Genomic DNA, 56,499 nt, shown 5'->3' on the forward strand with positions numbered 1-56,499 from the left:
GATGCGTTGCCGCTGACCCCCTGAGAACTGGCTGGGATACGCGTCAAGAGCGTCCTCGTCAAGGCCGACGAGGTTCAGCAGGCGCACACACTCCGCCCGCACCTGCTGGCGGGGCACAATACGGTGCAACAGAAGCAGCTCTGACAGCAGCGATCGCACGCTGATTCGCGGGTTGAGCGACGAGTACGGGTCTTGGAAGACCATCTGAATGCGCCGCGTCAGGTCTTTGCCACGCGGCACGGGCATCGGCTCCCCGTTATACGTCAGTTCGCCCGTCGTGGGGGTGACGCTGCCGACGAGAACCTTCGCGAGCGTTGACTTCCCCGACCCCGATTCTCCGACAAGCGCGAGAATCTCTCCGCGGCGCAGATCGATATCGATTCCGTCGAGCGCGATAAGCGACGGCACGCTCACCCTCTGTTTCGTCACCTTCTCCCACACGGGTGCCGGCATCTCGTACCGCTTCGTGATGCCGCTGAGCTGCAGTACGCTCACGTGCGTCATTCCGATCCCTCCTGAAAGAGCTCCTCCGTGCGAAAGCACGCGGCCGTGCGTCCTGGAGCCACGACCTCGAGGCTCGGCGAACGCGTGAGGCACGATTTCTGAGCGAACGAGCAGCGCGGAGCGAACGAGCATCCGACAGGCCTATCGGCCAGGTTCACGGGGAAGCCCGGAATCGCGAGGAGCTCCCGATTCGGTCTGTCGAAGTCGGGAGCCGAATCAAGAAGGCCGCGAGTATACGGATGCCGCGGGTCGCGGAAGATATCCTTGACTGGCCCCGACTCCACGAGCCGCCCTGCGTACATGACAGCGAGGTCGCTGCAGGTCTGGTTGACGACGGCGAGGTCGTGGGTGACGAAGACGAGTGCCGCGCCGAAGTCGTCACACAGGTCTTCCAGCTGCCTTAGAACCTGATGTTGCACTGTGACGTCGAGTGCTGTTGTTGGCTCGTCACACAGGAGAAGCTTCGGTCGGCATGAGAGCGCCATTGCGATCATCACGCGCTGACGCAGCCCGCCGGAGAGCTCGTGCGGGTACGCACGCACGCGCCTCGCCGGATCAGGAATCCCTGTCTTCGCCATCATGTCGACGGCGAGTTCGCGCGCCTCTTTCCTGCTCATTTCCAGGTGCCGCCGTGGCCCCTCCGCGATCTGGTCCCCCACGCGCTTCACCGGGTTCAGCGCCGTCATCGGCTCTTGAAAGATCATTGCGATCTCCGGCCCCATGAGCGCGCGTCGCTCCGATGCACTGAAAGCTGCAAGGTCCCTGCCACGATACGCGATCTGTCCAGAGAGGATCTCGACCCCGCGAGGCAGAAGCCCCGCGATCGCGCGAAGCGTCATCGATTTTCCCGAGCCGGACTCCCCGACGATGCCGAAGCGATTTTTAGCATTGACGTCGAAAGAGACATCGTCCACGATCTTCGTCTCGTTGGAGCCGCGGCGCACTCCCAGCGAGAGGTTCGATACGGTGAGCAGCGGTTCGGCGTTCCCGAAGGTGCCGGATTCGGCGTGCGGCCGCAGTGCTGTCGCGTTCGACATCGTCACTTTCTCCGATCGGGGTTGAGCAGGTCTGATAGGCCATCGCCGAGCCACGAGACCCCGAGGCTTGTCACCACGACGATGAGACCCGGCACCGTCGCCTGCATCCAGTGCGTCGTGATGAACTCCTGACCCTCGAGAATCATGCTTCCCCACTCGGCGACCGGTGGCGCAATTCCGAGGCCGAGGTAACCGAGCGCAACGATCGCCATGATGTCCATGACGATGTCGCTCATGGCGTAGATGATCGCCTGCGACAGCACGTTGGGTCCGATGTGACGGAACAGAATGCGCATATGAGACATCCCACCGAGTTGTGCACCGACAACGTAATCCTGCTCTTTGGCGACGATTACCTCGCCGCGCACGATCTTCGCGTACGCAACCCACGAGACGATTGCGATTGCGAGGTAGATACTTGACTCCCCTGCGCCGAAGATGAAGACGAGGGCGATGATCATCACGAAGAAGGGGAAGGCGAAGAACACGTCAACGATGCGCATGACAATGATGTCGAACCAGCCGCCAAAGTAACCGGCGAGGCCACCGATGATCGTGCCGAATGTGAAGGGAATGATGACGGCGATGAAGCCGACACGAAGATCGACTCGCGCACCCCAGATCAGACGCGAGAAGACGTCGCGCCCGAATTTGTCTGTCCCGAGCCAGTGCTCGGAGCTCGGGCTTTGCAAGGTCTCCTGCAGATTCTGGGCGATCGGGTCATATGGGGCGATGACCGGAGCCAGAACAGCGATGAGCACGAGCACGCCAACGACAATGGCACCCGCGACAAGTGGCATGTTCTGGTACCAGGGCTTGATGGTTCTGGATGCTGGTTTCGAAACCGCGCGCTGCGCACGATACTCCGCGAGAATCCCGGTCGGCGTGCTCATGCTCGTCCCTTCGCAGCGAGGTTAACCCTCGGATCCATGAGTGTGTAGATAACGTCGGTGAGGATGCCGACAAATGTCACGAAGATGCCGACGAACAACGTGACAGCCTGGATCGTCGGGAAGTCTCGGGCATAGATGGCGTCGAGCATCAGCGAGCCCAGGCCCGGAATCGCGAATACCTTCTCGATCACGATCGATCCTCCGACGAGGTACCCCAAGTGCACACCGATGACTGAGACGGTTGGAATCGCGGCGTTGCGCAGAACGTGCTGACGAAAGAGAGGCACACCAGAGGCTCCCTTGGAGCGGGCTGTCGAGACGTAGTCCGAGCCGAGCACCGAGATCGTCGAGGTTCGCAAACTTCTGATCGCTGTCGGCGAGAGCGATATCGCGAGAGTGAGGGCGGGGAGGAACAAATAGTAGACGTGGTCGAGGATGGTCTCACCGAACCCTCCGACGGGGAAGATCCTTGCTCGAACGGCCAAGAGCAGGATCAGCATGATCCCGACCCAAAACTGCGGCATACCCTGACCGATGAGCGTGAATGTGCGGACGGCAAAGTCACGGGGCTTGTCCGGTGCCGTCGCGGCAATCGCGGCGAGCGGGATGCTGATCACCAGCGTCAGGGTGAGGGCGAAGACAACGAGCGACATCGTGACGGGAATCGCCTGCAGCACGATCTCGGTGACCGGGCGCTGGTAGGTGAAGCTCATCCCGAGGTCACCCTGCGCGAGATGCGCGAGAAACAAGAAATACTGTGCCCAAATCGGCTTGTCGAGGCCCATTTGAGTGCGCAGCGCAGAAACCGCATCCGGTGTCGCTTTGTCCCCAAGAATCGCCTGCGCCGGGTCCCCGGGCAGCAGGTGAGCCATGAAGAACACGATGAGCGTCACGCCGAATACGACGGGAACGGCCTGAAGCAGCCGCGACGGAATGAACGTCAGTCGGTGAAGCATCGTTGCCTCCTGTGTGGCTGGAGCAAGGCGACTGCCTCGCTCCAGCCACTGTGGTTGTCAGCTGATCCGGTTACTCAGAGATGTAGACATCCTCGAGGTGGTAGTTGCCCAGAGGAGTGACGTGGAATCCCTTCACCGATTCAGAGAACGCGAACCCATACGGCGAGTAGTACAGGTAGGCCAGGAATGCGTCTTTGCCGGTGATTCGTTGAAGCTCTGAATAGAGCTCCGCCCGCTTCTCGGGATCGCTTTCCTCTTTTGCCTTGGTGTTGATGGCGATCGCCTCGGGGTTGTTATAGCCAGTGTTGTCTGAGTTGGAGCCGCCCGCCGGGTCGACGGCAAACGTCGTCCATTGGTCGGGGTCGGGGATGTCCATCGTCCAGCCGCTCAGCGTCATATCGTAATCCATCGCGAGCACGGCATCATGAGCCGTTGTCGGGCCGAGAGGCGTGATCTCCACGGTGATTCCGATCTTCTTCAACGCAGCTTGGATGATCTGCGCCGTAGACGATTTCTCGGTGTTTCCCGACGAGATCAGAAGCGTCGTGGAAAAGCCATCCGGGTACTCTGACTTCGCCAGCTCGGCCTTCGCCTTCTCGAGATCGAACGACGGGCCGTCAGCGTTCTCGTCGTAGTACGGGGTGCCTGGCGCGATGAGAGAGTTGGCTGGTGTTCCGTTTCCGAAGAGCACGGCGTCAACGATGGCCTGTCTGTCCACAGCGTACGCGATTGCTCGACGCACGTGCACGTCGTCGAAGGGCTCACGCTCTTGGTTGAACGCGATATTCCAACTGAGCGTAGAGTCGAAGGCCTTTGCCACGATGCCCGGAGTCTCGTTCAACGAGTCGAAGCTCGACCAATCGGGCTGCACGTCGACGTCGATCTGCCCGCCCTGCAGCTGCAGCTTGCGAGTGTTGACGTCGGCGACGACATTCCACTGCACGCTGTCGAGGTAAGGTTTGTCCTTCTGCCAGTAGTTCTCGTTCCTGACGACCTTGAAATATTGGCCCTTCTTCCACTCGTCAAGCACGAAGGGACCCGTGCCGATGGGGTTCTCGTAGAACTCGTCTACGCTCATGCCGGCGTAGCCCTTCGGCACGATCTGATTGCTGAACATCGTGAGCACGGCGAGGAAAGGTGACGATACGTACTTGAGCTCGAACTCAACGGTGAGGTCATCCACCACACGCACTTCCTTGATCGCCTCGTTGATGTAGCCCCAACCGGTGTCGGCTGTCTTGGTATCCTGATCGATCGAAAACTTTACGTCCTCTGCCGTCAGCTTCTGGCCGTTCGAAAACTCCACGTCGTCGCGCAGAGTGACAGTGTAAGTAAGCTCGTCGTCTGAGATTTCGTATCCCGTGGCCAGCCACGGTTCGATGTCCTTACCGTCATCGCTGACGGTGAACAGAGTCTCCATGAGCTGTTCGGCTGTGAAGATCGAAACGTTGTTGTGCACAGTCGTGGTGTTGAGCGACGTGACTCCTGTCGCGCGAGCGAAGACGAGATCGCCTCCGCTCACGGGTCCGTCGTCCGTTGGTCCGGATGCTGTTGCGGAACAACCGCTTAAGAGAAGGGCGGCTGCAGCACCGAGTGCCGCAATTACGGTGCCGGGTCTTCTGATCATGATCGCCTCAAAAGTGTTGTGTGCACGTCTCTGTGCACGAATGACAAGAATCAGTTGAAGGGTTCAACTGTGTTGATACAATCTACCGATACGTCAGATACTATGTCAATGAAAAGTTGTGATAGATGATGATCTGTTGACATTTGTAGGAGGTCGCACCACAGTGACAGAGCGTCCGCGTGTGCTCGAAGCGAGGTCGTTTTACCACGCGATTGCACGGATCACACGACGAGCGAGAGCAGGATCGATGCCCGCAGGAGACACCAACGACGATCAAGGTCAACAGGATGTTGAGGGGTTGAACAACCGTCGAAGCATTGACGGAGAACACTTTCTCGCTCTTCTTGCCGCACCCGTCGGACCAGTCGAGCGGTCACTTCTGTCGGCGAGTGATGCAGTTCTTCACGGCCTGAGTCTGCCGCCGCACTCCGGAGTTGCCGTCTCTGGCGACGTCACGGACACACGTGTCGGCGTTCCCGCAGCCGATCGCTCGCTGGAGAACGCGTCACACACCTCAGAAAACAACAGGATCGGATACCAGACAGCCCTCACAGACCGCCGTAGCATCCGCTCAGCAGGTAATCAATGGCGTGCACAGGAACGCCGACGAGCTCGCCGTCACCCATTTCCCGATCTGCAACTAGCTCAACGAAATCGCCGATGAGGGGATCAATCATCTGGCGACACCGCAACTCGAAAGAAGAAGAACGAAACATGACGAGCAGAACACACGAGTTCGACGCCATCAGCATTGACCGTCTCCGCGAGACCGGCGGCACCAAATGGACGGCCTTCCCGGAGGCCATTGGCGCATTCGTCGCCGAAATGGATTTCGGAACAGCTTCGGAAGTGAAGCAGGCAATTCATGAGGCAACGGATCGTGGGATGCTCGGCTACCTCCCCAGGCCCGTTGCGGATCACATGGCACAGGCAACGGCAACGTGGTACGGCACCACGTACGGTTGGGAGATCGGCGCCGACCAGGTACATCCCGTTGCGGATGTGCTGAAGACAGTCGACATCGCGATTGAGCACTACTCCAGGCCGGATTCACCAGTCATCATCCCGACACCGACGTATATGAACTTCATTGCAGTATCGCAGGCTCACGGACGGGAGATCATCGAGGTGCCGCTTGCTGAGAACGAGGGCCGGCTTGAAATGGATCTCGAGGCCCTTGAACGTGCTTTCCACGCCGGCGGACATTTACTGCTGCTCTGCAACCCCTACAACCCGGTCGGTCGTGTGTTCAGCCGCGAAGAACTCGTCGCCATTAGCGAGGTCGTCGCCCGCAATGGTGGGCGCGTGTTCGCCGACGAGGTGCATGCCCCCTTGGTGTATGACGGGTTCCAACATGTTCCCTACGCATCGGTGTCGAGCGATGCGGCGTCGCACACTGTCACGGGCACGTCGGCAGCGAAAGCCTGGAACCTCGCCGGACTGAAGTGTGCACAGTTCATCACAAGCAACGATGCCGACGCGGCAGTTTGGGAGCGCATTGCGAATCAGGCAAGCCACGGCGCGAGCACCCTCGGCGTCATCGCGAACACTGCGGCCTATGAAGCAGGGCGCTCTTGGCTCGATTCGGTTATCGCCTACAACGCTCGCAATCGCTTCGTCCTAGCCGAACTCCTCGAAGAAAAGATCCCCGAGGTTTCGTACACACCGCCTGAAGGAACATTCGTCGCCTGGCTCGACTGCCGTGCGCTCGGAATCGATGGCAGCCCTGCTGAGTTCTTTCGGGACAACGCTGGAGTCGTGCTGACAGACGGCGCAGCCTGTGGGTCCAACGGTGTCGGGTTCGTCCGTCTTATCTTCGCGACGCCGCGGCCGATTCTCGAGGAGACAGTGGATCGCATGGCCTGTGCCGTGCGCAAGAACGTGCGAGTCTGACTGCCACAGATTGGAGCTTCTGACGCTGTTAGGCGGGTTAGAGTTCGCGCGGGAGGGCCGCTGTACGGGTCGGCTACGTATTCGTCGAGCCCGGTGATTCTGAAGCTATTCTTCGTCGCTGAGCTGATTGAGGTAGTTGTAGATAGTGAATCGCGTCACGTTCAGGCCTGATGCGGTCATGTCGACACCATCACGGAGCAGAAAAATCCCACGCACTTTCAACTTGCGAACTACGGCAACCTTGTGCCGTTTATGCATGATTTCGACTGGCACGCCGACTTCTTCGATAGTTTCTTTGATCAGACGAATCGCAACGCTCTTTATATCCTTATCAAAGTAGACGGTCTCTCCAGTCGGGCGATCTCGCTCGGCCGGCTCTGCCAGCGACAGAGGCGGAAGCTCTTCCACCTTTGCGCGGGTAGAGCGTCCGTACATTGTGTCGAGCACCTTCTGAATGTTCGCCCAGACCGAGAGATCAGAGTTGATGACCAGCGTGGCGACTGCATTGCCCGTGACATCACGGATAAGCATCGTTGAGGAACAGATCTCCCTGCCGTCATTGAGAGTTGTGTAATAGCCAACGACTGTATCGCCGGAGAGACCGAGAATGTTGTCACGTAGGCCCTTGATCGGTTCGTCGCCGACACGACGGCCCGAGACATCTCCGTGGATAGCCACAATCGAGTTCGGCATTCTGGAAAGGTCGTGCAATACAACCTCGCACGATGACGGCAGAGTCTCACCAAGGGGCTGAACGAGACTGGAGAAGAGCGCGATCAGTCGCTCACCGTCCACGCTCTGTCGGCGCATCGGTGGTTCAGCTAGTTCGTCAGCGTCCGAGCCGTCGCTAAGCGGCATACTCATGTTTCGTGCACCCTCCGTAGTCAAGCATAAACACTGCTCGTGACCGGCCTGACTGCCACGATGGCCGATAATGCAACTCATTCTATACTATTTGCTATTAGCAATTGACTACTTCCACCGTCTGTTGCAGGCGAGAGAAGGCTTACATCGTTTGCCGGCCCGTTAGCCCGTGAGCGCCGCCTCCCCGTACGAGAACAGCGCGGGCGTACCCCCTGTGTGCACGAAGACCACAGACTTCGCACTTCTGAGTGTCCCATCACGGATCATCCCAACAAGGCCAGCCGCCGCCTTGCCCGTGTACACGGGGTCTAACAGCACTCCCTCAAGTTGCGCGAAGAGCGTCAAGGCTTCAGACATCGATGACGTCGGTAGCGAATATCCGGCGCCGACAAAATCGTCTCGGACAGTGATCATGTCCTCAGTGACGGGATAGCTTCCTCCTGCCAAAGAGGATGCGTCCCGCGCGAGAGCAAGCACTCTGGCCCGTTGCGTGTCGTGCGCATCGCTCACGTTGATCCCTGTAACGGCTGTTCGCGAGCCCTGCTCGGCAAACCCAACCACAAGACCAGCTTGGGTCCCGCCGGAGCCACTCGCACAGATGACATGATCGACGGAAACTCCCAGCGCCCTCGACTGCTCCGAGATTTCATCGGCGCACCGCGCATAGCCGAGAGTCCCGAGAGCATTGGACCCGCCCGAGGGCACTATGTATGGGTTGCCACCAGCAGCGGTGACTTCTTCAGCGATACCGATCATGACGTCGTCGGTATTCGCGTTTCCGTCAACTACGGTGATCTGCTCTGGTTCGAGAAGTCGATAAAGAAGATTATTGCCACCGCCCGTGGACGAATAAGAACCGGGGATGTGTTCCTTGAGCACTATGCGTTTATGCAGACCCTCGATGGTTGCAGCAGACAACGTTAGCCGGCAGTGATTGGACTGAACCCCGCCTGCCGTGATGATCGTGTCCGCACGGAGACTAAGCGCTTCAGCCATAAGGAACTCCAACTTACGCGTCTTGCTGCCACCCGCGACGAGGCCGAGCAGATCGTCTCGCTTCACGTAAATAGTGGGGCCGCCAAGCGCGGCCGACAGGCGAGGAAGCATCTGGAGAGGAGTGACGCCGCTCGTGTAGTAGCGACGAGGGAAGCGGGAAAGTTGCATGAGGCCCCTTTCACTTGGGGACGATTTGACAGTCACTTTTCAACACACACTTGACGATTCTCATTCTAGGTTGCATGATGTGTAAATATTGTTCAAATCCGAGTAGCAATCTTCAGAAAATTCTTGAGAATCGGCTGCCTTGGACACTGAAAGGTAATAGTGATTGCATCAACGAAGATCAGCCACAGATCGTTTGCTCGACGGCTCGGTGCCAGCCTTATCGGCGTGATCACCGTCGTTTCGATGGCCACTGCCTGCAGCGGTAGCTCACATGGTGCGCAGGACGAATCGACAGTCGTCGTTGGCACGTGGGGCGGGGATTACCAGAAATACCTCGAACAGTTCGTCGACCCGGCTTTGGCAGAGCAAGGAGGTTCTCCCGACGCTGTCTATGCAACAGGCAACGACACAGCTCGGCTGGCCAAGCTGCGCGCCGAAAAGAACAGCGCTGACGGCTCGATGGATGTTGTCGCGCTCAGCATCATAGAAATGCAACAGGCAGCCGATGCTGGCCTACTCGAAAAACTCGACACGAGTAAGGTCCCGAACCTCGCAAATGTCGATGAAAAGCTGAAGAATCCGTATTGGGTTCCGCATATCTATTCGCCGAACGTCATCATCTACAACACCGATGAGGTCGCAACTGCGCCGACATCGTATGAAGATCTCTGGGATGAGAAGTACGCCGGTAAGATCGGGATCCAAGCACCCCAGTCGCAGGACTTCTTCCATGCCGCTGCCACGCTTGCGCAGGGTAAGAATGCCACTTCGGACTTCATGTCGGGTCTGCCATTGCTCAAAGAACTCGCACCGAACACGCAGGTCTTCGCGTCGCAGGAGCAACTCGGCGCGGCGTTGATGTCTGGTCAAGTGTGGATGACTTTGAATTGGAAGGCTCGCGCTTACCAATGGATCGAGGCAAGCGATGCCCCGCTGGCCGTTTCGGTTCCGAAAGAGGGAACGTATGCGACCCAGTTCGAGATGGCAATTCCCAAGAACGCTCCCAACAAAGAAGCCGCCTACGCGTACCTCAATGCGCTCCTCGACCCCGATGCGCAGCTGGGTTTCGCGACCAGCATGGGATACCTGCCTTCTGTCCTGAATTCTGGAATGTCCGACAAGCTTCGCGAACAGCTCGGCGTGCCCCGAGAAGATGAAGTCCTTGTGGAAGCTCTCGATATCGCCGACATCGCCGATAACTACGGCGACGTCGTGTCGGCGTGGAATCAAGAGATCATCAATCGGTAGCCAAGCACATCGATGGAAACGGATTCAACTTGGTAGCCAAAGAAATGAATAAGCAGGACGTCGGCGCAACCGTAGAACGAAAGGTCGGCTGGGCGGTCATTACACCGGCAGCAATTATTGTTCTGGTCTTCTTCATCACGCCGGTTCTGTACTTTCTCCGAATCGGTTTCGAAACACCATCGCAGTCTCAAATTTCGGTGCCCGGGTTCACACTCAATAACTTCGGAGAGTTCTTCCAAAGTGCGTTTTACGTGCATACCCTCATCCGTACGGTGCTCATTGCCCTGTGCTCAACGGCATTGTGCCTCGTACTTGCTCTGCCCGTCGCAAACCTCATCACACGCAGTTCCCGCAAGGTGAAGTCATTGCTGATCATCGCCACGGTGTTTCCGTTGCTCGTGGGAAACGTCGTACGGTCGATCGGCTGGGTGGCTTTGTTGGGGTACGACGGTGCTGTGAACAGCATTCTCATTGCGCTGGGCGTTGTCGAAGAGCCCCTGGAGCTTCTGCACTCGCCCGTAACGGTCGGGATCGCCATCACCTCAGTGGTCCTACCAATAATGGTGCTGACCCTTCAAGCATCAATGGAAGCTGTTTCTCCAGCGACAGAGCAAGCCGCCCTATCGCTCGGGGCGCCACCTATGCGCGTGTTCAGACAGATTACGTTCCCGCAGATGATGCCCGGGGTGGTTGCCGGTACGTCGTTGGTTTTTGTGTTGTGCATGAACTCGTACGCGACACCTTTGCTCATCGGGGGTTCGCAAGTACCGATGCTCGCGCCAGCGATTTATAGCGCGATAACGACGACAAACAACTGGCCGTTCGGAGCTGCCATGGCGACGACGTTGCTCGTCGTCTGCCTGACAGTCATCGTGCTCTATGGGCGCTTGCTTTCACGGATCTTCGAAACTTGGCGAAAGGAACCACGATGAAGCTCTCAGGTTGGATGAAAGCACTCGGCCTTCTCGTCTTCGTCTTCATGCTCGGCCCCGTCGCGATCATCGTGTGGATATCGTTCTTCGATCAGGCCTATCTGAGCTTTCCAGCGGAAGGCTACTCGCTGAGATGGTACGCAGGTCTCGTCGATCAGACCGAGCTATTCCGGGGACTGTTGTACAGTGCCGAGATCGCAGTCATCACCACCATCATCTCTCTATTCCTCGGAGTGTCTGCTGCAATCGCGTTGAGTAGGTCGCGCTTACGCGGTCGAACTCTGTTTGAGAATGTATTTCTCCTCCCGCTGGTGATCCCCGCCATCATCACCGGAATGGCGCTCTACATCTACCTTTACCAATTGTCAGGGATCGTTCAAGGCGGGCTCGTCCCGAGCACATGGTCGCTCATAGCAGCACACGTGATCATCACACTGCCTTGGACGTTCCGGCTTACGTACGCGGGTGCAGTCAGCATTGGCACGGATGTTGAGCGTGCATCCCTTGACCTGGGCCGGGGGTCGCTAGCCACGCTCATGCGGGTAACGCTTCCGCTACTGCGTCCGTCGCTTATCGGCTCCGGAATCTTTGCATTCATCTTCTCATTCGGTGATCTCGAGATTAGTTTGTTCCTGGTGTCGCCGGGACAGACCACGCTCCCTGTCGCGATGGTGCAGTATGCCGAGTTCAACGTGGATCCGACTCTTGCCGCAGTAGCGACTGTTCAAATCGTGCTCATCGGATTGCTCCTGTTGATCGCCAACAAATTTATTCGTTTCGGAGAGGCATTCTCCGGTGGGCTCAAGCAATGAATCAAGGAATGGATAATGGCTGAACTTTTGATCGAGCACGTCGCGAAATCTTACGGTGAAAAATTGGTGCTCGAAGACGCGTACATCAAGGTTCCGCACGGCGAGTTTGTCAGTCTTCTGGGTCCGAGCGGCTGTGGAAAGACAACGACCCTGAACATCGTCGCCGGATTCGTTGCGCCGGACAGCGGCAGCATCAGACTCGGCGGTGATGACATCACGCGCCGTCCCCCATATGGGCGAGACACTGCGATCGTGTTCCAAAACTATGCCTTGTTTCCGCACATGCGAGTCACGGACAACGTTGCATATGGGCTGCGAGCGCGGCGAGTGGCCAAGGACGCGATCGCCAAGCGCGTCGAAGAAACGCTGCGGATAATGGGGATCCACGATCTAGCCGACCGCTTTCCTTCCCAGCTCTCGGGCGGCCAGCAGCAACGAGTCGCGGTAGCGCGAGCTGTCGCCGTGCGCCCAAGCGCACTTCTGATGGACGAACCTCTCTCTAATCTCGATGCCAAGCTTCGAGCGGAGATCCGCATCGAACTGCGGGAACTGCAGCACAGGCTCGACCAAACAATCTTGTTTGTCACCCACGATCAGGAGGAGGCGCTCTCGATGTCTGATCGAATCGTGCTCATGAACCGAGGACGAATTGAGCAGATCGGCTCGCCCGACGAGCTTTTTCAAAGACCCAAGACCGTATTCGCTGCCGGGTTCATGGGCGTGGAGAATATCGTCGATGGCGCGTTTGATGGAAGGACATGGGCGAGCGAGAACGGTACTCAGACGATGCCTGGCACTGCAGCATCGGCCGGAGCGGTCGGGATAAGGCCTTCGGAGCTCGAACTCGTTGAACGCGATCCAAACTTCGTTTCAGACGAGTACGCATCGGTTCAGGCGACCGTCACGGGGCGCACCTATCTGGGAGACAACGTCCGTTACGAACTAGCGGCACGCGGTGATTCACTGGTCGCCGTCGTGCCGTACTCGAAAGCCGACAAGGACATCGGGGATGAAGTGGATGCCAGAGTATTGGCGAAATGCCTCATCCCGCTCGAACCATCCGTGGCGCAATAAGGCGGTCAGTTCCCCTCTTTCATGCGCGGCGTCAGTCTTGTCTCGCGTACGCATACCCTTCGCTCCTCTGCGAGCAGTACCGAAGAATTCCCTACTCTCTGCGGGACGATTGCCTGCTCGATGCCGTCGTTAGAGTTATACCTGATCGCATGGATGATCAGACCCCATAGTCGGTGTAACGCTGGCGAGATTTGACCAAGACTTTTGCTCTAGCTCCCGTCGCTCGTCGACTCTCGAACGACCAGTTCGGGCTGAAACACGAACTGCTCGTGCGTGAAGTCTTCTCCCTCGGCGTTCTCACGCAGCAGGAGGTCGACTGCGGTATGCCCGATCTCGTGACTCGGCTGCCGCACCGACGAGAGCGGAACAACTGACGCGCGTGTGAAGTCGATGTCGTCGTAGCCGATCAGCGCCACGTCGTCGGGAACCCGGATGCTGCCGAGCATGGCGAACGCCTGCAAGAGGCCCATCGCCAGAAGATCGTTTGCCGCGAACACAGCATCCGGTCGGTTCGACGCGGGCCGCGCACAGAGTCGCTCCCCCGCGGCCCTGCCGCGCAGAACGGAGAGGGAGTCCTCAAGCACGACGTCGAGTGTGGCGTCGGAAACCTCGGCAACGGCCTTCTGCGCTCCCTCCAGGCGATCGGCGACCTGGCGGATCCGCGCGGGACCGCCCACAAATACGATGCGTCGGCGGCCGATGTCGAGCAGATGCTTCACGGCCATGTACCCGCCGGCAACGTCGTCGACCGCGACGGACGAGAAGTCGGAGCTGTCGGTCTGCCGGTCGACGAGCACCGTCGGAGTGCCCTGGCGACGCAGCGACTCGAGCCGCTCGGGCCGAGCCCCGACGGGCGTGAGCAGGATGCCGAAAACACGCTGCTCCGCGAACAGATCGAGATGCTCGTCTTCCCGAGCGGCATCCTCATCGCTGTTTGCGAGCAGTACCGACAATCCGGCATCGCGAGCGCGATCTTCCGCGCCACGCGCCACGTCGGTGAAGAACGGGTTGCCGATGTCGAGGACGGACAGCCCGATGCTTCGGCTCCGCCCGGCGCGCAGCTGACGCGCCGCATCGTTGCGCACGAAGCCAAGCTCGGCGATCGCGGCGGTGACCCGCTCGACGGTTGCCTTCGCCACCTTTTCGGGGCGGTTGAGCACGTTGGACACGGTGCCGACGGACACTCCCGCCTTGTCTGCGACATTGCGAACGCTGACGGACATTCAACCTCCCGTAAAGAGCTAGACGTCAGCATACACGCCAGCGTGAATCGTCTCACTTTGATCACAAGACAGCTGACCACTTGACATGCAGTTTGGGACGACCCTAGTCTGAGGCCACTGCTGAAACGATTCATACCTCCCTATATCTCTATCTCGCAGGAGCACGATCGATGACGATCCCCGACACCCCACCCGTTCTCGAGTTGCGCGACGTCCGCAAGACCTTCGGGTCCGTCGTCGCCCTCGACTCCGGCAGCCTCGCGCTGTCCCCCGGCTCGATTCATGCACTCGTCGGTGAGAACGGCGCAGGCAAGTCGACGCTCGTCAAGGTGATCGCTGGCGTGCATCGCCGCGACTCCGGCTCCGTCACGCTCGCGGGATCTGAGGTCGACTTCGGATCGACGGCCGATGCCAAGGACGCGGGAATCGCCGTGATCTACCAGGAGCCCACGCTGTTCCCCGACCTCACGGTCGCCGAGAACGTCTTCATGGGCCGGCATCCGGTGCGCGCGGGCGGCGCCATCGACCGGCACGTCATGAACGAGCAGACCTCAGCGCTCTTCGAACGCCTCGGCGTCTCCATTGACCCGTCGCGCCAGGCACTCGGACTCTCGATCGCCGACCAGCAGATCCTCGAGATCGCAAAGGCAATCTCGCTCGACGCCCGCGTCCTCGTCATGGACGAGCCGACAGCGGCGCTCAGCGGTATCGAGGTCAAGCGCCTCTTCACCATCGCCCGTGCCCTTCGTGACGAAGGCCGAGGAATCATCTTCATCTCGCACCGCTTCGACGAGATCTTCGACCTGTGCGACACGGTAACCGTCATGCGCGACGGTGCCTACATCTCCACACACAACATCGACGACGTGACACCGGCCGAAATCGTGACGCGCATGGTCGGGCGCGACGTCGACACACTCTTTCCGAAAACTGAAGGGACGCAGCCGGGCGATGTCGTCCTCTCAGTCGAGAACCTCGGCTCTCCCGGCACCTTCTCCGGTATCACCTTCACCGTGCGTGAGCGCGAGATCGTCGGACTCGCGGGACTCGTCGGTGCCGGACGCAGCGAAATCGCCCGCGCAATTTTCGGCATCGACGATTACGCGTCCGGGGTCGTCCGCATCGATGGCAACATGCTCGCCAAGGGCAACCCGCGCAAGGCCATCGCAGCGGGCATCGGCCTCGTTCCCGAAGACCGGCGCCAGCAGGGCCTCATCGTCGACATGTCCGTCGCCCGGAACATGACGCTCGTCATCAGACGCTCCCTGGCCAAGTGGGGTCTCATGTCCAGTCGCAGCGAGTATGACCGCGCCCATGACGGTGCAGCGAAGCTGCGCGTCAAGGCGGGCTCGCTCGAGAGTGATGCGGGAACGATGTCGGGTGGCAATCAGCAGAAGGTCGTCCTCGCCAAGTGGCTCGCGACGAATCCACGCCTGCTCATTGTCGATGAGCCGACACGCGGCATCGACGTCGGCACCAAAGCTGAGGTTCACCGCCTTCTCGATGAACTCGCACAGGAGGGCATGGCCATCCTCATGATCTCGTCTGAACTTCCCGAGGTCCTGGGCATGAGCGACCGCGTGCTCGTCGTGCGCGAAGGGCGTCTGACCGCCGAGTTCTCGCGCGACGAAGCCACGTCAGAGGCCGTTATGACCGCCGCGACCCGAACGGAGGAAGCAGCATGAGCGCCACGACCTCCCGCCTGGCTGCGCTCGTCAAACGCCGCGAGACCAGCGTCGCCCTCGCCGTCATCGTCGTGATCGTCATCGCGACACTCTTCAACTCCAACTTCGCGTTCGGCTCTGATGGCTTCCGCAACCTGCTGCTGACTCCGTCGATCCTCGTGCTGCTGGCCATCGCCCAGGCCGTCGTCGTCATCACCCGCAACATCGACCTGTCGGTCAGCGCTGTCCTCGGACTCTCGGCCTACGCAACGGGCCGCATGTTCACCGATTGGCCCGGCGCACCGACAATCCTGGTGATCGTCCTCGGCATTCTGCTCGGCACCGGTCTTGGCGTCATCAACGGTCTCCTCGTGAGCGTCGCGAAGGTGCCCGCCCTGGTCATCACGCTGGGCACCCTCTACATCTATCGCGGCATCGACATCGCGTGGGCCGGCTCCACGCGCATCAACGCCTCCGATCTGCCGAGCGACTTCACAGCGATCGGCACAGGGTCGCTCTTCGGCATCCCCTGGCTCACCGTGATCGCGCTCATCGCCTTCGCCGTCCTTGCCTACTACCTCGGCTACGCGCGTTCGGGCCGTGACCTGTACGCGATCGGGTCGAATCCGGATGCTGCTGAGCTGTACGGCCTTCCCGTCGCACGCCGCGTGTTCGGCACATTCGTGATCTCGGGAACACTCTCGGGCATCGCTGGTGTGATGTACGCCGCACGGTATGCAACCGTCAGCGCGACGGCGGGCAGCGGCATGGAGCTGGATTCGGTCGCCGCTGCCGTCATCGGCGGTGTCGCGATCTTCGGCGGCAGCGGCACCGTGCTGGGTGCTGCACTCGGTGCCGTACTGCTGTCGACGATCAACCGCGCACTGCCCACGGTCGGCATCCAGGACTTCTGGCAGCAGGCCGTCGTCGGCGCGCTGATCATCGGCGCCATCGTTCTCGACCGCGTGCTGTACACCCGCGCACAGAGAGCACTCACCAAAGAACGACAATCGTCCTCCTCCGAACGCGAAGGAGCCCGCTCATGACGCGCACGCTTGAAGCGACGACGACGGCTCCCGCGGCCCCGTCTGTCGGCACTCGCCTGCGGACCCTGCTGTTCGGACGTTCCGCGGCGATCATCGCACTGCTCGTCATCGTGTGGATCATCGCCTCGGTAAGCGTCGACAACTTCAACACGCCGAACACCCTGTACTTCCTGATCCTCGACGTCTTCCCCGTTCTGCTCATCGCCCTGCCCATGACCTTCGTCATCATCACGGGTGAGATCGACCTGTCGGTCGCGAGCATGGTCGGGCTGTCGAGCGTCACGATCGGCGCGCTGTTCCAGGCCGGCGTCCCCGTGCCCGCGGCGGTCGCCGCGGCGCTCGTCGTGGGCATCGTCGGCGGCGCCGTCAACGGTTTTCTTGTGACCGCGCTCGGGCTCCCCTCCCTCGCCGTGACGATCGGCTCGCTCGCCCTCTACCGAGGCATCGCCGTCGGAATCCTCGGCACCACCGCCGTGACCGGCTTCCCCGATGTCTTCACCGATCTCGTCAAGGAGCGACTGTTCGGGCGCGGAACGGCGATCCCCACCGTCCTGATCGTCTTCATCGTGCTGGCAATCATCGCGATCGTGATCCTGCACTTCACGGGTACGGGACGCAGCACGTATGCGATCGGCCTCAACAAAGAAGCATCCGCGTTCTCCGGCATCAACGCCGGGCGCCTCAAATTCTGGTTCTTCGTCGCAACAGGCACTGTCTCGGCACTGGCCGGTGTGTTCTGGACGCTGCGTTATGACTCGGCGCGCGGCGACAACGCCATGGGCCTCGAGCTCGTCGTCGTGGCAGCCGTGCTCGTCGGCGGCGTGTCGATCTTCGGCGGCCGCGGCTCACTCGTCGGCGTCATCGCGGGTGTGCTCGTCATCGGCGCCCTGCGCAGCGCCCTGCGCCTGGCCGATGTTTCGTCCGACGTCATCAACGTCGCGACCGGGCTTCTGCTGGTCGTCTCGGTGATCGTGCCGTCGATCATCACTGCGATCCAGAGACTCGTCCAACGACGGCGCGCTGCGGCCGCAGCATCCTGACCCTGCTTTACCCCTGCACAACACAGAAAGAAGGACGAACAATGACGTTGTTCAGCAAACGCTCCCGATCAGGCATGGCGCTCGTGGCGCTGGCTCTGGGCGTATCACTCACCGCAACAGCCTGTTCCGCCAGCGATGGCGGCGGGGACGGCGGAGGCGATGGCGGAGGCGACTCCTATGACATCGCGTTCCTGCCGAAGAGCCTCGGCAACCCGTACTTCGAGGCATCGGACGCGGCAGGGCAGTCGGCCGTCGAGGGCTTCGGCGGCACCTATAAGGAGGTCGGCCCGACCGAGGCCACCGCAGACGGCCAGGTGACGTACATCAACACGCTCACCCAGCAGAGCGTCGACGCCATCGTGCTCTCGGCCAACGACCCGAACGCGCTCTGCGATGCCCTCGGCGAGGCGCAGGACGCCGGCGTCGCCGTGGTCACGTTCGACTCCGACGTCGACCCCGAGTGCCGCGACATCTACGTGTCGGCATCGAACGCCGAGCTCATCGCAAAGAAGCAGGTTGACCTGATTGCCGAGCAGATCGACGGTGAGGGACAGATTGCGATTCTCTCGGCGGCTGCCAACGCGACGAACCAGAACGCGTGGATCGAAGAGATGAAGACGTACCTCGACTCGGACTACCCGGACATCGAGCTCGTCGACACCGTCTACGGCAACGATGACGACCAGACCTCGTTCGACAAGACAGAGGCGCTGCTCTCGACGTACCCCGACCTCAAGGGCATCATCTCGCCCACAACGGTCGGCATCGCTGCGGCCGCGCGCTACCTGTCCACCTCCGACTTCAAGGGCGAGGTCGCGCTCACCGGTCTCGGCACGCCGAATGACATGCGCGAGTACGTGGAAGACGGCACCGTGACCTCGTTCGCGCTGTGGAACCCGGAAGATCTCGGCATTCTCGCCGCGTACGCTGCGAAGGCGATGATCGACGGTGACATCACGGGCGAAGAGGGCGACACCTTCGAGGTCGACGGCCTCAGCACGGACCAGACCTCATACGAGGTCGGCGCCGACGGCGTCGTCACACTCGGGGATCCGTTCGTCTTCGATGCCGACAACATCGACGACTTCGACTTCTAGTCGTATCACCCGTCGAGGATGCGCCGGCACTCACAACCGCCTGCGCATCCTCGCCCCCACCTTCCGTTTGCGGTCTCGCGCCGTACGAGATACCGTTAATGAAACGATTCAATCAATCTCTTTCGGCCCACTGCACTCTCAATCATCGCTGCCGACGCCATCCTTCAAAGGAGAGAATCAATGTCTTTCGCTGACATCACCCCCGAGCTGGCCAAGCAGGCCATCGAACTGCCCTCCTGGGCGTTCGGGAACTCGGGAACCCGCTTCAAGGTATTCGGTACGCCGGGCACGCCGCGCACGGTCGAAGAGAAGATTGCGGATGCTGCCACGGTCCACCGCTTCACCGGCCTCGCGCCCGCCGTGGCGCTGCACATCCCTTGGGACACCGTCGACGACTACAGCGCTCTGCGCGATTACGCTGCCGAGCAGGGCGTCGGCCTCGGCACCATCAACTCGAACACGTTCCAGGACGACACCTACAAGTTCGGCTCACTCACACACTCGGATCCGGCCGTGAGGCAGCAGGCGATCGACCATCACTTCCGCTGCATCGACGTCATGAACGCCACAGGAAGCCGCGATCTCAAGATCTGGCTCGCGGACGGCACGAACTACCCAGGGCAGGCCGACATCCGCTCGCGCCAGGACTGGCTGCACGAGTCGCTCGAAGCCATCTATGCACGTCTCGGCGACGACCAGCGCATGGTGCTCGAGTACAAGTTCTTCGAGCCCGCTTTTTACCACACCGATGTTCCGGACTGGGGAACCTCCTACGCCCAGGTCAGTGCGCTCGGTGACAAGGCGAAAGTCTGCCTCGACACCGGCCACCACGCACCGGGCACCAACATCGAGTTCATCGTCGCCCAGCTGCTGCGCCTCGGCAAGCTCGGCTCGTTCGACTTCAACTCGCGCTTCTACGCCGACGACGACCTCATCGTCGGAGCAGCGGATCCGTTCCAGCTGTTCCGGATCATCCTCGAAGTCGTGCGCGGCGGCGGCTACGGAACCTCAGACGTCGCCTTCATGCTCGACCAGTGCCACAACATCGAAGACAAGATCCCCGGGCAGATCCGCTCGGTGCTGAACGTCCAGGAGATGACGGCACGTGCACTTCTGCTCGACCGCGATGCCCTCGCGGCAGCTCAGAACGAGCACGATGTACTGAAGGCCAACGGCATCCTCATGGACGCCTTCTACACCGACGTCCGCCCCGATCTCGCCGCATGGCGCGAAGAGCGCGGTCTGCCCGCCGACCCGATGGCCGCGTATGCCGAGTCGGGCTACCAGCAGAAGATCGAAAGTGAGCGCGTCGGCGGCACGCAGGCCGGCTGGGGCGCATAGCCCACACCGCCGCGCCCAACACCATCAACTTCTGTGGAGAGACAATGACTAATCCGACAGCCTCCGAGCTCATCGCGCGCAGCAATCGCCTCGGCGCCGACCCCAAGAACACCAACTTCGCCGGAGGCAATACCTCGGCGAAGGGCCTCGAGACCGACCCCGTCACCGGCGAGAACGTCGAACTCATGTGGGTGAAGGGATCCGGCGGCGACCTCGGCACGCTCACTGAGAAGGGTCTCGCCGTGCTGCGGGTCGATCGTCTGCGCTCACTGCAGAATGTCTACCCGGGCGTCGAGCGTGAAGACGAGATGGTCGCCGCGTTCGACCACACGCTCTTCGGCAAGGGAGGCGCTGCGCCCTCGATCGACACGGCGATGCACGGCCTTGTCGATGCAGCCCACGTCGACCACCTGCATCCCGACTCGGGAATCGCGATCGCGACGGCTGCTGACGGCGAGCGCCTGACCACCGAGATCTTCGGCGAGAAGGTTGTGTGGGTGCCGTGGCGCCGCCCCGGTTTTCAGCTCGGGCTCGACATTGCCGCCATCAAGAAACAGAATCCGGATGCTGTCGGCTGCATTCTGGGCGGACACGGCATCACCGCCTGGGGCGACACCTCTGCCGAGGCGGAGAAGAACTCACTCTGGATCATCGACACGGCGGCCGAATACATCGCCGCGCATTCGAAGGCCGAGCCGTTCGGGGAAGAGCTCGACGGATACGGTGCCCTTCCGGAGGCAGAGCGGCGTGCGAAGGCCGCCGCCCTCGCCCCGGCGCTGCGTGCCGTGGCATCCGCTGACCGCCCCGTGGTCGGGCACTTCACCGACTCCGACGCCGTCCTCGACTTCCTCGCGCACCGTGAGCACCCCCGCCTGGCCGCGCTGGGCACCAGCTGCCCCGACCACTTTCTGCGCACAAAGGTGAAGCCGCTCGTCATCGACATGCCCGCGACGGCCAGCGTCGAGCAGATCCTCGAGCGCCTGCCCGAACTGCACGAGCAGTACCGCGCCGACTACGCCGCCTACTACGACCGCCACGCCGACGCCGACTCCCCCGCAATGCGCGGCGCCGACCCGCTGATCATCCTCGTGCCGGGCGTCGGAATGTTCAGCTACGGCAAAGACAAGCAGACCGCGCGCGTCGCCGGCGAGTTCTACGTCAACGCGATCAACGTGATGCGCGGGGCCGAGGGCCTCTCGAGCTACGCGCCGATTGACGAGGCCGAGAAGTTCCGCATCGAGTACTGGGCCCTCGAAGAGGCGAAGCTGCAGCGGATGCCGAAGCCCAAGCCGCTCGCGACGCGCATCGCACTCGTCACGGGCGCAGCATCCGGAATCGGCAAGGCCATCGCGAAGCGCCTCGCCGCCGAGGGAGCCTGCGTCGCCATCGCGGACCTCGACATTGAGAAGGCGCGGGCCGCAGCATCCGAAATCGGCTCGAGCGACGTGGCCGTCGGAATTGCCGCCGACGTCTCGAACGAGGATGCTGTCAAAGCAGCGATCGACGAGACAGTGCTCGCGTTCGGCGGCCTCGACCTCGTGGTGAACAACGCCGGGCTGTCGCTGTCGAAGTCGCTGTTCGAGACCACCGAGAAAGACTGGGACCTGCAGCACAATGTGATGGCCAAGGGATCGTTCCTCGTGTCAAAACACGCGGCGCGCGTTCTCATCGACCAGCAGCTGGGTGGCGACATCGTCTACATCTCGAGCAAGAACTCGGTGTTCGCCGGGCCGAACAACATCGCGTACTCGGCGACGAAGGCCGACCAGGCGCACCAGGTGCGACTGCTGGCCGCCGAGCTGGGCGAGCACGGCATCAAGGTGAACGGCATCAACCCGGATGGCGTGGTGCGCGGCTCCGGCATCTTCGCCTCCGGCTGGGGCGCGAACCGTGCCAAGACATATGGCATCCCCGAAGAGGACCTCGGCAAGTTCTACGCTCAGCGCACGATCCTGAAGCGCGAGGTTGTGCCCGAGAACGTCGCCAATGCGGTGTTCGTCCTGTGCACGAGCGACCTCGACCACACGACAGGGCTGCACATTCCCGTGGACGCTGGGGTCGCGGCAGCGTTCTTGCGATGATGGCGCTGCAGAATCGGATCTGCGCTCCAGATTTTTCTGTAGCGCAGATCCAAAACAGGAGCGCACAGTGTGTTGATGACAGGAGCGCGCACAGAAGTGCCGCGCACGGCGATGCAGGAGGCGGCCGATGAGCGTCACCACGGTCGCCGCCGTCGACATCGGGGCATCCAGCGGCCGCGTCATGCTCGGGCATGTGGGCCCAGATGAGCTGCGGCTTCAGCAGGTGAGCCGCTTCCCCACGGGAGCGGTCACGATGCACGACGAGCTGCACGTCGACGTTGCCGCAATCTATCGCGCCGTCACCGAGGGGCTGCGCGAAGCAGCATCCGTTGCCGGCCAGGGTGACACCGGGGGCAGCGTCTCCGTCGGCAGCATCGGTGGCGCCTCAGAAAGCAGCGACGGTTCCGGCAGCAACCCGAGCAGCAGCGCCAGCAGCGGCAGAGGCGGAGGCACACAACGGGGCCACATCGCATCGATCGGCATCGACACGTGGGCCGTCGACTACGGTCTGATGCGCGGCGGCGAGTTACTGGCACCACCGTTTCACTACCGCGACGGCAGAACGGATGCTGCGGTGCAGCGTGTGCATGCGGCGACGCCGTTCGCCGAGCTGCATGCCGCGAATGGGCTGCAGTTTCTGTCGTTCAACACGCTCTATCAGCTCGAGGCCGACCGCGAGTCCGGAGGTCTTGACCTCGCAGACGGAATGCTGCTGCTGCCGGACCTTGTCGCATACTGGCTGACAGGCGAGGCCGCGGCCGAGGTGACGAACGCCTCCACGACGGGGCTGCTGCGACCGGACGGCAGCGGATGGAACGCAGAGCTTATCGCGCGGCTCGGGCTGCCCCGCAGCATCCTCGCTCCGCTCGTGCGACCGGGAGAGACAATCGGCACTGTCGCCGGCGCCGCGGCCGACACCACGCGTCTCGGCGGGACGCCGGTCACCGCGGTCGGGTCGCACGACACGGCGTCTGCCGTCGTCGGGGTGCCAATGACCGACCCCGATGCCGCGTACATCAGCTGCGGCACGTGGGGTCTCGTGGGCGTCGAGCTCGAGCATCCGGTGATCACGGACGCCGCACGCGAGGCGAACTTCACGAACGAAGGAGGCGTCGACGGGCGCGTGCGCTTTCTGCACAACGTCATGGGCCTGTGGTTGCTGTCTGAATCGGTGCGCACGTGGGAGGCCGAGTCCGGGGCGTCGATCGATCTGCCGGCTCTGCTGAGTGCCGCATCGGCAGTCACGGACGCCGTGCCCATCTTCGATGCCAACGATGCCCGGTTCATGCCGCCGGGAGACATGCCGCAGCGCATCGCCGCGTGGCTGCGCGAGCACGACAAGCCCGTTCCCACCTCGCGTGCAGCGATGGTCCGGTGCATCATCGAGAGCCTCGCTGACGCGTTCGCGGACGCTGTGCAGACAGCATCCGCCCTCTCGGGAAAGCGGGTGAACGTCATTCACATCGTCGGCGGCGGCTCACAGAATGAGCTGCTCTGCCGGCTGACGGCCGAGCGCGCGGGACTGCCCGTGCTCGCCGGCCCGGTCGAGGCGACCGCGCTCGGCAACGTGCTCGTGCAGGCACGTGCGCGTGGCGCAGTGACCGGCAGTCTCGAGTCACTGCGTGATCTCGTCGCTCGCACGACCAGCCCACGGCGCTTCGCCCCGTGACTGCTGTCGTGTCTGGCGCATCCAGACGTCAGCGACGTCGTACTCGATGAAGGCAAAATGAGACTCCTCTCATGATCAGTGCCTATTCATCGTTTCGTGCTTATGGTGGCGATATGAGACTCCACAGCATCCGCACAACAGCGATCACGGCAGCAGCACTTGCGCTCGGATTGACACTTGCCGGGTGCGCACCTGCCAGCGACACCACGAACTCCTCGCCCGACTCGGGTTCGTCGTCCGGCTCGACGAATGACGGCGGCAGCCAAGGCAGCGATGAGGGAGGCGACACCGGCGACGCGACGGAACGCGGTGCCGATCTGGCCACGACCGAGTTCGAGGTCTCGTGGCAGGATGCTGTCGAAACGGCCATGGGCAACTTCGACGGTGAGCTCGCGGAGGTCGAGCTCGACTGGAGCCGCGACCGTTACGCCTATTCGATCGAGCTCGTCTCAGACTCTGAGGAGTACGAGGTGCGCATTGACGCCGACACCGGCGAGCAATTGAGCGAAGAGACCGAGCCCATCGACTCTGACGACGTTGCCGAAAAGACCTCAGAGGTGGTTGATCTCGACAACATCGTCTCGTGGGAGGACGCCCTCGCCACAGCGCTCGACGCGCAAGACGGCACCGTCAACGAGTGGAAGCTCGAGGGGACGCAGCACGGCCCGCAGTGGCAATTCGACGTCGACGCCGAGTCAGGCGAAGACTACGAAGTGACAGTGGATGCTGTCAGCGGCGACCTCATCACCACCGACGACTGACCCCGTCTGCGCGATCCCGCCGGTCAACGCGGCCTCTCACGCCGCGCTGATCGTCACCGTGATCGAGTCGGCTCCCGGGTCGGAGCCAGGCACGATCGTGAGGATGCCGTCGGACGGAAGCCATGCCTCGATCTCGGCCCCGTCGACAACGGGGCCGTCGGGGAACGCATCGGGCGGAAGGTAGATCTCCGTCGATGCTTTGGCCTCAGCATCCGGAATGAACTCGAGTGTCAGTTCGCCGTCGCCCGACGTCCACTCGACGATCTCGCCAGCGACCGCGCGCGGGTACGGCCGGTCGAGCACCGAGACGAGATTGCGCGCCGTGCCATCTTCGTCGTACGGCCCCCACGAGCCATCGTCGCGCGACCAGTACGCAACGCCCATGCCGGTCGATGCCGCCATGTCGTACACCGCGTCGACGTAGTCGAGTGCACCGGGAAGCGTCGTGTCGAGGCCGAACTCACCGAGAATGATCGGCACGCCTCCAAGCGCTTCGGCGGTGCGCAGCGTATTCGCCGTCCACACACTGATCGTCCCGTCGACGAGACCTTTCGACGATCCGCTGTACCCATCACCGAGGTCCATTGGCAGCGGGTAGAGGTGCGGGCAGAAGGCGATGCGCGGCCCGCCCTCTCGTGAGTCCTCCACAAATCCGAGACCACTCGGCAGCCCCCAGTTGAACCCCATCGCCTGCGGTTCAAGGCACGCCCACGTATCGGCGTCGACCTCGCGAATCGCATTCACCGTCAACTGGTACATCTGGGTCAGCGGGCCCGCCTCGAAGCGTGCGCCCTGAAGTGTGCCGCCGTAGGGCTCGTTCATGAGGTCGTACGCCACGACAGCATCCTCATCGGCAAAGCGCGATGCGACCTTCTGCCAGGCATGCGCGTAATGCTGTTGCAACTCGGGATGCTCGCCCGTCGTGTTCCAGAAATTGTCGAAGGCGCGGATCACCCCGGGTTCGAGGTAATAGAGCTCCCACATGTCGTGGTCATTCACGGGCAGACCGTCCATGTAGGTCGCCCAGGCCGGCGCCCCGTTGCCGTGCGCGCCATCGGGTGTGATCGCCATGCTCCACAGGTCCTGATGCATATCGAGCATCACGTGGTAGCCGCGGTCGGCGTACCACGACACGCGCTCGGCAACGTCGTCCAGATAGCCTTCGTCATACACTCCGGGGCTTGGCTCGACCATGCGCCACGAGATGAGAAACCGCACGAAGTTCGTTCCCATATCGGCATGCTCGGCATCGAGATCGGCTTCGCTGAAATCGGGAAGGCCATCGGGTGCGCTCTTGGCACTCCCGGCCGTCGAAAATCCGTGCTGGACGAGCGAGCGCCCCTGGCCGTCGGTGATGAAGGATGCTGCGCGTTCAGGCCCGGCGTCTCGCAGCGCCGCCGCCACTCCGCCGGCCGCGACCACAGCAACGATCGTGGTCGCCGCCCATGCGCGTGCTCCCCACCTCACGGTGCCCTCCTCGACTGTCGTCGTCGACTGCCATCCGGTTGCGGGCGATGCTACCATCTCGGCATGTCGACGCCGCTGTCTGAACAGGTGCGCGACCGCGTCACGCCGACGGTCGCGATCTCCCTCATCGTCGCTTCGATTCTTGTGGGTGTGTGGGTCGTCACGGGGACCGCGATCACGTGGTTCCCCGCGCTTGCCGTCCCGGCCGCGGCTGGGCTCCCGGATCTGATCCCGGCGCTGCGCATCGCGCCGCTCGGGGGCACCACATGGCTCTTCTGGGTCGTCGACATCGTGACAGCCCTCGTCATGGTCGCCGTTGCCGCGCTTCACACGCGGGCAACACACGCGCGGCACCCGTCCGCATCACGGGGCCGGGTCTTCGGGCGCGCGCTCCTCGCCACCGTGTGGGGCGTTCTCGCGGGCAACGTGCTGCGCGGCGTGTTTCTGAGCGTGGTCACTCACGCCGGCCTCGGAATGTTCCTTGGGCTGCTCGGCGCGAACATCCTCGTCTCTGCGCTCACGGGTGCACTGCTCGGCATCGTGATCGGTGCGGTGGCTGCGGCTGTCGTGCGCCCCCGACGGCAGTAACCGTCATCGAGATGAGACGTGCCTGGCACGGCGGTAGGCTCGAACCATGACTCAGCGGCTTGTCGTCAGCACCCCCGGTAACGCCCTGCGCACAATGGTCGGCGTTGTTCCCGACGGCGTCGAGATGATTCGGTGGGACATGGACGGGCCTGCACCCGTCGGCCACATCGACATCGCTGTCGGGCCGTACATGGGCGGCCCCCAGCCGCTCGCGCTTCTCGCCTCGGCAACGACGCAGCTCGTGCAGAGTCAGTCGATCGGCTATGACGGCGTGCGCACCTTCCTGCCCGCAGATCGCGTCTTCGCCAATGCGGCGTCCGTGCACGAAGCGTCGACGGCCGAGCTCGCCATGGCGCTCATTCTCGCGTCCCAGCGCGGCATCCCCGATTTTGTGCGTGCGTCGGCGAAGGCGACGTGGTCTCCGGCTCGCTACGCCAGCCTGGCCGACCGGCGCGTTCTGATCGTGGGGTATGGCGGCATCGGTGTGGCGCTCGAACGACGTCTCGACGGCTTCGAAACGTCGATCACGCGTGTCGCTCGCACCGCCCGTGACACCGACAACGGCCACATCCACGGTTTCGACGAGCTGCCGACGCTGCTGCGCGACGCTGAGATCGTCGTGCTCTCGGTTCCGCTCAACGACGAGACAACACACATGGTGGATGCTGCGTTCCTCGCCGCCCTGCCCGACGGCGCACTCGTCGTCAACGTTGCGCGCGGGCCCGTCATCGACACCGATGCCCTGCTTGCCGAGGCACGCACCGGGCGACTGCGGTTCGGCCTCGACGTCACAGACCCCGAGCCTCTGCCCGAGGGCCACGAGCTGTTCTCGCTCGAGAACGTGCTGGTCTCACCGCACGTCGGCGGCGCATCCACGGCAATGCTGCCGCGCATGGCCGCGCTGCTGCGACGCCAGATCGATCACGCGCTGGCGGGCGAACCGTTCGAGAACGTGGTCATCCGACCTTAATTCGACACTTTCTCAAAGTTTTTCTCACAAACGCTTGCGCTGGGATAACGCATACCCATATCCTGTAATGCTGTCGTTCATCCAAGAAACGACACGTAGAGAGGAGGCGACAATGATTATCGCAATGACCCGGAGTGACCAGGGTGCCGCAGGCAATGTCTTCTGCGATCGTGTGATCCGCCTCTCTCGCGGGGCCGCATAACGCTCAGCGCGCGACGCGCATCTCGAGCACACTGCTCCGCTTAGGAGGCGCCTGACACAGGCCCTCATCTGCGACTACTGAGTCGCTGTCTTCTCGCCGATCAGCCATCCGTTTTCGTGCGGGCCATCGGTCGGCTTCTCATCACGACGTTTGTCGTGCCCTGACACCCGAGTGTCGGGGATCTTCAGCGTGCCCGCACGAGCTTCACCACAACGCAAGGAAACACAGTGCACACCACAACAATCCCCTCGACAACACTGCATTCACCGCAGTCGTCAACCGAGACTCTGCACCCGCCGAGTACTCGGCCACCGGAATCGCCGGAACCACCACGTCGGCCACGTCCCTCACGCCGGGCACGGCGCGAGTCATGGCTGACACGGCTCACCGCCAGATGGCGGCGGCAGCGGTTCGACATCGACCCGTACACCGCTCGTCAGAACGAGTTCGCCCGCATCGAGCGTGAGGCAGCGCAGATGCGCGCCCGCGCGGTGTATGGCGGATTCCGATGACCGGATGCTGCGAGGCAGCGCCCCGCGCGCTGCCTCGCACCCTCGGTCACCCCAGATACTCCGCGTAACGCACCTCGGGGGTCGCACTCAGGCTCAACTTCAGACCACGCGTCGCCTCGTCGGCAAGCACCTCGGTCGCTCCCGCCTCGAGTCCGTCGAGCACAGCAGTGACGACCTCTGAAGCAGAGGCTTTCGGGGCATCCACACCCGCCGTCATATCGGTGTCGACAAGCGCCATGTGTACGGCGAGAACGTGCGTGCCCTGTCGGGCGAGCTCGACGCGGATTCCGTCAGTCGCGCTCCACGCGGCAGCTTTCGACAGCGCGTACGCTGTCGCTCCCGGCGCCGCAAACCAGGATGCCGCCGAGACGACGTTCACAATCGCACCCCCACCCTGATCCGCCAGCGTCTGGGCGAATGCGCGGGCGAGCAGGAGCGGCCCAAAAGCGTTTGTCTCCACCTCGCGCCGAATCTCGTCCAGGTCGCCCTCGATCAGGGACTCCCCCGTCGCAATCCCGGCGTTGTTGATGATCACCTGGATGTCGTCGAGCTCCGACGCGTGTTCCGCAATGTGCTGCGCGTTCGTGACGTCGAGTCCAATCGGCTTGACACCCGGCTCTGTGATCGTCGACACATCACGTGCCGCCGCATAGACCGTGCGTGCACCCCGTGCCTTCAACTGTCTGACGAACTCGGCGCCGATTCCGCGATTCGCTCCGGTGACCAGCACGGCCTTCCCTGAAATCTGCATCATTACCCTTCTATAGTGCTTGTTATAGAACCGTCACCGTAACACGTTAACTAGTGATTGTTATAGAATGTCGACATGACAGGTCGCCCTCGCAGCTTCGACCAAGACGCCGCACTCCTGCTCTCAATGGAGCGCTTCTGGCAGAACGGTTACGAGAGAACGACGATCGGCGACCTCACGGCCACGCTGGGCATCACTGCACCGAGTCTGTACGCCGCGTTCGGCGACAAAGACACCCTCTTCGCTTCGGCCGCTGCCCACTATGTCGCGAGCGTCACCGCCCAGATGGACAAAACCCTCTCTCAACCGAATGTGCGCGACGGCCTTGCCGAACTCTTCCGCGTCACCGTCGAGTCATACACTGACGAGAAGACACCGCCAGGGTGCTTTCTCTTGAGCGAACCGCGTCTCGCGGACGAGCGCCGGACCCTGACAGCGCGCCTCGCCGGACACCTGCGCCGGGGCATCGACGACGGCTTCCTCGACGCATCCACCGATGCCGACGCCCTGGCCGAGTTTACGATCGCCGTCATTGCCGGCATGTCGACTCGTGCCCGCGACGGAGGATCGGCAGCGGAGGTCCGCGCCATCGCTGACGTCGCACTCGCCGCCGTCGATGCTCACGCAATCTAAGTTCGCCTCGGTGTTGCAAGAACGAAAGAGTGAGTGTACAGTCACTCATATGACTCAGCGAAGCTCAATACTCTCCACGGCCGAGAGCCGGCGACCCATCGTCGCCTCGGCGGCGCTTGACGAGTTCTCACGAGGCGGCTTCCATGGCACGACAGTCGCCACCGTGGCTCGCACCGCCAAGATCTCTCCCGCCTACGTCTTCAAACTCTTCCCCAGCAAAGAGAGCCTCTTCGTCGTCGCGCTCGAGTCGTGCTTCGCCGAGATCATCGAAGCTATTGCCCAGGGCGCTGACGAAGCCCCCGAGCAGACGCCCGAGGCGATCCTCTATGCGATGGGCGGGGCATACGCCGAGCTCATTTCGGATCGGCGCCTCCTCATGCTGCAGGCGCACGCCATGTCGGTCGCTGACATCCCCGAGATCGGCGAGGCGCTCAGAGCTGGCCTCGAGCAGGTCACCTCCTTCGCGAAGAGCCGTTCCGGCGGCAGCGATGACCAGGTGCAGAGCTTCGTTGCCTACGGCCAGCTCTGCCACCTGCTCGTCGCCGCCCGCGTCGACGAACACGACACCGCGTGGGCACAGATCCTCTCCCACGGCATCCGACACCCCCAGTGACTCTCGCTCAGCAGAGCATGCATTGCGCACGCGCTCAAGAGTGAGTGATCAGACACTCAAATCATCGAAAGGAGAAACAAATGACACGCGACATCACTATGCGCTGGATCGCCCTCGCGCCTCTTGCGCTGCTCGCCCTCGCCATGTTCACGCAGTGGCAGTAACACGCTTACCACGAAGGAGAAAACCATGACCACCACACACCCAACCCAGGCCGTCCCTGACCAGCGCCACTCGCGCTGGACCGGAGAGAAGACAGCCTGGTGGATCGTCTTCGGAGTCCTCGACCTCAGCATCCTTCTGATGCTGGGGCTCTGGAACTGACCCGGTGGGTCGTCGGGGCCACTCGCCCCGACGACCCACTCCCCCTCCCCGCGGCGCCACACGCGCTTTGCGAAAGGACCACTCTCATGTCTCACACGACCACCATCGAAACCGTTTCGTCGACGCGCAGCCAAAAACGCTGGCTCGCACTCGGCTTCCTCGCACTCGCACAGTTCCTCGTCGTTCTCGACGCCACCATCGTCAACATCGCCCTCCCCGTCATCGGCACCACGCTGCAGATGGACACCGTCGCACTCGCGTGGGTGATCACCGCGTATGTGCTGCCGTTCGGTGGGCTTCTGCTCTTGGGCGGTCGCCTCGCCGACCGATACGGGCACCGCCGCATCTTCCTCCTCGGAAGCACCGGGTTCGTCCTCGCCTCAGCGCTTGCCGGCTTGTCGTTCACCAGCGGGATGCTGATTTCTGCACGCGTGCTGCAAGGCGCTTCGGCCGCGCTGCTCGCTCCCGCCGCGCTCGCGCTTCTCACCCACCTCTTCACGCAGCCGGCTGAGCGCGCAAAAGCACTCGGTGTCTGGGGAGGCGTCGCCGGAATCGGGTCGGCCGCAGGTGTGCTGCTCGGCGGCATCCTCACGGCATCCCTCGGCTGGCAATCGGTGTTCTTCGTGAACGTGCCAATCGGCCTTGCGGTCATCATCGCCATCCCGCTGCTCGTATCGCCCGACCCGGCCTCGCCCTCGCAGCGCCTCGACACCCCCGGAGCCGTGACGGCTACCGGAGCGCTTGTCTCGGCCGTCGGTGCGTTGAGCGCCGTCGAGCAGATCGGCTTCGTGCACCCTCTGACCATTGCCCTCGTCGTTGTGGCAATCGGCCTCGCGATCACGTTTGTGCTGATCGAGCGCCGGGCTGTCGCTCCCCTTGTGCCGCTGAGTGTCTTCCGCAACCGCAGCCTGTCGGTCGGCAACATCGTCATGCTGTTGGTCGGTGCCGCCATGGTCGCGCTGTTCTTCGCGCTTTCCGTCTATATGCAGGCCGTGCTCGGCTACAGCGCTCTCACCGCGGGGCTCTCGCAGCTTCCTCTCGCCGTCGGGCTCATCGTGACGGCCGGAGTCGCGCCGGGCGCGATCACGCGAATCGGCGCGAAGCCCACTCTCATCACGTCACTTCTCGTGCTCGCCGCGGGGCTCGTCTGGCTCGCCTTTGCTCCGTCAGACGCAGTGTTCCTGACACAGATTCTCGCCCCGACGGTCCTCATCGGGCTCGGCATCGGCGGCGCATTCGTGACGGCGACCCAGCTCGCGGTCGACGGTGTGCAGGGCGGCGAGGCCGGACTCGCCGGTGGACTCGTGAACACGAGCCAGCAGATCGGCGGTGCGCTCGGGCTCGCGGCGCTCTCGACACTGGCCGCCACTCGCACGGCCGCTCTCGCCGAAGCCGGTGTTGCTGCTCCCGAGGCACTCACCGCCGGTTTCTCTTGGCTGTTTGTCGGCACTGCGGTGCTCACGCTCGCTGGCGCCCTTGTGGCGACGGCATATCGATCGACGCCCAGCCATCTCTCGTCGACCGCACCCTGAATCGGCGAGAGCCCACGCCTCGGCTCCCGCACCCGCCGCTCCTATCGCGGCGGATGCGGGACTGCCGTGTCAGGGCAGAGCCCTCATGGGCTCAGTCGGGAACAATGACCGTCTTGATGCCTCGGCCCGCGCGGATGTTCTCGAATGCACGCTGCCAGTCACCGAGCGGGACGCGCTCCGTCACGAGGGGGTCGAGCGTCACGGCACCGGTCTCGATGAGCGTCATCGCGCGGCGCCAGGATGCTGGTGTCGATGCGAAGCCGCTCGTCACTGTGAGCTCTTTGTACAGCACAGCGTCAAACGGCATCGGAACGTCGCGCCCGAAGATGCCCACCTGAACGTATCGCCCGGCCCGCCGCGCCGCGGCGAAAGCCAGTTCCGCTCCCGGAGCGCTTCCCGACGCCTCGATCACGACGTCGTAGCTGTCAGCATCCGGTCGCTCGGTCGTCGTGCGAAACCCCAGTTGGCGAGCAACGTTCAGGCGCTCCGCGTCTTTCGGCAGACCGGCAAGCGTCACGACCCCGCCTTCTGCCCGAGCGACCTGGGCGCTCAGCTGGCCCATCGCACCCGGGCCCACAACGAGAACCTCGTCTCCCGCTGAGATCACGGGTGGATCGCACAGGCAGTGCGCAACGCACGCGAGAGGCTCGGCGAGGACCGCGCCGATGCCAGCATCCGAGCTTTCGTCGACCGGGGAAACGGCATGCAGATTTTCCACCGGAACAACGACAAACGGGGCGAATCCGCCGTTCTCGTATGATCCGATCGAGCGGCGGCTGGGGCACAGATTGATGCGGCCGTCACGGCACGCAGCGCAGCGACCGCACGTGCTGAAGTAGGTCTCGGTCGCCACACGCCGCGACACCCAGCTCTCGTCGGCACCCTCGCCGACCGCATCCACCTCGCCGAGGATCTCGTGCCCCATCACGACGGGTGCCTCGTAACCGTACTCATCGCGGGCGATGTGGATGTCGGTGCCGCACACGCCGGTCGCCGTCACGCGGATCCGCGCCTGGCCAGGTGCGGGCTCGGGCACGTCGACCTCGTGCAGGCCGACCCCTGCCTCGCCCGGCGCGGTCTTCATCACGGCGTTCATGCGTGACAGCATCCGCTACCCTTTCGTCGCGCCGGCCGTGAGGCCCGACACGATGTACTTCTGCGCGAACAGGGCGACCACGATGATCGGCAGCGTCATGATGCACGCGGCGGCCATGATGGAACCCCAGTCGATGCTCGCGTACGACACGAAGTCGAACACCGCGACCGGCAGCGTCTTTGTGTTCGACCCCGACAGAACCAGGGCGAACATGAAGTTGTTCCACGAGAAGATGAACGACAGGATGCCGGCCGTCGCAATGCCCGGCACAGACAGGGGCAGCAGGATGCGCAGGAACGCGCCGATCGGCGTGAGCCCGTCGACGAGCGACGCCTCTTCCAGCTCGATCGGCATCGAGTCGAAGAACGACATCATGATGTACACGCTGATCGGGATGAGGATGAACATGTGCGAGATGATCAGCACCCCGTAGCCGCCGATCCAGCCGAGGTTCGCGAACACGTAGTACCACGGCACCAGCAGACTCACGCCGGGGATGATGCGCGCGAGAAGAACGAGCAACGCCGACTTCTGCATGTTGAAGCGGCTCATCGAGTACGCGGCCGGCACCCCGATCAGCAGTGAGATCCCCGTCGCACAGAACGCCACCCAGAAGCTGTTCCACACGAAGTTGAGGTACGCGTCGTTGCCGAGCACGTGAGAATAGTTGTCGAGGATCGGTGTGAAGATGAACGACTTCGTCGTGTCGTGAATGTCGACGTTCGTCTTGAACGACGCCATCACCATCCAGGCGAGGGGCACGAGGAACGTCAGCACGACCAGCACGATCATCGTGCCGCGGAATGCGCTGTAAGCCTTTGCCCGAGCCGGTCGCCGGGGCTTCCCGATCTCGGCAGTGCTGCGGGTCTGCAGTGTCGCGCTCACAGCTTCGCCCCCTTTCGCCTGAAGGTCAGTAACCACATCACCACGAGGATCATCAGGAAGAAGATGATCAGAACCGCGGATGCTGTCCCGAAGTCGTTGTACTTGAAGCTGAGGCCGTACACGTAGATATTCAGGGTCTCTGCCTCGTGGAACGAGCCGCCGCCCTGACCTTTCACCACATAGAGGAGGTCGAAGGTCTTCAGGGCGTCAATCGAACGCAGCAGCACGGCCACGAGAACAACGGGCCGCAGCAGCGGCAGCGTGATGTACCAGAATCGCTGCCACGCTCCCGCGCCATCGATGCGCGCTGCTTCATCCGGTTCGTCCGAGAGAGACGTCAGCCCGGCCAGCAGAATGATCGCGATCATCGGGGTGAATTCCCAGATGTCGACGAACATCAGAGTGGGAAGCGTCGTCGCGGGTTCGGAGAACCAGGGTTGCGGCGGTATGCCGACCCAGCTGAGCACGCGGTTCGCGAAGCCGATGTTCGGGTCGAAGATCAGTCGCCACATCATCGCGATCGCCACGGGCGTTGCGACGAACGGCAGCAGAATGGCCACGCGCACCCAGCGCTGCGCCTTGAACGGCCGCCACAGCAGAAGCGCAATCGCCATTCCGGCGACCAGCTCGACGGCGAGCGCGCCGAAGGTGAAGACACCCGTGCGCATCACCGCGGGCCAGAACCTGTCGACGTCTGTCAGCACGTCCAGGTAGTTCTCGATTCCGATGAAGTCGGCGGGTGCACGCACCGACCCTTTGGCGTCCGTAACGCTCAAATACAGGGTCCACCCGATCGGGAATCCGATCAGGATGGCCGTAAAGACCATGGCCGGCGTGGCGAAGATCCACTTGCGGCGGTCATTGACCCACCGCGAAAACCGCTCCCGGCCAGAGGCCTGGTTCAGCGACGTCGTTGTCATTCGTCTCACTCGTTCGTCTCGGCGAGGGAAGGGCGGATGCTGGCGCTCACCGTGAGCGCCAGCATCCGGTGTCTATTTCTCAGAGTCCAGGAGATCCTGGAATTTCGTATTCGCGTCATCGGCGGCAGCATCCGAATCGCCACCCGTGATCGCCTCGACGATCGGCGCACCGACGATCTCGCGAGCTTCGGCGACACCAACAACGAGCGGACGATCGTTTCCGACGCCGTTCTGACCGTTGACGTTGATGGCCTTGGCAAGCTCCTCAGGGAAGCTCGATGTGCCTTCCGGGTTCTCCCACACCGAGGTGCGGGCGCTCGGGACGCCTTCCTGCTGAATCTCCAGCGTCATCTCGGGGCTCGTTGCCCACTTGATGAACTTCCAGGCGTTGTCTTGATTCTGCGACGCCGCGTTGATGCCGAGGGCCCACGCTGCCACGTTGTAGGGCTTCGAGCCTGCTGGCCCTTCGGGGAACGGAGCAAAACCGACCTGATCGCCGATCTTCGACTTGTCGGGGCTCACCACGTTCTCGTAGAGGCTCGATGCGTCGATCCAGAACCCGGCGTCGCCCTGTGCGAAGATTGCCGCGGCCTCGGGCCAGCTCATGTCTGTGCTGATCTGGTCGGGGCCGTAGTCGTGCAGCAGCTTGCCGTAGTACGCGTATGCTTCTTTCGCCTCGTCGCTGGCAATTGCCGAATTACCTGAGTCGTCTTCCCACGTGCCGCCGAAGCTGTAGAGGAAGCCCGAGAACTGCGTCACCGCGGCAGACGCTTGACTGCGCATCACGATCCCCGCGACACCGTCGTTGTCCTCCTTGATGGTCTTCGCCGCGTTCATCAGCTCGTCCATCGTCGTCGGCACCTCAAGTCCCGACTTCTCAAGCAGATCCTTGCGGTAGTAGACCATCTCGTTCTCGGTGATCATCGGCACGCCGACAACCTGGTCTTCGTAGGTGGTCAAGCCGACAGGGCCGTCCTGGAAGTCATCCCAGTTCCAATCGCCGGCGTCATTGACCTTGTCTGTGATGTCCGCGAAATACCCGCTCTGGCCGAAGAGCTTGCCGACCTGCAGGGGCCGGTACATCATGACGTCGACGTCACTCGATCCGGCGTTGAGCTTGACTTTGTAGTTGTCGACGAGCTGATCTTCGCTGAGCTGATTGATGTTGACCGTGAGACCCGAGTCTTTCTCGAACTCGCCGATCTTCTTCTTGATCACGTCTGTCCAGACGTGATTGGCGAGGGTAACGTTCAAGGTCTTCGACCCGCTATCATCACCGCCGCCGCTGCTGCAGGCTGTGAGAACGCCTGCACTGAGCAGCGCTGCCGCGGCTAGGGCCACGACTCGCTTTGCCGATCCAAACTTCATTGCTTGACCTCCTGTGCTTCCTTGCACTGTGGCTGGCACCGATGCGCCGTTGCTCCTAGGGTATATACAATAAGTATTACGTATCAATGGCGTGATCAAAACGTGACCGCGCAGAGCACAGGGCAACGGAGCCGATATGCACATAGACCTGAACGGAAAAGTCGCCGTCATCACGGGAGCCGGACGCGGCATCGGCCGCGACATCGCGCTGTCTCTCGCCCACGAAGGCGTCCATGTCGTCGCCTGTGATGTGAACCCGGCCGACATCGAGTCGGTCGCCGCAGAGCTCACGGCTATCGACCCTCGGTCGCGCGGCTATGCCTGCGACGTCCGCGACGCCACGGCAATCGATGCCCTGCTCAATGAGGCGCACGACGCTCTCGGCAGCATCGACATCCTCGTGAACAACGCGGGCGTCGTCGGTGATGCCCCCATTGACGAGCTGGAGGAGGCGACATGGGATCTCATCCACGATGTGAACCTCAAAGGGACGTTCCTCATGTGCAAGGCCGTCGCCCCGTACATGAAGGCGCAGTCCTCCGGCCGCATCATCAATGCAGCATCCTTCGCCGCGATCTCGCCGCGCGTGCGCAGCGTCGCCTACGCGACATCGAAGGCCGCAGTCGCGCACTTCACCCGCGGGCTCGCCGGCGAACTCGGCCCGTGGAACATCACAGTGAATGCGTACGCACCGGGGATGATCCCGACGCAAATGAACCACTTCGCCGAGCTGCCTGACGATAAACAGAGTGAGCTGCTCGACACGCTCACGCTGCGGCGATGGGGCAGCACCGCAGATATCGCGAACCTCATCTGCTTTCTCGCCTCAGACCAGGCGTCGTACGTCACGGGCACTCTGATCGATGTCAGCGGGGGCAAACTCGCCACTCAGATTCCTTCCGAGGCGTATCAGGCAGACTGAGACGGCGACCGAGAGACGAAAGGGCAGCATATGAGCCGCGACGACTCACGGAACGCCATCACGTGGCGCTCAGATCTGCCGCCGCTGCCCCCGCCACGCACGCGGTTCAACGCGCGGCGCGGACACGGCCTGTACGATCGCGTCGTCGACGCCATCGGGCAGCAGATCGTTACCGGCGAGCTTCCCGTCGGATCGATCATCTACGCCGAGCAGGTGTGTGAGCAGCTCGACATCTCACGGTCGGTCGTGCGCGAGGGCATCCGCACGCTCAGCTCGATGGGTCTCGTCGAGTCACGTCCACAGCGCGGAACCCGAGTTCAGCCTCGAGACCAGTGGGATCTGCTCAATCCCCACGTCGTGCAGTGGCGGGGCGAAGGGCCCGAATACCTGCAGCAGATGTATGAGCTTCTCGAGCTGCGGCTCGGCATCGAGCATGCGGCTGCACACTTTGCGGCTCTGCGCATGAGCGATGACGACCGGGAAGCGGCCGTCCGAGCCGGGCACGCGATGCAGCGAGCGTACGAAGAGCGCGACCCGCACACGTTCTTTATGGCAGATGCCGATCTACACCGCCTGATGCTCGAGGGTACGGGCAACGCGGTGATCGGGCAGTTCGCCGACACCGTCTCGACGGCACTGCACATTCGCGGCAGTAACGCCTCGCGATCGTACTCGACAGCGCAAAGCCTCGACTCCGCGTCGGCGGGCCGTCACGTTGAGTTGGCCGAGGCCCTCGCACGCAAAGACCCGGATGCTGCGCAGAAAGCCGTGAACGCGATCATGTTCGCGACCATCGCTGAAGTCGAGAACCTGCTGGCCTCACGAGGTGGCGCTGGCGGAAGCACGCCGAACGCTACCGCTGACTGACGGCCTCGGCGAGGTGCGATTCCCCGCAGCATCCCGCCGCCCCGTCGTCACTTGCCGTAGGAGTGGCTGTGCACGGGGGAGATCACCAGCTCGTTGACACAGACGTCGGCCGGGGATTCGAGCACGAAGGCGACGGCGCGCGCCACGTCATCGGGGCTGAGCATGCGTGTGCGTGCCGCAGCATCCGGAACCGTCGGCCGTTTGTCCACGAACTCCGTATCGATGTCGCCGGGGCAGATCACCGTTGCGCTGATGCCGTTCGCGCTCTCTTGATCGTTGAGCGACTCTGTCAGAGACAGCAGCCCCGTCTTGCTCGCCGAGTATGCGACGCCAGCGCCTCGCCCGTACGCCCAGCCCGCCCACGACGAGATCACGACGACGCGCCCGTCACCGGCCGCGCGCATGCCCGGCAGCACGGCGGCGATCCCCCGCGCAACGGAGGTCAGGTTCGTCTCGACGACCGCCTGAAACTCGGGGATCTCCAGCGCATCCCAGTGCCGCTTCGGCACATTCATTCCGGCGCAGAAGACAACCTCGGAGACGACACCGGCCTCGGCGCCGATGCGGTCGAACGCCGCGCGGGTCGACGCGTCGTCCGTAGCATCCATGGGCACGACGAGTGCTGTTCCGCCCGCATCCTCGACCGTCGCACGCACGCCCTCGAGCGCCTCAGCGCGCCGCCCGCTGAGCACGAGAGTGCGCCCAGAATCGGCGAGCGCCACCGCACTCGAGGCGCCCACTCCCGAACTCGCGCCAATGATCCACGTCACCGTGTTCGCTGTGCCCACACGTGCCTCCCGGTCTCTGCGACAACTACGGACACCCTACTGCGCGCCGCTCGGGCCCCGCGTCTTCGCACCTTCGGCTCCCCGTCAGCCCGCGGTGCTCCCATGGCGAGCACGACGCGGCTGGTAGAGTCCCCGGCATGACACGCTCGAGGCCCACACGGATGCTGGCATGCGCGCTGTCGCTCGGGCTCGCGTTCGTTATCGCCGGATGCTCGTCTGGCGACGCCGAAGGCGGTTCTCAGGGAGCCGGCGGTGACGACGCTGCCGCACGCCCGACACCGACCGAGATCGCCGAGCCGACCGAGGTTCCCGCCCCGAATGACGCCTCTGATGACGCCGACGACGCTGCCTCAGACGAGTTCGACCCCGCCGAGATCACGGACCTGGGCGCCCGCGAGGGTGCCTCGGGCGAGGCTAGGCAAGACGACGCTGGCTACTGGTACTACCAGGTGGTCTTGGGTGACGTCGCCAGTGTCATCTGCGACCGCTTCGACCGCCGCTGGTGGCAGCTCGAGACCATTGACGGAGAGCCGGGTTTCGACTGCCGCAGCACTATCTACCCGGGGCAGGTCGTCGTTCCGACCGCGTACGGCGAAGACCACGATAACGACACCCCGTGGGTGCCTAGCGCCAACCCCTTCGCGGAATGATCGCTGTCCGCCACACCGGTCGGCTGTCGCATTCTGCGCACTTGCGAACTGCGCGCGTCAGCCCTCCAAGGCCGTGTCCCACTCAGCCAGACTCCGTTGGCTCTGGAACTCACGTGTCGTGCCGTCAACCGGGTCGACGAAGCGGAGCGTTCTCGCCAGCAGCTGCAGTGGCGACGAAAAATCGTCGATCGGCGTATCGATGACGTCGGGATAGAACGGGTCGTTGACGATCGGCAGACCGATGTCGTTCATGTGCAGACGGATCTGGTGAGTCTTGCCCGTGTGCGGAATCGCGCGGTAGCGGCCCAAGCCGTTCTTCTGCTCGATCAGCTCAATGCGGGTCTCAGCGTTCGGCTCGCGATCCGGCAGCTCATACGCACGCATTTCCCCATGGATCTTCAGGATGTGACTGCGCACTGTCGTCGGCAGCTGACAGTCACCGGGAGCCCCGGCGATCGCCTCGTACTCCTTCTCGACCTCGCGACGATCGAACATCGTCTGATACGCACCGCGCCATTCCCGTGAGGCGGTGAGCAGCAGTACCCCTGCAGTGACGCGATCGAGCCGGTGCGCGGGGACGAGCTGCGGCATGTCCAGCATCCGCCTGGCCTTGACGACGACACTCTGGGTCACGTGCCGACCGCGCGGGATCGTCGAGAGGAAATGCGGTTTGTCGATCACGACGATGCGCTCATCGCGATGCAACACAGTGATCTCGAATGGCACTTCAACTTCGTCGCGCAGGTCACGGTGGAACCAGACGAACGTATGCGGCGTGTAGACGGCGTCTGCCGGGAGCGGCAGAGCGTCGTCGCCCGCAAACTCGCCGTTGGCGAGCATCTCGTCGATGCGCTCCGGCGTCAGTTTCGGCAGCCGCTCGACGAGGAACTGCCGCATGGTCTTCCAGCGCCGTTCGCGTGGGGTTCGCACCCACGCAGCATCCAGCCCGTGGCGTTGAGGAAGAGGCGAGACCGGCACCCATCGAGGGTACCCGCCTGGCCTGCGTCTCTCCTTTTCACCTTTCGCCCGCCGGGAAAAACGGTACGGCACGACCAGCCCCACGTCCGGTTTGCGTAAGCCACATGACTCTCGCGAATGAGGGTGAAGCGCCCGATGGCTGATGCACTCCGACCGGGACACACAGGGGACTCGTCTCCATCGCGAGAGCCAGACCTCGTCGATAGACTCCAGCGCATGGGGAGAATCACACGCGCAGCGAGCGCGACTGCAGTGGGGGCTGCGTTCCTGATGAGCGCAATTCTGACGGGGCCAGCGGCCGTTGCTTCCGAAAGCGTGGCCGGCTACGTGTCGGGAGCAGGAGACGGCGCAGGTGCGGCGGAGCCAGGTACGAGCGTCGAAGCGCTCGGCCCGGTCGGCTCGGGTGTGGACGACTTCGAGTTCACTACGCTCAACGCCGACTACACGATCGGACGCGATGACGACGGTGCCAGCACGCTGCACGTGGTCGAGGAGTTCACGGCGGTGTTCCCAGACATCGACCAGAATCACGGCATGCGTCGCAGCATCCCCAACACCTACAACGGCCAGCCGTTGCAGCCCGAGCTCATCTCCATCACCGACGAGAACGGCAGTGCGCGGCCGGCAGAGACGGACTCTGAAGACGACACGTTCCAGATGACGTCGCGCTCGGGCGACTACTTGCACGGACCACAGACGTTCGTGTTCACGTACGAGCTCCACAACGTGACATGGACCTTCGACGGCACCGGCGCCGACGAGTTTTACTGGGACGTCAACGGCGTCGACTGGCCGCAGAAGTTCGGCTCCGTCAACGCGACACTGCATGTTCCCGCCGATCTCGCGGATGCTCTCACGGGTGAGCAGTCCTGCTATCAGGGCGCGCAGGGCGGCACGGGCTCGTGCTCAATCTCAGCGACGACGGATGCTGACGGGTCAGCTGCCGTGACAGCATCCGGGGGCCCGCTCGCACCGTATGAAACGATGACGATCTCCGTCGGATTCGATGCCGGAACCTTCACGCTGTACGACACCTCGTTCTTTGCACGCCCCTGGGGGTGGCTGCAGCTGCTGGCGACGCTTGGCGCGCTCATCATGCTGATCCCGGCGATCATCATTCGCACGCGCTCGCTCAAGGACTCCCCGGGGCGGCCCACCGTCATCGCCGAGTACGAACCGCCACGGGGCATCGACGCTCTGCAGGCAGCCGTCTTCCTCGGCAAGAACGACAAGGGCATTCCGGCTGAGGTGCTCGAGCAGGCGGTAAGCGGCAGCATCCGGATTCTCGAGGGCAAGCGCAAGCTCTTCGGCGGTTCCCGGCTGCAAGCGCAGCTTGTCGACCCGTCGCGGGCCGACGCCGATGGCGTGATGCTGCTGCAGGGGCTCTTCAACGGGCAGCCGCCCGGCGCGGTGTTCGAGTTCGGCCGCACCGACAAGCGGTTCTCGAAGATGGCGCAGGGCATGCTCGTCTGGGCCAGGTCAGCTCTGAGAGCCCGCGGCCTGTGGCGCACCACACGCCCTGGCCCGAGCCTGACCACCTTGGCGGGCGGTTTTGTGCTGATGCTCGCATCGATCGGCATGGGTGCGGTGTCCCTGTCGCTGAGCGTGGACGCGGCACTTCCTGTTCTGCTGTTCTCCACGGCGATTCTCGCCTTTGCCGTGTGTGTTGGGTTCCTGGCGCACAGGCCGCTCTCGCCAGCCGGTGCCGAGTTGCGCGACCACCTCGCGGGACTCAAGGAATTCATCGCCTGGGCAGAGGCCGACCGCATCCGGATGCTGCAATCGCCCAGCGGTGCCGAACGCCGCCGCATCGACGTCAACGACCCGCGCCAGGTGCTGCATCTCTACGAGAGGCTCTTGCCGTTCGCCGTGATCTTCGGGCAGGAGAAACAGTGGGCCGACCAGCTTGTCGTTCTCTACGGGTACACGGGTGAGACGTCACCGAGTTGGTACTACGGAGCGGCAGGCTTCAGCGCTGCGGCGTTCTCGAACGGCATCTCCACTCTGTCAACGAGCGCCGTCAGCGCCTCGTCAAGTACCGGCGGCTCCAGCGGCGGCGGATCCGCCGGTGGAGGAGGCGGGGGTGGCGGCGGCGGAGGCGTGTGACCTCGGCCGCTCTGGCCCCTCGCCAGCGTCCTCTCTGCACTTTCGACTGCATCCCCCCGGCCGGAGGTGATATTCTGTGGTCAGACCATAGTGGTCTGACCACATGATCGTGACGAGGAGGCCCCGTGGCTGATGACCAGCGCGCTTGGCAGACGGTGCTCGCACACGTGGAGTCAGCGCTGCTTGACGGCAGCCTCGTGCCCGGCGACCGGCTCCCCGGGGAGCGCGCCCTGGCCGCAGAACTCGGTGTCGGGCGCTCCAGCGTCCGTGAGGCGCTGCGCGTGCTCGAGGTGCTGGGGCTCATCCGCACAGCCACGGGATCAGGCCCCACCGCCGGCGCGATCATCGTGGCGACACCGCGCGGCGGCATGTCAGCCCTGCTGCGCCTGCAGGTCGCAGCGAAAGGCTTCGCCCTCGCCGACATCGTCTCGACCCGGCTCGTTCTCGAGAGTTCGGTCGCCGAGGATCTGGCGCGCCAACAGCATCCGGATCTCGCCGATGCCCATGCGATGCTCGCCGCCATGAACGCCGACGACCTCGCGCCTGCCGAGTTTCTCGCGCTCGATGCCCGCTTCCACCTCGCTCTCGCGGAAGCCTCGGGTAACGCCGTCGTCGCCGCCACAATGGCCGGATTACGCGACGCCATCGAGGCGTACGTGCGCGAGGGCAGCGAGCACATCGCGGACTGGCCAGCCACCGTCGATCGGCTCCGCAGCGAGCACGGGGGAGTCGTCGCCGCGATCACAGCGCACGACCCGGATGCTGCGCGCACACGCATCCGCGACCACATCACCGGCTATTACGCGCAGATTTCCGGCGACGCCGCGCACGGCCCGCCCCGGATCACCGGCGCCTCGGCCCGCCCCACGGATGCCGGGGAACCCTGACAACCCCGGCCCGACACACCCGCAGCCGCCACACACAGACCTCTCATCACCGCCACGTCGAAAGGACGCTTCACATGGTCACTCGCCAGCTTCCGAAGCCCGCCGAGATCTTCGAGCTCATGCAGTTCAAGAAGCCCGAGCTCAACGGCAAGAAGCGTCGGCTCGACGCCGCGCTCACCATCGCCGATCTGCGGACCATCGCCAAACGGCGCACGCCCGCGGCGGCATTCGACTACACCGACGGCGCTGCCGAAGGCGAGCTCTCCCTTGCGCGGGCACGCCAAGCGTTCAAGGACGTCGAGTTCCACCCCGACGTGCTCCGCCCGGCAACGAGCGTCGACACCAGCACAACCGTCCTGGGCGGGCCGAGCGCCCTGCCGTTCGGTATCGCGCCCACCGGCTTCACGCGACTCATGCAGACCGAGGGTGAGACCGCGGGAGCCGGCGCCGCCGCCGCGGCGGGCATTCCGTTCACGCTCTCGACGCTCGGCACAACATCGATCGAAGACGTCAAGGCCACCAATCCGGACGGTCGCAACTGGTTTCAGCTGTACGTCATGCGCGACCGCGAGGTCTCCTATGAGCTGACGCGTCGCGCGGCAGCATCCGGATTCGACACCCTCTTCTTCACGGTCGACACGCCTGTCGCCGGGGCTCGGCTGCGCGATAAGCGCAACGGATTCTCGATTCCGCCGCAGCTCACGCCCAAGACGATTCTCAACGCGATTCCGCGCCCGTGGTGGTGGATCGACTTCCTCACCACGCCGAAGCTCGAGTTCGCCTCGCTGTCATCGACGGGCGGCACGGTGGGCGAGCTGCTTGACGCCGCCATGGATCCCACGATCAGCTACGACGACCTCGAGGTGATCCGCGGCATGTGGCCGGGGAAGATCGTGATCAAGGGCGTGCAGAACATTGAGGATGCCGCCAAGCTCGTCGATCTCGGCGTCGACGGCATCGTGCTCTCGAACCACGGCGGCCGGCAGCTCGATCGCGCGCCGATCCCCTTCCACCTGCTGCCGCACGTGCGGCGCGAGCTGGGCGCCGACGCCACGATCATGGTCGACACGGGGATCATGAACGGGGCCGACATTGTCGCATCGGTGGCACTGGGCGCCGACTTCACACTCATCGGCCGCGCGTACCTGTACGGGCTCATGGCCGGAGGGCGCGAGGGCGTCGACCGCACCATTGCGATTTTGAGCGATGAGATCGTCCGCACGATGAAGCTGCTGGGCGTCTCGTCACTCGGCGAGCTGGAGCCACGTCATGTCACGCAGCTGGCCCGGCTGACGCCGGTGACACGGGATGCTGTGGAGCCGACGCGCGCCTGACGACTCCGCTTTGCGGCGCGAGGCATGCGCACCACGTGCCGCCAGAATCTCCGACATGGCGCGCGGACCCTCCCCGGGCGCACGTCACCGCTGTATGGTCACATCATGATCACCCTGCGGCCGTGGAAGCTCTCTGACGCCTCCGCGCTGCGCGAATGCATTGCGACCTCGCCCGATCTGATCCGTCAGGTGGGGACCGCCGACGTGTCGACGGTTGAGGCCTGTCGGGCGTTCATTCGCGATGCGCTCCCCGCCGAAGCATCGACGGTGAACGTCGCCATCTGCCGTGACGAGGTGCCTGTCGGCAATGTCGGGATCAGCAACATCGAGTATCGGCATGGCACCGGCTGGACGTACTACTGGCTCGCGACGACGGCACGCGGACAGGGTCTTGCCACGCGCGCCCTCGCCTCGCTCGCACAGTGGGCATTCGCCGAGCAGAGCATCCACCGCCTTGAGCTGGGGCATCGCGTCGAGAACACACCATCGTGCCGCGTCGCGTCGCGTGCCGGCTTCCTGCCCGAGGGCATCCAGCGCGAGAAGCTCCGGTACGGCACCGAGCGCTTCGACGTCGAGACGCATGCGCGACTCGCAACGGATGCTGTTCCAAAGCTCGACCCGCTGACACTGGAACTGTAGCGAGCCACCACTGCCGAACGTCGCTGCCTGCTCTGCTCTGCCTTGCCTTGACTTGCTCTGCCTTGGCTTGGCTTGGCTTGGCTTGGCTTGGCTTGCGACGGATGCTGTTCCAAAGCTCGACCCGCTGACGCTCGACCTGTAGCGAGGCCACCTCCGTAGAACGCAGCTGCCTGCCCGCCCTGCTTTGGTGCACACAGCATCCTCTACCAACGCACTGCCAGCTTTGGCGCGCGGTAGCCTCCCCGTCAACGCACCGCCTGCCTTGGCGCGCGGTAGCCTCTTCCACCAACGCTCTGGCGGCCCTGCCTTGGTGCAGACAGCATCCTCCGTCAACGCCCAGCCGCGCCGCCATCTGCACAAACTTCCGTGCAGTCATTCGGAAATCTCACTCCCAGACCCGGCGTGTCGCATCCAAACTGCGGCGTGTCGCTCGAAATTTCCGAATCTCTGCACATCACTGTCGCTGCATTCGGAGTCGGTCGTCGCAATACGGCGTGCCACGGCCTCCGGCGCGGCGTGTCGCCCACCGTCTCCGGGCCCCTGCACACCTGCGAATATGAGAGGTCTCTCATACGAATCTCACCGCCCAAGCGCTTCCGTCAGCCACACTTGAGTCATGGCTCGGTATAGCTGGTTGGCGATTCCGGCTGCGCTCGTCATCGCAGTCGGCATCTGGTGGAGCGCCGATCTGCTCATGCAGCCCGACAAACCAGCACTGGGTCCCGCCGTCGTCATCACTCCGTCCGGGACGCCAGACAGCACGCCCGGCGACGGAGACACGACACCGTCTGCTCCCCCGGAAACCACACCCCCCGGGGATGGTGCATCGACAGTTCCGCCCGCACCGCCGCTCGACGCCGGTGATGACGACGACGACGATGACGATGACGATGACGACGATGACTGAACGTCGCCGTGGTGTGACCGCGCGCACCCGCATCCTCGCGTGGATCCTTCTGCTCGTGACGATTGCCATCGTCGCGATCGTCGTTGTCACAGGGCGTTCGCTGTTCTCGCGCGCAGACTCACAAGTCGCAGCCGAGCTCGCCCACGAAGCCGACAAGTTCCGCGCATTCGCCACGAAGCCGGACCCGAGCACGGGGAAGGAGTTCTTTACCGTGCGCGAGCTTCTCACAAGCCACCTGCAGCATAACCTCGCCGAAGACAACGAGATGTTCTTCAGCATCATCGACGGTGTGGCTGACCGTCGAAGCGGAGGCGAACGCATCGCCCGGATCGACACCGACCCGGAATTTGTGCGCGAAGCGGCATCCGTCACCACGCCGACCTCCGGCTCGCTCGCCACGGAGGCGGGACCGGTCGAGTACGCGATCATTCCCGTGAGCGTGGACGGCGACCCGGCGACGGGGCAGCTCGTCATCGCCGAGTTTCTCGCCCCCGAATACGACGAAGCCTGGTCGACGATCTGGGTCATGTCCGTCGTCGCTCTCGTGTCACTCATGCTCGCGGGCGTCACGGGCTGGTTCATCGCCGGTCGTGTGCTCGCGCCAATCCGAGACGTCCGGTTGACGGCGGCGCGCATCACAGAAACCGATCTTGGGCGCCGCATCGACGTCGTCGGACACGACGATGTCGCGCAGCTCGCCGTTACCTTCAACCGGATGCTGGATCGCCTCGAAGCCGCGTTCGCCGGCCAGCGCCGCTTTCTCGACGACGCCGGACACGAGCTGCGCACGCCGATCACCGTGATCCGCGGGCATCTCGACGTCATGAGCGACGACCCCGAAGATCGCGAGCAGACGATGCATCTGGTTGACGATGAGCTGGAGCGCATGTCGCGGCTTGTAGACGACCTCATCATGCTGGCACGCAGTGAGAGACCCGACTTTCTGCTGATGGGGCCCACCGATGTCACAGATCTTGTTGTCGAGACGTTCGCGAAGGCCACAGCGCTGGCCGAACGCCACTGGAGCATCGACGAGACACCCGAGACGTTCGCCGTCGCCGATGCGCAACGACTCACGCAGGCGCTGCTGCAACTCGCCGCCAACGCCGTCGCCCATACCAGCGAGCGCGACAGCATTGCCCTCGGAGGCCACGTCGCAGACGACCGGATGCTGCTCTGGGTACGTGACACCGGAACCGGCATCCCCGACGACGATCGCGAGCGCATCTTCGAACGGTTCGCGCGCGGCAGCTCCGAGACCCGCCGCCAGGGCACGGGGCTCGGTCTCGCGATCGTGGCGCGCATCGCCGAAGCGCACGGTGGCACCGTGAGAATCGACTCGACGCCCGGACACGGCGCCACGTTCACTCTCGACCTGCCCTGGATCGACCCGAAGGAGCTTCCGTGAAACGAATCCTCATCGCCGAAGACGAAGAGCGTATCTCGTCGTTCATCCAAAAGGGTCTGCGGGCCAATGGGTTCCGGTCGGAGACCGTCACCGACGGACATTCGGCCGTGGAGTTCGCACGGTCGGGCGATTTCGATCTGATGATCCTCGACATTGGGCTTCCCGGACTCGACGGCTTCAGTGTTCTGCGCCGAGTTCGCGCCGATCGCAACGAGATGCCGATCATCATCCTGACCGCACGCGACGCGATCGAAGACACGGTCGCCGGCCTCTCCGGTGGCGCTGACGACTATATGCGCAAGCCATTCTCATTCGACGAGCTCCTCGCCCGCGTTCGCCTCCGACTGCGCTCTGAGTCGGCGGGCGAGGCGACGATCCTCAAGTCCGGCGACGTCTCCCTCGATCTGCGCACCAGGCGAGCGCTCGTCCGCGACGAGACCATCGAGCTCACCACCCGCGAGTACGCACTGCTCGAGATGTTCATGCGGCATCCAGACGAAGTGCTCAGCCGCCAGCAGCTGCTCAGCCAGGTGTGGGGATTCGACTTCGACCCTGGCTCCAACGTCGTCGACGTGTACGTCAGGTATCTGCGTTCCAAGCTCGGAACCGACCGCATCGAGACGGTGCGCGGGGCGGGTTACCGCCTGCTCACCCACTGAGATCCCGCGGCGAAACCGCCACATGTGATTTCTCTCATCTTCAGCTCACGCCTCCCTTACTCCGGCATCAGAGGCTGGAAGACAACACATCATCAGGGAGAAGAACATGTCACTTGCCATCGCGATCACCACCGATCTCGTCGCCATCACGCTTCTGGCCTACGTGCTGTACTTCCGGCGCCACCGCCGTCGCGACCTTATGCTCTCGTACATCGCGCTGAACGTCGGCGTCGTCGCCGTCACGATTGCGCTGAGTTCGGTCGAGGTCGGCATTGGGCTCGGCATTGGGCTATTCGGCATCCTCTCGATCATTCGTCTGCGCAGCGATCAAATCACGCAGCAGGAGATCGCGTACTACTTCGTTTCGCTTGCCCTGGGCCTTCTTGCCGGGCTGCAGCCGTCGCCGCTCTGGGTGACGCCGGCGCTCTCTGCGCTGATGCTGCTCGTCATGCTTGTCGTTGACAGCCCGCGAGTGGCACCGAGCACGCGCAGGCACACGCTCACCCTCGACCGGGCGTTCACAAGCGAGGCGGCCCTGACGGCCCACCTCGAGCAGCTGCTCGATGCCCGCGTGACGCGCGTCGAACTGCTCGACGTCGATATGGTGCGCGACACCACGCTCGTCGACGTGCGCTACAGCGACAGAACCGCACAGGTCGGCACGGCCGCTGACGCCCCGCGCATAACAGCGGGCTCGACGATGTTTCACGCAACTGAGCGCAGCACGGACGGAACGCCCACACAAGGACGTTTCGCCGGATTCCGTCCTGTTCTCGGCATTCTGTCCTTGTTCCGGAACACCGAATCGTCGGGCACCCGCGACCGCGCGCCGGTCGGCGTCGCCCCTCGGCAGCACGTGACCGAAGCCGCTGTTTCGCAGCACAGCCAGCCACTCCCGCACGACGGTGCCGCGGCGCACGCGAACGAGGCCGCCGTGCCAGCATCCGCCGAATTCACCAGCCACGCGGATGCTGTCAGCGACCGCGAACCGGTGACACGATGAGCGCGACAGCAGTCACCGCCGATCGGCGCCGCACGCGGCCCGCCGACAGCGCAACCCCGCTGCTCGATCACCTCGACGAGCTTGAACCGATCTCACTCGAGCAGCTCAACGCGCAGGCACGGCTCATGACCCGTGTCGACCGTAAGTACTTCGTTTCTCGCGCGACTCTCGCCGACCTGCTCCGGCGGATGCCGGGAGAGTTCCGCGTTCTCGAGATCGATCACACACGACTGTTCCGCTACAGCACCGTCTACTTCGATTCCCCCGAGTTCCGGTTCTTCCGTCAGCACGCGCAGGGCCGCCGCCACCGGTACAAGGTGCGCACACGCACGTACTGCGAGTCCGGCGACTGCATGCTCGAGGTGAAGTCGAAGGGCTACCGCGGGCAGACCGTCAAGGAGCGCATTGACCACGACCCCAACGCTCCTGCTGAGCTGACCTCGGCCGACCGCGCGTTCATCGAGAGAATCATCGGCGAGGATGCTGCACAGCTGCGTCCCGTCCTCGAGACGGTATACCACCGGGCAACGCTGTGCCACGACGATCAGCGGGTCACTCTCGACCTCGACCTGGAGTGCCTCGCAGACGGCGAGATGCACGCCGGGCCGCACGACGTCCTTGTCGAGACGAAGTCTCCCGCGGGTGCGGGACCGCTCGACCGGATGCTGCTGACCGCGGGTGTGCGCCCGCACTCCGTGAGCAAGTACTGTGTCGCTGCGTCGCTCCTCTATCCGCACCTGCCCAGCAATGCCTGGCGCCGCACACTGCGTCGCTACTTCGCGGCGCCCTCGTGCGCAGCGAGCAGCTGACTCAGGATGCTGGAGAGCGACGCGCGCTGCGACGAGCTGAGGCTCTGCAGCATCCGCTCTTCGTTGGCGACGTGATCGACCAGAGCTGCGTCCACGACGGCGCGCCCTTCGCGTGTGAGCTCGACTCGGATTGACCGCCGGTTTTCCGGATCGACCTCTCGCGTGACGTAGCCCTTGGCGACGAGGCGATCGAGCCGGTTCGTGATCGCGCCCGATGTCACCATCGTCTGCGCGGTCAGCTGGCCCGCGGTGAGCCCGTCACCGTGCGGATCGGCGCGCACGAGCGTTGCGAGAATGTCGAACTCTCCGCGCAGAAGGTTGTGTCTGTCGAACACCTGCCGCATTTGTGCATCATGCTCGCGCTCCAGGCGCGATATGCGCCCGATGATCCCCATGGCGCTCACATCGAGACCGGGTTTCACTGCATTCCACTGGGCAATGATCGTGTCGACGCTGTCCACTCTTTTCACACCCTTCAACGCTCAACTGTTTGACGTCGAGTCTAGTGCGCGTTACTCTCTTATCGTTCAAGTGTTTAACGTTAAGAGAAAAGATGAAGCAGACAACGCTCCTCACCGCGTTCGCCCCCGCTGTATGGGGCACGACGTACATCGTGACCACCGAGCTTCTTCCCGCCGGTCATCCGCTCTTCGCGTCGCTCGTGCGGGCGCTTCCCGCCGGGCTCATCGCCATTGCGATTGCACGACGCCTTCCCCACAGAACGTGGTGGTTCAAATCGGCCGTTCTCGGCATCCTGAACATCGGCGCCTTCTTTCCGCTGCTGTTCCTCGCGGCCTACCGGCTGCCGGGTGGGGTGGCTGCGACTCTCGGCGCGTTTCAACCGCTCATTGTCGCGCTGCTCGTCGTGCCACTGCTGGGCGAGCGCCTCTCGAGATGGCGGCTGCTCTGGGGCATCGTCGGTGTGATCGGCGTCGCTCTCGTCGTGCTTCGCTCGTCGGCGGCGCTCGATGTCGTCGGCGTCATCGCCGGGCTTCTCGGGCCTGTCTCGATGGGTCTCGGTGTGGTGCTGACCAAGAAATGGGGGCGTCCGTCCGGCGTCTCCGGGGTGGCTCTCGCGGGGTGGCAGCTCACCGCGGGAGGACTCGTTCTGCTTCCGATAGCGCTCCTCGTCGAGGGCGTGCCGACGGTGATCGATGCGGATGCCGCGCTCGGCTACGCCTGGCTCGGAATCGTGGGCGGACTCCTCGCCTACACGTTGTGGTTCAGCGGCATCCGATCACTGCCCGTCACCGCCGTCGCCGTGCTCGCACTGCTGTCGCCGCTTGTCGCCGCGGGTCTCGGAGCAGCGGTGCTGGGCGAGACACTCACCCCCGCGCAGCTCGTCGGTTTCGCACTCGCTTTGGCGGCAATCGTCGCATCCCAACTCACGCCACCGCGACGACGGATGCCCGACCCCACAACGCGCCCGGTCGACGCAGCTCTCTCGTCGACGAATCGCGCCCCTCATAACAGCTGAAAGGCAACAGTAATGGGTATCAGAACCGCCATCATCGGAGCAACAGGCATGATCGGCTCACGCATCGTGGCCGAAGCAGCTCACCGCGGGCACACGGTCACCGCCGCATCGCGCTCTGTCGAGCGGAGTCAAGAACCCACGGTGACCAGTCTCAACGCCGATGCCACCGACTCGACCGCTATGAGCGCACTCGCGCGTGAGCATGACGTCCTTATCCTCGCCACGCGGCCTACGCCCGGCGATGAACATCTGGTGCGCGGTCCCGCCCGGACGGTGCTCGCCGCAGCCCTCGAAGCGGATCGACGTGTCGTCGTCATCGGGGGCTCTGCCCCGCTCACGACGCCCGACGGTACGGGTCTCGTGATCGACGACCTCCGCTTCGTTCGCTCCGAGTGGCAGTCGATCGCACGGGCGAGCATCGAGCAGTTCGACGAATGCACACGCTCGTCCGCCGACTGGGTGTACGTCAGCCCGCCTGCCGTCATCGAGCCGGGCGAGCGCACAGGCTCCTACGTTCTCGGCACCGAGACACTGCTCGTCGATGAGACAGGCTCCTCGTGGATCAGCGCCGAAGACTTCGCCGTCATGGTCGTAGACCAGCTCGAAAAGCCTGAGGCGGGTTTCCGTCACCTCACAGCCAGGGCCGCCTCATGAGGAAACCACTCAACGGCATGCGCATCGCGCGGTAAGACTCGAGTCCGTCTCATCCGGCTCCGTCATCACTGAGGCCGGGCACGCTTCCTCGCGCGCCGAAACCTCCGCGGCAACGAGGCCAGCCCCCACAGCGTCACACGCCACATCGCCTCAAACACGATGCCGCCCGACATCTTCGAGCGGCCCTTCGTGCGCTCGACGAACGTGATCGGAACCTCGATAATGTGCAGCCCCGCACGATGCGCATGCCAGAGCATGTCCACCTGAAACCCGTAGCCCTGACTGTGCACGTCGTCACGCGGGATCGCCTGCAGCGCCTCGGCCGTGAACACGCGGTAGCCACCCGTCACGTCGCGGTACGGCATTCCCAGAATCCAGCGCGCGTAGGCGCCGCCCCCGCGCGACAGCATCCGCCTGTGCCACGGCCAATTCTCGATACCGCCGCCCGCGACCCAGCGCGATCCGAGCACGAGATCCGCTCCAGCATCCGCCGCTGCAAGCAGGTCGGGCAGCTGCTCCGGCAGGTGTGAACCGTCGGCATCCATCTCGACAAGTCGCCCGAACCCGTGCCCGATCCCCCACTCGAAGGCGTCAGCATAGGCAGCGCCGAGCCCCTGTTTGCCCGGGCGATGCAGGACGGAAATCTTGGGGTCGGATGCCGCGAGCTCGTCGGCGAGCTCACCGGTTCCGTCCGGTGAGGCATCGTCGACCACGAGTACGTGAGCCAGAGAAACCGCAGCTCGGACCCGCGCTATGACACCGGGTAAGTTTGCCTGCTCGTTGTAGGTGGGGATGATGACGAGCGTTTCGGCCACAAGCTCTCCCTCACTGTCAACTCGCGAACGGTGTGCGATCACCCAGCCTAATGGGGCGCAACTGTCTGCTCCTCGGGCAAGGACAGTTCTGCGTCTTGACTACCACCGATCATGCGCTTCATCACGGGCCGGAATGCTCGGGAAACGAGGATGCGCATTGTCAACTGCGCACAGAAGTTCCCGAGTTTGCTCCCGGGGACCATGAAACGGATCCCGCCGCCGGGCACCGCCTGCCCCGCTCGCGCGAACGGCGCAACTTTCGCAGCGTAGCGCTCGGCTGCTCGGGTCATGTCGTTGGGCGACGCTGCAACCTCTGCTGAGAGCAGACGAGCCCCGATGAGCGCCGTAGCCGTGCCCATTCCCGACAGCGGCGAGCCCGACGAGCTGGCGTCACCGATGAGCGTTACCCGACCGTGAACAAGGTCTGGAACATCGATGCGCACCAGCTCGTCGAAATAGAAGTCGTGAGCGGACTCGAGTGCTGAGAGCATCGCCGGGGCGTGCCACCCTGCAGAGCTGATCATGTGTCGCACGAGTGCCAGCTGCGCCGAGCGGTCCCGCCGCAGCCCAGAATCGCGCGCTGTGCGAATTGTCACGAGGACCATCGAGGTTGCCGGGTGCGATCCTGGTCGAATGCCGACCGCGGCTCCGGGCGCCGCCCGCATCGTGAACCACCCGGGCTCGATCTCGGGTGGCGTCGGCATTGAAAAGAAGGCTGTATAGCCACCGAGATAGGTTGAGAACTGCTCCTCAGGCCCGAAAACCATGCGCCTGGTTGCCGAATGGACACCGTCGGCTCCGACGACGAGCTCATATCGAGTTCTGGAGCCGCTGGCAAATGTGACGTCCGCGCCGTCGCCGTCCTGTACGAGATCGGAAATGCGGTCACCGTACCTCACGGTCAGCAGCTCGGGCACTGCGGAATTGGCTTCCTCGAGACGCTCGAGCAGAACGCGGTGAAGATCGCCGCGCGAGATCTCGATTTCGGCCACTGCACCTTTCCCGTCGTAGTCCTCCATCGACATGCGGGCGTGCACTCGTCCACGCGAGTTGACGTATGCAATGCCCTTTTCGTGCAGTTGGTGCGCTCGGATGCCGGGCATGAGGCCCATCCGTTCAGCAGCTTCGCGACTTGCGCCCCTCAGATCGACAACCTGCCCTCCTTCACGCGGCGCATCGTCTCTTTCGACCAGGGTTGTGCGAATGCCCCTCTCGACAAGGCATAAAGCGAGGGCAGTTCCAGCGATGCCACTGCCCGAGATCAGAACATGGGGATCGTGCTTTGTCATGGTGTGCACTCCTTGAACAATTTGTACGCTTGTCTTAGACATTTGTACACATCTTTTTGTGTTTTGTCTAATACAAATGTCTGAGACGGCGGACTAGAATCGGAGCATGGGAAACAGGGAAGACCTCCTCGCCGGAGCGCGACAGGTCATCATCGAGCGTGGGATCGCGAAAACGACCGCTCGCGATATCGCCGCAGCCGCCGGCGTCAGTCTTGCCGCGATCGGCTACCACTTCGGTTCAAAAGACCAATTGGTGACGGAGGCGCTCGTCGACGCACTCGGTACCGGGATCGGTGACGACGTCGAGAAGGTTGTGCTCGATAGTCAGGGATCGACGTTGCTCGATGCTTTCGCAACCCTGATGAACGAGCTTCCAACAGTATTCGCCGCAAATCGGGACGCTCTTCTCGCGAGCCTCGAGAACACCGTCCGCGTTCTGCGGGATCCGAGTGACAGCCGGGAATTACACAACGCTGTCATGGAGGGGCATCGCGGCATGGCGGAGAACCTGCTCATCGCACACCCTGAGCTCGACGAACGACAAGCGAACTCCGTCGCCCGCCTGTACTTCGTTCTCACGCAGAGCCTCGGCATTCTCTGGTTACTGAATCCGGAAGACCTTCCACGCGGAGAGGAACTCTCAGAGGCCGTCGCTGCGCTCAGCGGCGCTCAGGAGGGACCGCGTACGTAGCACCGCGAACCACTACCTGGCCGCGCCGAAGGAGCCTACCGGCCGCACAAACGTGAGTGGCTACGCGCGCAGCTCCGCGAGCACAGCGGCGAGCTGGTCAACGGCCCACTCGAGATCGGCCTGCTCGATCACGAGTGGCGGCGCGATACGGATCGTCGAGTCATGCGTGTCTTTCGCCAGAACACGCCGCGCCGCCAGACGCTCGCAGACCTCGCGACCCGTCGCCAACTGCGGGTCAATGTCGATGCCGGCCCACAGTCCCACGCGACGGTAGGCGACGATGCCCGCCCCCACGAGATCGGCGAGCCGCGCGTCGAGAATATCGCCCAGCACACGTGCCCGCTTCTGGAACTCGCCCGTGCGCAGCATCCTGACAACCTCGTGACCGACTGCCGCCGCGAGAGGGTTGCCGCCGAAGGTCGACCCGTGCTCGCCCGGTTGCAGCACGCCGAGCACGCTCTCCGACCCGACGACGGCAGAGACGGGGACGATCCCGCCGCCCAGCGCCTTGCCCAGCAGGTACAGGTCGGGCGCAACACCTTCGCGGTCGCAGGCAAACGTCGTTCCCGTGCGGCCGAGCCCCGACTGGATCTCGTCGGCGATCATCAGCACATTCTGAGCCGTGCACAGCTCGCGCACGGCCCGCAGGTACCCCTCGGGCGGCACAATCACGCCCGCCTCCCCCTGGATCGGCTCGAGCAGAACGGCGACCGTGTTCGCGTCGACGGATGCTGCCAGCGCGCCGATGTCTCCGAACGGAACCGTCCGAAAGCCCGGCGTGAACGGGCCGAAGTCCGTGCGCGCGTCGGCGTCATCGCTGAAGCTGACG

Annotated in this window: 56 protein-coding genes (2 of these 56 only partly in view); 35 read left to right on the plus strand and 21 right to left on the minus strand. The window is 63.5% G+C overall.

Annotated elements, in window-relative coordinates; all coding sequences use genetic code 11:
* The 6 genes from OK352_RS01095 to OK352_RS01120 form a co-directional block, all read right to left on the minus strand.
* A protein-coding gene (locus tag OK352_RS01095; protein ID WP_265139541.1) for an ABC transporter ATP-binding protein crosses the window boundary here: on the minus strand, window positions 1-504 show its beginning. The gene continues 543 nt to the left of window position 1, outside the view; the window shows 504 of its 1,047 coding nt (coding positions 1-504); it begins with the start codon at window positions 502-504; its stop codon lies off the left edge, out of view.
* Window positions 501-1,541, minus strand: a complete 1,041-nt coding sequence (locus tag OK352_RS01100) for an ABC transporter ATP-binding protein (RefSeq protein WP_265139542.1) — start codon at window positions 1,539-1,541, stop codon at window positions 501-503. Before OK352_RS01100 ends, OK352_RS01095 begins: the two co-directional genes overlap by 4 nt.
* Before the next feature lie 2 nt (window positions 1,542-1,543).
* On the minus strand, window positions 1,544-2,434 hold the full coding sequence (locus tag OK352_RS01105) for an ABC transporter permease (RefSeq protein ID WP_265139543.1): 891 nt from the start codon (window positions 2,432-2,434) through the stop codon (window positions 1,544-1,546).
* Complete coding sequence (locus tag OK352_RS01110; protein WP_265139544.1) at window positions 2,431-3,390, minus strand: ABC transporter permease; 960 nt, start codon at window positions 3,388-3,390, stop codon at window positions 2,431-2,433. Before OK352_RS01110 ends, OK352_RS01105 begins: the two co-directional genes overlap by 4 nt.
* 70 nt (window positions 3,391-3,460) lie before the next feature.
* The gene (locus tag OK352_RS01115) at window positions 3,461-5,017 is read right to left on the minus strand and encodes an ABC transporter substrate-binding protein (RefSeq protein ID WP_265139545.1); all 1,557 of its coding nucleotides are present in this window, start codon (window positions 5,015-5,017) and stop codon (window positions 3,461-3,463) included.
* 548 nt (window positions 5,018-5,565) lie between these two features.
* Window positions 5,566-5,694: a hypothetical protein gene (locus OK352_RS01120; protein ID WP_265139546.1), complete on the minus strand. Its 129-nt coding sequence runs from the start codon at window positions 5,692-5,694 to the stop codon at window positions 5,566-5,568.
* A gap of 37 nt (window positions 5,695-5,731) precedes the next feature.
* Between OK352_RS01120 and OK352_RS01125 the strand changes: the two genes are divergently transcribed.
* Window positions 5,732-6,910 (plus strand): MalY/PatB family protein, encoded by a 1,179-nt coding sequence (locus OK352_RS01125; RefSeq protein ID WP_265139547.1) that lies wholly within the window; start codon window positions 5,732-5,734, stop codon window positions 6,908-6,910.
* A gap of 105 nt (window positions 6,911-7,015) precedes the next feature.
* Here OK352_RS01125 and OK352_RS01130 read toward each other — a convergent pair whose 3' ends face one another.
* Both OK352_RS01130 and OK352_RS01135 read right to left on the minus strand, forming a co-directional pair.
* Window positions 7,016-7,774 carry a helix-turn-helix transcriptional regulator gene (locus OK352_RS01130; RefSeq protein ID WP_265139548.1) on the minus strand — a complete coding sequence of 253 codons (759 nt, stop codon included), beginning with the start codon at window positions 7,772-7,774 and terminating at the stop codon, window positions 7,016-7,018.
* A 162-nt stretch (window positions 7,775-7,936) separates the two neighbouring features.
* On the minus strand, window positions 7,937-8,938 hold the full coding sequence (locus tag OK352_RS01135) for a D-cysteine desulfhydrase family protein (protein ID WP_265139549.1): 1,002 nt from the start codon (window positions 8,936-8,938) through the stop codon (window positions 7,937-7,939).
* Between the two features lie 225 nt (window positions 8,939-9,163).
* Between OK352_RS01135 and OK352_RS01140 the strand changes: the two genes are divergently transcribed.
* Genes OK352_RS01140 through OK352_RS01155 form a run of 4 tightly spaced genes read left to right on the plus strand, consistent with a single transcriptional unit; the run spans window position 9,164 to window position 13,004 of the window.
* A complete protein-coding gene (locus OK352_RS01140) occupies window positions 9,164-10,186 on the plus strand; it encodes an ABC transporter substrate-binding protein (RefSeq protein WP_265139550.1) in 1,023 nt (340 codons plus the stop codon).
* Between the two features lie 29 nt (window positions 10,187-10,215).
* On the plus strand, window positions 10,216-11,118 hold the full coding sequence (locus tag OK352_RS01145; RefSeq protein ID WP_265139551.1) for an ABC transporter permease: 903 nt from the start codon (window positions 10,216-10,218) through the stop codon (window positions 11,116-11,118).
* A complete protein-coding gene (locus tag OK352_RS01150) occupies window positions 11,115-11,930 on the plus strand; it encodes an ABC transporter permease (RefSeq protein WP_265139552.1) in 816 nt (271 codons plus the stop codon). The genes OK352_RS01145 and OK352_RS01150 overlap by 4 nt, the downstream gene beginning before the upstream one ends.
* Before the next feature lie 15 nt (window positions 11,931-11,945).
* On the plus strand, window positions 11,946-13,004 hold the full coding sequence (locus OK352_RS01155) for an ABC transporter ATP-binding protein (RefSeq protein ID WP_265139553.1): 1,059 nt from the start codon (window positions 11,946-11,948) through the stop codon (window positions 13,002-13,004).
* Between the two features lie 209 nt (window positions 13,005-13,213).
* Here the strand turns inward: OK352_RS01155 and OK352_RS01160 are convergent, their stop codons facing one another.
* Window positions 13,214-14,227, minus strand: a complete 1,014-nt coding sequence (locus OK352_RS01160; protein WP_265139554.1) for a LacI family DNA-binding transcriptional regulator — start codon at window positions 14,225-14,227, stop codon at window positions 13,214-13,216.
* A gap of 170 nt (window positions 14,228-14,397) precedes the next feature.
* On the opposite strand from OK352_RS01160, the gene OK352_RS01165 reads away from it, so the two are divergent.
* The 8 genes from OK352_RS01165 to OK352_RS01200 all read left to right on the plus strand — a co-directional run bounded on the left by OK352_RS01165 (window position 14,398) and on the right by OK352_RS01200 (window position 24,926).
* A complete protein-coding gene (locus tag OK352_RS01165; protein ID WP_265139555.1) occupies window positions 14,398-15,912 on the plus strand; it encodes a sugar ABC transporter ATP-binding protein in 1,515 nt (504 codons plus the stop codon).
* Window positions 15,909-16,937 (plus strand): ABC transporter permease, encoded by a 1,029-nt coding sequence (locus OK352_RS01170; RefSeq protein WP_265139556.1) that lies wholly within the window; start codon window positions 15,909-15,911, stop codon window positions 16,935-16,937. Before OK352_RS01165 ends, OK352_RS01170 begins: the two co-directional genes overlap by 4 nt.
* Window positions 16,934-17,977, plus strand: coding sequence for an ABC transporter permease (locus OK352_RS01175; RefSeq protein WP_265139557.1), 1,044 nt, complete (start codon window positions 16,934-16,936; stop codon window positions 17,975-17,977). Before OK352_RS01170 ends, OK352_RS01175 begins: the two co-directional genes overlap by 4 nt.
* A 41-nt stretch (window positions 17,978-18,018) precedes the next feature.
* Window positions 18,019-19,074 carry a rhamnose ABC transporter substrate-binding protein gene (gene rhaS / locus OK352_RS01180; protein ID WP_265139558.1) on the plus strand — a complete coding sequence of 352 codons (1,056 nt, stop codon included), beginning with the start codon at window positions 18,019-18,021 and terminating at the stop codon, window positions 19,072-19,074.
* Between the two features lie 180 nt (window positions 19,075-19,254).
* Window positions 19,255-20,415 carry an L-rhamnose isomerase gene (gene rhaI, locus OK352_RS01185; RefSeq protein ID WP_265139559.1) on the plus strand — a complete coding sequence of 387 codons (1,161 nt, stop codon included), beginning with the start codon at window positions 19,255-19,257 and terminating at the stop codon, window positions 20,413-20,415.
* A gap of 44 nt (window positions 20,416-20,459) precedes the next feature.
* Window positions 20,460-22,496 carry a bifunctional aldolase/short-chain dehydrogenase gene (locus tag OK352_RS01190; protein WP_265139560.1) on the plus strand — a complete coding sequence of 679 codons (2,037 nt, stop codon included), beginning with the start codon at window positions 20,460-20,462 and terminating at the stop codon, window positions 22,494-22,496.
* Window positions 22,497-22,623: 127 nt separating this feature from the next.
* Window positions 22,624-24,165 carry a rhamnulokinase gene (locus OK352_RS01195; RefSeq protein ID WP_265139561.1) on the plus strand — a complete coding sequence of 514 codons (1,542 nt, stop codon included), beginning with the start codon at window positions 22,624-22,626 and terminating at the stop codon, window positions 24,163-24,165.
* A 113-nt stretch (window positions 24,166-24,278) separates the two neighbouring features.
* Window positions 24,279-24,926, plus strand: a complete 648-nt coding sequence (locus OK352_RS01200; RefSeq protein WP_265139562.1) for a PepSY domain-containing protein — start codon at window positions 24,279-24,281, stop codon at window positions 24,924-24,926.
* Window positions 24,927-24,962: 36 nt separating this feature from the next.
* Here OK352_RS01200 and OK352_RS01205 read toward each other — a convergent pair whose 3' ends face one another.
* A complete protein-coding gene (locus OK352_RS01205) occupies window positions 24,963-26,450 on the minus strand; it encodes a cellulase family glycosylhydrolase (protein WP_265139563.1) in 1,488 nt (495 codons plus the stop codon).
* 6 nt (window positions 26,451-26,456) lie between these two features.
* Between OK352_RS01205 and OK352_RS01210 the strand changes: the two genes are divergently transcribed.
* The 3 genes from OK352_RS01210 (at window position 26,457) to OK352_RS01220 (ending at window position 28,665) form a co-directional block, all read left to right on the plus strand.
* Complete coding sequence (locus OK352_RS01210) at window positions 26,457-26,981, plus strand: hypothetical protein (protein ID WP_265139564.1); 525 nt, start codon at window positions 26,457-26,459, stop codon at window positions 26,979-26,981.
* 46 nt (window positions 26,982-27,027) lie between these two features.
* Entirely contained in the window at window positions 27,028-27,951 is a 924-nt protein-coding gene (locus tag OK352_RS01215; protein ID WP_265139565.1) for a 2-hydroxyacid dehydrogenase, read from the plus strand.
* A gap of 429 nt (window positions 27,952-28,380) precedes the next feature.
* Window positions 28,381-28,665, plus strand: coding sequence for a hypothetical protein (locus tag OK352_RS01220; protein WP_265139566.1), 285 nt, complete (start codon window positions 28,381-28,383; stop codon window positions 28,663-28,665).
* Window positions 28,666-28,711: 46 nt separating this feature from the next.
* On the opposite strand, the gene OK352_RS01225 is transcribed toward OK352_RS01220, so the two are convergent.
* Window positions 28,712-29,419: an SDR family oxidoreductase gene (locus OK352_RS01225; RefSeq protein WP_265139567.1), complete on the minus strand. Its 708-nt coding sequence runs from the start codon at window positions 29,417-29,419 to the stop codon at window positions 28,712-28,714.
* Window positions 29,420-29,491: 72 nt separating this feature from the next.
* Here OK352_RS01225 and OK352_RS01230 point away from each other — a divergent pair, with 72 nt between their 5' ends.
* The 4 genes from OK352_RS01230 (at window position 29,492) to OK352_RS01245 (ending at window position 32,518) form a co-directional block, all read left to right on the plus strand.
* Window positions 29,492-30,049 (plus strand): TetR/AcrR family transcriptional regulator, encoded by a 558-nt coding sequence (locus OK352_RS01230; RefSeq protein ID WP_265139568.1) that lies wholly within the window; start codon window positions 29,492-29,494, stop codon window positions 30,047-30,049.
* A gap of 49 nt (window positions 30,050-30,098) precedes the next feature.
* Window positions 30,099-30,662 (plus strand): TetR/AcrR family transcriptional regulator, encoded by a 564-nt coding sequence (locus OK352_RS01235; RefSeq protein ID WP_265139569.1) that lies wholly within the window; start codon window positions 30,099-30,101, stop codon window positions 30,660-30,662.
* A 189-nt stretch (window positions 30,663-30,851) separates the two neighbouring features.
* Window positions 30,852-30,986 carry a hypothetical protein gene (locus OK352_RS01240; protein WP_265139570.1) on the plus strand — a complete coding sequence of 45 codons (135 nt, stop codon included), beginning with the start codon at window positions 30,852-30,854 and terminating at the stop codon, window positions 30,984-30,986.
* An 86-nt stretch (window positions 30,987-31,072) separates the two neighbouring features.
* Entirely contained in the window at window positions 31,073-32,518 is a 1,446-nt protein-coding gene (locus tag OK352_RS01245) for an MFS transporter (protein ID WP_265139571.1), read from the plus strand.
* Window positions 32,519-32,609: 91 nt separating this feature from the next.
* On the opposite strand, the gene OK352_RS01250 is transcribed toward OK352_RS01245, so the two are convergent.
* The 4 genes from OK352_RS01250 to OK352_RS01265 all read right to left on the minus strand — a co-directional run bounded on the left by OK352_RS01250 (window position 32,610) and on the right by OK352_RS01265 (window position 36,787).
* Window positions 32,610-33,626 (minus strand): zinc-dependent alcohol dehydrogenase, encoded by a 1,017-nt coding sequence (locus OK352_RS01250; protein WP_265139572.1) that lies wholly within the window; start codon window positions 33,624-33,626, stop codon window positions 32,610-32,612.
* Between the two features lie 3 nt (window positions 33,627-33,629).
* Window positions 33,630-34,499 carry a carbohydrate ABC transporter permease gene (locus OK352_RS01255; protein WP_265139573.1) on the minus strand — a complete coding sequence of 290 codons (870 nt, stop codon included), beginning with the start codon at window positions 34,497-34,499 and terminating at the stop codon, window positions 33,630-33,632.
* On the minus strand, window positions 34,496-35,419 hold the full coding sequence (locus OK352_RS01260) for a carbohydrate ABC transporter permease (RefSeq protein ID WP_265139574.1): 924 nt from the start codon (window positions 35,417-35,419) through the stop codon (window positions 34,496-34,498). The genes OK352_RS01255 and OK352_RS01260 overlap by 4 nt, the downstream gene beginning before the upstream one ends.
* A 72-nt stretch (window positions 35,420-35,491) precedes the next feature.
* Window positions 35,492-36,787, minus strand: coding sequence for an ABC transporter substrate-binding protein (locus tag OK352_RS01265; protein WP_265139575.1), 1,296 nt, complete (start codon window positions 36,785-36,787; stop codon window positions 35,492-35,494).
* A 136-nt stretch (window positions 36,788-36,923) separates the two neighbouring features.
* Between OK352_RS01265 and OK352_RS01270 the strand changes: the two genes are divergently transcribed.
* Together OK352_RS01270 and OK352_RS01275 are read left to right on the plus strand one after the other, a co-directional pair.
* On the plus strand, window positions 36,924-37,709 hold the full coding sequence (locus OK352_RS01270) for an SDR family NAD(P)-dependent oxidoreductase (RefSeq protein ID WP_265139576.1): 786 nt from the start codon (window positions 36,924-36,926) through the stop codon (window positions 37,707-37,709).
* 30 nt (window positions 37,710-37,739) lie between these two features.
* A complete protein-coding gene (locus OK352_RS01275; protein WP_265139577.1) occupies window positions 37,740-38,576 on the plus strand; it encodes a FadR/GntR family transcriptional regulator in 837 nt (278 codons plus the stop codon).
* A gap of 47 nt (window positions 38,577-38,623) precedes the next feature.
* Here OK352_RS01275 and OK352_RS01280 read toward each other — a convergent pair whose 3' ends face one another.
* Window positions 38,624-39,364 carry an SDR family oxidoreductase gene (locus OK352_RS01280; RefSeq protein ID WP_265139578.1) on the minus strand — a complete coding sequence of 247 codons (741 nt, stop codon included), beginning with the start codon at window positions 39,362-39,364 and terminating at the stop codon, window positions 38,624-38,626.
* 137 nt (window positions 39,365-39,501) lie between these two features.
* On the opposite strand from OK352_RS01280, the gene OK352_RS01285 reads away from it, so the two are divergent.
* Window positions 39,502-40,014, plus strand: a complete 513-nt coding sequence (locus OK352_RS01285; RefSeq protein WP_265139579.1) for a hypothetical protein — start codon at window positions 39,502-39,504, stop codon at window positions 40,012-40,014.
* Between the two features lie 57 nt (window positions 40,015-40,071).
* Here OK352_RS01285 and OK352_RS01290 read toward each other — a convergent pair whose 3' ends face one another.
* Entirely contained in the window at window positions 40,072-40,992 is a 921-nt protein-coding gene (locus OK352_RS01290; RefSeq protein WP_265139580.1) for a pseudouridine synthase, read from the minus strand.
* A gap of 216 nt (window positions 40,993-41,208) precedes the next feature.
* Between OK352_RS01290 and OK352_RS01295 the strand changes: the two genes are divergently transcribed.
* The 9 genes from OK352_RS01295 to OK352_RS01335 all read left to right on the plus strand — a co-directional run bounded on the left by OK352_RS01295 (window position 41,209) and on the right by OK352_RS01335 (window position 50,744).
* Window positions 41,209-43,098, plus strand: a complete 1,890-nt coding sequence (locus tag OK352_RS01295) for a DUF2207 domain-containing protein (RefSeq protein WP_265139581.1) — start codon at window positions 41,209-41,211, stop codon at window positions 43,096-43,098.
* Window positions 43,099-43,223: 125 nt separating this feature from the next.
* Window positions 43,224-43,985, plus strand: a complete 762-nt coding sequence (locus OK352_RS01300; protein WP_306387759.1) for a FadR/GntR family transcriptional regulator — start codon at window positions 43,224-43,226, stop codon at window positions 43,983-43,985.
* Window positions 43,986-44,059: 74 nt separating this feature from the next.
* Entirely contained in the window at window positions 44,060-45,319 is a 1,260-nt protein-coding gene (locus OK352_RS01305; protein ID WP_265139582.1) for an alpha-hydroxy acid oxidase, read from the plus strand.
* Between the two features lie 105 nt (window positions 45,320-45,424).
* The gene (locus OK352_RS01310) at window positions 45,425-45,958 is read left to right on the plus strand and encodes a GNAT family N-acetyltransferase (protein WP_306387760.1); all 534 of its coding nucleotides are present in this window, start codon (window positions 45,425-45,427) and stop codon (window positions 45,956-45,958) included.
* A 616-nt stretch (window positions 45,959-46,574) separates the two neighbouring features.
* Entirely contained in the window at window positions 46,575-46,865 is a 291-nt protein-coding gene (locus OK352_RS01315) for a hypothetical protein (RefSeq protein WP_265139583.1), read from the plus strand.
* A complete protein-coding gene (locus OK352_RS01320) occupies window positions 46,858-48,273 on the plus strand; it encodes a sensor histidine kinase (RefSeq protein ID WP_265139584.1) in 1,416 nt (471 codons plus the stop codon). Before OK352_RS01315 ends, OK352_RS01320 begins: the two co-directional genes overlap by 8 nt.
* Window positions 48,270-48,932, plus strand: coding sequence for a response regulator transcription factor (locus tag OK352_RS01325; RefSeq protein WP_265139585.1), 663 nt, complete (start codon window positions 48,270-48,272; stop codon window positions 48,930-48,932). The genes OK352_RS01320 and OK352_RS01325 overlap by 4 nt, the downstream gene beginning before the upstream one ends.
* Before the next feature lie 106 nt (window positions 48,933-49,038).
* On the plus strand, window positions 49,039-49,935 hold the full coding sequence (locus tag OK352_RS01330) for a DUF4956 domain-containing protein (protein WP_265139586.1): 897 nt from the start codon (window positions 49,039-49,041) through the stop codon (window positions 49,933-49,935).
* Window positions 49,932-50,744: a polyphosphate polymerase domain-containing protein gene (locus OK352_RS01335; RefSeq protein ID WP_265139587.1), complete on the plus strand. Its 813-nt coding sequence runs from the start codon at window positions 49,932-49,934 to the stop codon at window positions 50,742-50,744. Before OK352_RS01330 ends, OK352_RS01335 begins: the two co-directional genes overlap by 4 nt.
* On the opposite strand, the gene OK352_RS01340 is transcribed toward OK352_RS01335, so the two are convergent.
* Window positions 50,708-51,205, minus strand: a complete 498-nt coding sequence (locus tag OK352_RS01340; protein WP_265139588.1) for a MarR family winged helix-turn-helix transcriptional regulator — start codon at window positions 51,203-51,205, stop codon at window positions 50,708-50,710. The genes OK352_RS01335 and OK352_RS01340 overlap by 37 nt on opposite strands.
* 92 nt (window positions 51,206-51,297) lie before the next feature.
* Between OK352_RS01340 and OK352_RS01345 the strand changes: the two genes are divergently transcribed.
* Entirely contained in the window at window positions 51,298-52,221 is a 924-nt protein-coding gene (locus OK352_RS01345; protein WP_265139589.1) for an EamA family transporter, read from the plus strand.
* A 12-nt stretch (window positions 52,222-52,233) separates the two neighbouring features.
* Complete coding sequence (locus OK352_RS01350; RefSeq protein ID WP_265139590.1) at window positions 52,234-52,875, plus strand: NAD(P)-dependent oxidoreductase; 642 nt, start codon at window positions 52,234-52,236, stop codon at window positions 52,873-52,875.
* A 65-nt stretch (window positions 52,876-52,940) separates the two neighbouring features.
* Here OK352_RS01350 and OK352_RS01355 read toward each other — a convergent pair whose 3' ends face one another.
* Window positions 52,941-53,690 (minus strand): polyprenol monophosphomannose synthase, encoded by a 750-nt coding sequence (locus OK352_RS01355; protein WP_265139591.1) that lies wholly within the window; start codon window positions 53,688-53,690, stop codon window positions 52,941-52,943.
* Window positions 53,691-53,737: 47 nt separating this feature from the next.
* Window positions 53,738-54,979: an FAD-dependent monooxygenase gene (locus OK352_RS01360; protein WP_265139592.1), complete on the minus strand. Its 1,242-nt coding sequence runs from the start codon at window positions 54,977-54,979 to the stop codon at window positions 53,738-53,740.
* 106 nt (window positions 54,980-55,085) lie between these two features.
* Between OK352_RS01360 and OK352_RS01365 the strand changes: the two genes are divergently transcribed.
* Entirely contained in the window at window positions 55,086-55,670 is a 585-nt protein-coding gene (locus tag OK352_RS01365) for a TetR family transcriptional regulator (RefSeq protein ID WP_265139593.1), read from the plus strand.
* 60 nt (window positions 55,671-55,730) lie between these two features.
* Here the strand turns inward: OK352_RS01365 and rocD are convergent, their stop codons facing one another.
* Window positions 55,731-56,499, minus strand: the 3' portion of a protein-coding gene (gene rocD / locus OK352_RS01370) for an ornithine--oxo-acid transaminase (RefSeq protein WP_265139594.1). Its footprint extends 410 nt past the window's final position; only the last 769 of its 1,179 coding nucleotides appear in the window; its start codon lies beyond the right edge, outside the window; it ends in the stop codon at window positions 55,731-55,733.

This window comes from Microbacterium sp. MPKO10 (genome assembly GCF_026107415.2).
Classification (GTDB): domain Bacteria; phylum Actinomycetota; class Actinomycetes; order Actinomycetales; family Microbacteriaceae; genus Paramicrobacterium.

What these genes read in the sequence shown, in the direction of transcription:
- OK352_RS01100 (WP_265139542.1), bottom strand. Translation starts at nt 1,541, where the DNA reads ATGTCGAACGCGACAGCACTGCGGCCGCACGCCGAATCCGGCACCTTC.
- OK352_RS01105 (WP_265139543.1), bottom strand. Translation starts at nt 2,434, where the DNA reads ATGAGCACGCCGACCGGGATTCTCGCGGAGTATCGTGCGCAGCGCGCG.
- OK352_RS01110 (WP_265139544.1), bottom strand. Translation starts at nt 3,390, where the DNA reads ATGCTTCACCGACTGACGTTCATTCCGTCGCGGCTGCTTCAGGCCGTT.
- OK352_RS01115 (WP_265139545.1), bottom strand. Translation starts at nt 5,017, where the DNA reads ATGATCAGAAGACCCGGCACCGTAATTGCGGCACTCGGTGCTGCAGCC.
- OK352_RS01120 (WP_265139546.1), bottom strand. Translation starts at nt 5,694, where the DNA reads ATGATTGATCCCCTCATCGGCGATTTCGTTGAGCTAGTTGCAGATCGG.
- OK352_RS01125 (WP_265139547.1), top strand. Translation starts at nt 5,732, where the DNA reads ATGACGAGCAGAACACACGAGTTCGACGCCATCAGCATTGACCGTCTC.
- OK352_RS01130 (WP_265139548.1), bottom strand. Translation starts at nt 7,774, where the DNA reads ATGAGTATGCCGCTTAGCGACGGCTCGGACGCTGACGAACTAGCTGAA.
- OK352_RS01135 (WP_265139549.1), bottom strand. Translation starts at nt 8,938, where the DNA reads ATGCAACTTTCCCGCTTCCCTCGTCGCTACTACACGAGCGGCGTCACT.
- OK352_RS01150 (WP_265139552.1), top strand. Translation starts at nt 11,115, where the DNA reads ATGAAGCTCTCAGGTTGGATGAAAGCACTCGGCCTTCTCGTCTTCGTC.
- OK352_RS01155 (WP_265139553.1), top strand. Translation starts at nt 11,946, where the DNA reads ATGGCTGAACTTTTGATCGAGCACGTCGCGAAATCTTACGGTGAAAAA.
- OK352_RS01160 (WP_265139554.1), bottom strand. Translation starts at nt 14,227, where the DNA reads ATGTCCGTCAGCGTTCGCAATGTCGCAGACAAGGCGGGAGTGTCCGTC.
- OK352_RS01165 (WP_265139555.1), top strand. Translation starts at nt 14,398, where the DNA reads ATGACGATCCCCGACACCCCACCCGTTCTCGAGTTGCGCGACGTCCGC.
- OK352_RS01170 (WP_265139556.1), top strand. Translation starts at nt 15,909, where the DNA reads ATGAGCGCCACGACCTCCCGCCTGGCTGCGCTCGTCAAACGCCGCGAG.
- OK352_RS01175 (WP_265139557.1), top strand. Translation starts at nt 16,934, where the DNA reads ATGACGCGCACGCTTGAAGCGACGACGACGGCTCCCGCGGCCCCGTCT.
- rhaS (WP_265139558.1), top strand. Translation starts at nt 18,019, where the DNA reads ATGACGTTGTTCAGCAAACGCTCCCGATCAGGCATGGCGCTCGTGGCG.
- rhaI (WP_265139559.1), top strand. Translation starts at nt 19,255, where the DNA reads ATGTCTTTCGCTGACATCACCCCCGAGCTGGCCAAGCAGGCCATCGAA.
- OK352_RS01190 (WP_265139560.1), top strand. Translation starts at nt 20,460, where the DNA reads ATGACTAATCCGACAGCCTCCGAGCTCATCGCGCGCAGCAATCGCCTC.
- OK352_RS01195 (WP_265139561.1), top strand. Translation starts at nt 22,624, where the DNA reads ATGAGCGTCACCACGGTCGCCGCCGTCGACATCGGGGCATCCAGCGGC.
- OK352_RS01200 (WP_265139562.1), top strand. Translation starts at nt 24,279, where the DNA reads ATGAGACTCCACAGCATCCGCACAACAGCGATCACGGCAGCAGCACTT.
- OK352_RS01205 (WP_265139563.1), bottom strand. Translation starts at nt 26,450, where the DNA reads ATGGTAGCATCGCCCGCAACCGGATGGCAGTCGACGACGACAGTCGAG.
- OK352_RS01210 (WP_265139564.1), top strand. Translation starts at nt 26,457, where the DNA reads ATGTCGACGCCGCTGTCTGAACAGGTGCGCGACCGCGTCACGCCGACG.
- OK352_RS01215 (WP_265139565.1), top strand. Translation starts at nt 27,028, where the DNA reads ATGACTCAGCGGCTTGTCGTCAGCACCCCCGGTAACGCCCTGCGCACA.
- OK352_RS01225 (WP_265139567.1), bottom strand. Translation starts at nt 29,419, where the DNA reads ATGATGCAGATTTCAGGGAAGGCCGTGCTGGTCACCGGAGCGAATCGC.
- OK352_RS01230 (WP_265139568.1), top strand. Translation starts at nt 29,492, where the DNA reads ATGACAGGTCGCCCTCGCAGCTTCGACCAAGACGCCGCACTCCTGCTC.
- OK352_RS01235 (WP_265139569.1), top strand. Translation starts at nt 30,099, where the DNA reads ATGACTCAGCGAAGCTCAATACTCTCCACGGCCGAGAGCCGGCGACCC.
- OK352_RS01240 (WP_265139570.1), top strand. Translation starts at nt 30,852, where the DNA reads ATGACCACCACACACCCAACCCAGGCCGTCCCTGACCAGCGCCACTCG.
- OK352_RS01245 (WP_265139571.1), top strand. Translation starts at nt 31,073, where the DNA reads ATGTCTCACACGACCACCATCGAAACCGTTTCGTCGACGCGCAGCCAA.
- OK352_RS01250 (WP_265139572.1), bottom strand. Translation starts at nt 33,626, where the DNA reads ATGCTGTCACGCATGAACGCCGTGATGAAGACCGCGCCGGGCGAGGCA.
- OK352_RS01260 (WP_265139574.1), bottom strand. Translation starts at nt 35,419, where the DNA reads ATGACAACGACGTCGCTGAACCAGGCCTCTGGCCGGGAGCGGTTTTCG.
- OK352_RS01265 (WP_265139575.1), bottom strand. Translation starts at nt 36,787, where the DNA reads ATGAAGTTTGGATCGGCAAAGCGAGTCGTGGCCCTAGCCGCGGCAGCG.
- OK352_RS01270 (WP_265139576.1), top strand. Translation starts at nt 36,924, where the DNA reads ATGCACATAGACCTGAACGGAAAAGTCGCCGTCATCACGGGAGCCGGA.
- OK352_RS01275 (WP_265139577.1), top strand. Translation starts at nt 37,740, where the DNA reads ATGAGCCGCGACGACTCACGGAACGCCATCACGTGGCGCTCAGATCTG.
- OK352_RS01285 (WP_265139579.1), top strand. Translation starts at nt 39,502, where the DNA reads ATGACACGCTCGAGGCCCACACGGATGCTGGCATGCGCGCTGTCGCTC.
- OK352_RS01295 (WP_265139581.1), top strand. Translation starts at nt 41,209, where the DNA reads ATGGGGAGAATCACACGCGCAGCGAGCGCGACTGCAGTGGGGGCTGCG.
- OK352_RS01305 (WP_265139582.1), top strand. Translation starts at nt 44,060, where the DNA reads ATGGTCACTCGCCAGCTTCCGAAGCCCGCCGAGATCTTCGAGCTCATG.
- OK352_RS01310 (WP_306387760.1), top strand. Translation starts at nt 45,425, where the DNA reads ATGATCACCCTGCGGCCGTGGAAGCTCTCTGACGCCTCCGCGCTGCGC.
- OK352_RS01315 (WP_265139583.1), top strand. Translation starts at nt 46,575, where the DNA reads ATGGCTCGGTATAGCTGGTTGGCGATTCCGGCTGCGCTCGTCATCGCA.
- OK352_RS01320 (WP_265139584.1), top strand. Translation starts at nt 46,858, where the DNA reads ATGACTGAACGTCGCCGTGGTGTGACCGCGCGCACCCGCATCCTCGCG.
- OK352_RS01330 (WP_265139586.1), top strand. Translation starts at nt 49,039, where the DNA reads ATGTCACTTGCCATCGCGATCACCACCGATCTCGTCGCCATCACGCTT.
- OK352_RS01335 (WP_265139587.1), top strand. Translation starts at nt 49,932, where the DNA reads ATGAGCGCGACAGCAGTCACCGCCGATCGGCGCCGCACGCGGCCCGCC.
- OK352_RS01345 (WP_265139589.1), top strand. Translation starts at nt 51,298, where the DNA reads ATGAAGCAGACAACGCTCCTCACCGCGTTCGCCCCCGCTGTATGGGGC.
- OK352_RS01350 (WP_265139590.1), top strand. Translation starts at nt 52,234, where the DNA reads ATGGGTATCAGAACCGCCATCATCGGAGCAACAGGCATGATCGGCTCA.
- OK352_RS01360 (WP_265139592.1), bottom strand. Translation starts at nt 54,979, where the DNA reads ATGACAAAGCACGATCCCCATGTTCTGATCTCGGGCAGTGGCATCGCT.
- OK352_RS01365 (WP_265139593.1), top strand. Translation starts at nt 55,086, where the DNA reads ATGGGAAACAGGGAAGACCTCCTCGCCGGAGCGCGACAGGTCATCATC.